We start from the raw sequence: 47,570 nt of genomic DNA, 5'->3' as shown, positions 1-47,570 counted from the left end.
AGTGGGGAAACTCCTTTAAGTAAGTTGGCTGGTTGAAGGAAGAATCCCACGGCTTTTTATGAAAACGAGCGAAGCGATGTTTTCGTAGCCGTGGGAGTGTCAAAAGCTGGTGAGTTTTTAGTGATGGCTGAAGTTGCGAGCGATCGCGTCGGCGAATTTCAACTTTTGTTAGAAAGTGCTGGTGGTGAAGAGATTCACACAATTGAGGCAACATTGGCTCGCGCTTGTGCTGGTGCTTGCAATAGTATAGAGGATTTATCTCCGGAAGTTCGCTCTCATCTTTCTCTTGACGCTCAACGCACATTTATGGAGCGTTATAACGCTGTACTCAGTGAGTCAAATGACCAAACTAAAGCTGAACAGGCTGCTTGGTCAGCAGTTCATCAGCAATATGATGAAGATGAAAATGGCATTTGGTCTAAGTCGAAAGTGGGCGTTTAGAAGTTAGGAATTATGTAGAGACGTTTTGCCGGAACGTCTGTACGGGAGGCGGAAAGTTAGGAGGCGCGGAATTCCTAACTCTTTAATGCTAGGGTGATTTATAGCTGGCAACTCGCAGAGTTAACTGACCTTTGCGAGGGTCAGTGCTAAATACAAAAGCTCCTTCTTCTTTTTCACTACGAGATAAAAAATCAATCTGTTGTTCTCCAGTTTCTGCAACTTGATTGTTAATTTTTAATTCAGCGATAATTTGTACTGATTCGGCTGTTTCTCCGCCAGTATTAATGATTTCAAAGGGGACGTAGAATTGTCCATCTACCTCGCGAATTTTCTCTTTGTTAGTTACAGAAAGAATGGGGGGTTCATGCTTATCGTTCACCCAGGTGTAACATACCAGACCGACAATTACTGTGAGGATTAATGTTGCGATGCTAAATGTAACCCATTCAGCAAGCGATCGCTTTGGTCGTTGTTCTGTTTGATTCATATCGCTAACCTTCCAGCTGCACCGCCAATTGTTGCAGGTAAACCAAGCAGCAAAGCATGATCTAACCACATTGTCCAAGGATCGCTAAATGTCAACTTTTGAAAGAACCACAACATAAAAGCACCTGCTACCAGCGACACTAAATAAGACATAATAGTTTCACCTAACGGACGTTGAAAAATTCCTTGTTGCTGTCTGCGCTTTTGTTGATCTGAAAAACCCGCTTCAAATACAATTCCATAAGAAATCAGCAAAGATGCAGCAATAATTGATAAAAGCCAGAATGGTGAAACTGCCGCTGCTAACATGGGAATTTCATCTGTTGGGGCAATATTAAAAGCAATTACAGTTGCACCAATCAGGGTTGCACTAATATCGGCAAGAGTCGCTTGTAACTCATCTGGGTTTTTCTGCTTGTCGGCTTTGTTTGCCTCACCATTTTGTTGTGTATTGGCGTTACGGCTATCACCTAAAAAATGGTTCGCTAATGCTACCCCTAATGAAAATGGTACACTTTCAAAGATGATTTTACCTACAGCTTCTTTGAGGGCGGTTTCTGGTGTAATTTCTCGCAATAATAACAGCACAAAAGCAGAACAAACTATGCCGATCGCCATCGCTTCTATAGTATCAAATGCTGCGTCATAAGCTTGTGCTGTATGTCTGCGTTTGCGAAAGCCTTCAGTTTGATTGAGCCAGAAAACTACAATAAATGTCAGTGCGATCGCTACTATCATCATTCGTGGTTTTGCCAGTGAACCAATCCACCAAACTTCCATTGTGTAAAGCAAAGGGATGCCAAACAAAAATCCTCCACACGCACCCCTAATTATGTTATTAAATTCACTTTTCCATATATTTTTCCGCTTAATTGCCACGTCTAGAATTTCCTTAAATATTTTTTTTGCTGAAATCATAATTTTATGACATTTCTTACTTGCATTTATCGATAAAAGGCGGTTTTTTTAGAAAAAATCTATCTCAAGTCTAGTTCTCAAATAAATCATACATTGATAAGGTAGATTATTAAGTTACAAAGTGAGGTGAAAAATATGAGTGCTGAAAATAGAATCAAGGCAACTGCTAAAAATATTGAAGGTAAGGTTCAAGAAGCTCTTGGTGAGTTGACTGGCAATCCAGAAGACAAGGCTGAAGGCAAAGTAAAGCAAGCTGAGGCTCAAGTTATTCACACCGCTGAAAACATAAAAGATGAATTTAAAAAATCTTTACAATAATCAGGCTTGTCCAGATTAGATATTAGGCTGCATATACCTAAAGAGTAGTTGGATTTTTTTCAAATAAAGATTAGGGTGTATCTACAATTTTCTCGCATTTGAGAATTGAAATATTCAACTAAAATAAATCACGGGCATTGCATAACCGTGGAATGAATCGTAGAGACGTTCCAGTGGAACGTCTCTACAATATGTTCAATTTTTGACGTATAATGCAAAATCACGCATTCATAGGCTGGAAAGTTAGCGCTATTAATATTTACCCGGATATATAACTAAATACTCCACTGGCGTTAAACAAGTGGAGTATTTTTATATACTTGAAATAGTAATGAGTTAGTTCCTAATAAATTGGCTCTAACTACAATTATTATTGCCTATTCAACTAGACACTGGTACGTCCAGCAATTAATCCCCACAGGAAAATAGCAATCATAGCACCAATCACAGCAACAATTAGACCAGGAATACTAAGACCAGCGGCTACAAATTGTAGTTTTCCTGTCTCTAAGATGGTAACTATGGTTCCCCCAACAAAAGCGCCAATTATACCTAAAATCATTGTTGTGAGAATACCACCGCCTTGACGACCTGGGTAAATAGCTTTAGCGATCGCTCCGGCTATAAGACCGAGAATAATCCAAGCAATAATGTTCATTTTCTAGTCCATCAATAATCTTGCTATTACTTTATCAATTAGTTATGAACTTATTCTTCTATCGTAAGAGATAACTAATAAATGTTAAGAAAAATAAAGTATTTTGATGTTTTGTAGATACTCAGATGGTACATTATCTACTAACCAAACATTATTATCAGAACAGTAAAACTCGTAACCTACCTGATACATTGCCCTAGTATTCACAGCAAAAACTATTGCCAAATGGGAAAATGTAGCATCATCTACTGTTTAAACTGCAACTGAACCGAAGTGTGAAATGAGATTTTCAACTTTCGCTGCGATCGCATAAATTGCCCATTCGAGTTGTGCCATCCTCACAAGTCAACAAAAGCCTGCTGTAGTTGCTACTAATAAGGGCAAACACTTACAAATATGCTTTTTGCGGCTTTTGGGTTAAAATGAAGCAGCAGAAGCACAAGAGCGCAAGAGTTATGCGATCGCGGTCATTTACAATCCAACTCGTTTGATTATTCAAAATGTGCCCCTAATTGCCGCGTATGTAAGGGTAATGATAATTGGGATGACAATTGGGATAGCAACAATGAGTCCGATTTTGCCAAACCTAATTTCTTGCCCATCCATTTTCAAGATAGCTATTACCCCTGCGATTCCCATTAAAATCCATATAGTTCCAAAGACAATAAAGATAACGAATGATGAGTCATTCATAGTTTTTTCCTTTAAGTAAGTCGCCGTAAATAATTAAAGGTTTGTAACAAGCAATTAGTGCTATATGAGCGCTCACTACAAGTTTATTTTAAATGCTTTATGTTTCTTTATATAATTTTATTCTCGCCTACCTACTTAATAGAGCGTTGCCGCTCTGCGGCTTGCCGTTCGCGGAGCGTCTCCGACAGGAGAAGGCATCGCCATCTAATTTTTCAGCTAGTTTCAGACGATTTGTTTAGGGAAGATAACTTCATTCTGCGACTCTCACGCGATAGTGGTACTAAAGCTGGGGCTTGATTTTCAGCATTGATGAGTTTAAAGCTTTCCACCACCTTAGATAATTCTGCAATTGTCGATGCCTCAAATACGCTACGCAAAGGTAACTCCAACCCAAAGCTGTCGCGCACTCTAGAGACAAGCTGAGTTGCTAATAACGAATGACCACCTAATTCAAAGAAATTGTCATGAATTCCTACGTGCTTGAGTCCCAAAACTTCAGCAAAAATTTTCACCAACACTTCTTCAACCAAAGTCCGAGGTGCGACATAAGATGCAGCTAATTCTGACTTAATCAAAGGTACTCTTAAAGCACGGCGATTTACTTTGCCATTAGCTGTTAGAGGTAAAGATTCCAGCACCACAAAACTAGATGGCATCATGTACTCAGGCAGCTTTTGTGCTAAATAAGTTTGCAACTGCGGTACTAACTTACGTGCTGAAGAAGATTGTAGGGGATTATTAGCGTAACTTCGCCACGGACGCAAGTCAGTGCTATGCGAAAAAATAATTCTCTGATTTATTGCTTCTTGCTGTACAAAAACTACATCGTAGCGTCCTTCACTACTCGAATCTGACCAGCTAATATTAACGCTGTAGGGTACATCCATATAAAAATCTTCTGGATCTACTCCTAAATTTTCGAGTTCTTGCAAAGATGAGCGCATTACACCCGCTGTTTTAAAATCTTCTACACCTGATAGCCATTCTGCTGTTTTAACTGCTGTTATCACTCGTGCATTAGGTACATTGGTAATAGCTAAAATATCTGGTTGGTTTTCAATCAATAGCTGACGTACTGCTGAGAGTGTTAAGTTATTTTTGTCCCAATCCAGCACTGAATAATCCTTAGTATTATTAACAGTTTCACTGCCAATATGCAAAATTGCATTGTAACGAAATTGAGTTAATTCATTGCGTTCGTCGAAGACGTTGGCTCTGCCATCGCGTCCTCGGATCAGTTGAATTTCTACATGGCTAATTTGGGGAAAACGCTGCTTTAATGCATTAAAAAAAGCTGGATCGATGACTAACTCTGTTTCTTGGAAAATTTGCATTTGTACCCGTTGCAGCAACTGTTCGCGGGTGAGGAAAGGTTCTGCTTGATACAATTGCACAGATGCGTGGAAAGCTGGCAAAAGTTGCAGATTCCGCACATCTCCTATAAAGATAAAGCCTCCAAGTGCAATTGCCTGCACAGCACCTTCTAATACGCGAATAAGATAATCAATACTAGGAAAATATTGCACAACAGAATTGAGAATCACCGCATCAAAAGCAGCTTCTATTCCCTCAAAATCTGTAGCCATCTTTTGGTGCAACGTTACTTGCGGCATTTCTTGCTTTGCCAACTGCTGTTGAATGTAGTTAAGTGAAATCGGGGAAAAGTCCGTAGCATAATACTTAGTACAGTGCGGGGCAATTCTGAAGAGTAATAAACCAGTTCCACAACCAATTTCTAGAACTCGCTTAGGTTGTAAAGCCAGAATTTGCGTCACTTGGTTATTCACCCATTCGCGTATTTGTTCTGCTGGAATAGGCAGATTTGTGTAACTACTATTCCAGCCGATAAAATTGAATGTTGGATCGCGATCGCTAGCAGGTTGATTATAAGTGTCGTTGTAAAGCATTTGCCATTGCGAAATTTGTTCATCCTGCAATTGCATTAATTGTATATTTTCCTGCTCGTTGCTATATTCAGTATTTAGCACAACATAAGCTACTAAACGTTTCTCACCCGCATCCTCAGAAGTCATCACAACATTTTGCTGCACTGCTGGATGCTGACTCAGCACCGCTTCAATTTCTCCCAACTCAATGCGGTAGCCACGAATTTTTACCTGTTCATCCTCGCGATTTAAAAATTCAATCTTACCATCTAATCGACAGCGAACTAAATCACCCGTTTTATAAAGCCGTGCTTTTGACTCGTGCCTAAAAGGATGAGAAATGAATTTTTCAACAGTTAAATCAGAAAGGTTTAAATAGCCTCGCGCTAACCCATCACCACTTATGTACAACTCACCTGGTATACCAATAGGTACGAGTTGTAAATGTTTATCAAGTATATAAACTTGTGTGTTGTCAATAGGACGACCAATTGTAGGTGCGATCCCCCCAACCTCCCTTGGAAAGGGGGGATCTTCTTGATTTATAACAATAACCTGACCGGAAGTTGTCACAACTGTATTTTCAGTCGGTCCATAGTTATTAACTACTTGGAAAACATGGTCAGCTAAAGGATATTGATGTAGTTTGTCACCACCTGTAAGCAATATTCGTAAAGCTGCGTTATTCGGAAAATCTAATCTGAGAACTTTTTCTGCCAAAGGTGTTGGGAGAAAGCAAATTGTTATCGCTTTTGATATTAGCCAATCTCGTAAATGCTCAGGATTTAACTTAATTTCATCATCTACAAAATATATGCTTGCTCCAGCACTAAGATACGGCAAAATTTCCCAAACACAAGCGTCAAAGGCAACCCCAGCTATCTGCGTTGCTCGGTCAAGGTGTGAAACTGCAAATGCTTTTTGATGCCAAAAAATCAGATTTAATAATCCCCTATGTTCAATTTGTACTCCTTTAGGCTTTCCAGTTGAGCCAGAGGTATAAATGACATAAGCGAGGTTTCCTAGTGTAACTTGACTGGGAAGATTATCTTCAATTTCTTCAGCAATAATTTCCCAATCTTTATCTAAACAGATTACGTGTGAATTGTGATTTTCCAGCTTTTCAATCCATCGCTCGTGAGTTAATAAAATTGGTACTTGAGCATCTTCAAACATCAAATTCAAACGCTCATGGGGATAAGTTGGATCTAAAGGTACATAAGCACCACCCGCTTTGAGAATGCCCAACATCCCGATTATCATATCAAAAGAGCGTTCTACACAAAGTCCTACTAAAACTTCGGCTTGAACACCCAATTTTTTCAGATAATGTGCAAGTTGGTTGCTGCGTAGATTTAATTCTTTGTAGGTTAGAGACGCGACATGTCGCGTCTCTACATCTTCAAATACCAATGCTATAGAATCAGGAGTTTGCTCTGCTCTATTTTCAAATAATTGATGAATGCATCTATCTTGAGGATAATCTAGTTGAGTATTGTTCCATTCAATTAACAACTGATGTTGCTCAAGTTGACTTAAAAGTGGTAAATTTGCAATTCGCTCTTCGGGATTTGCAACTATACCTTCCAGCAATATTTGGAAATGTCCCAGCATCCGGGTAATAGTAGCTTCATCAAACAAATCAGTTCTGTAAATTACAAAACCGCTGATTCCTTTCGAGCTATCTACCCATAATTGATTGTTTGGTTCTCGCTCCCACAAATGAAATTCTAAATCAAAGCGCGTTGTCTGAGTATCAAATTCCAGAGGAGTAAGTATTAAATTAGGTAGCTCTAACGCAGACATAGGCGCATTTTGAAGCGCAAATACTACTTCAAATAACGGATTTTGATTTAAGTTACGCTCTGGATGCAGTTCTTCTACCAGCTTTTCAAAAGGCAAATCTTGATGAGCATAAGCACCCAAAGCTACCTCTTTGACTCGACTTAATAATTCTCGAAAAGTTGGGTTTCCACTTAAGTCGGTACGCAGCACTAAACTATTGACAAAAAAGCCAATTAATGGCTCAATTTCACTACGGTTGCGGTTGGCGATCGCTGAACCCACAGCAATATCTTCTTGCTGGGTGTAACGGTAAAGTAAAATTTTGAATGCTGCCAGCAAAGTCATGAACAAAGTCACTTCTTCTTGCTGCGATAGAGTTTCCAGCGCTTCGCTCAGGCTTTTTGGTAGTTGCAGAAGTTGCCTTGCACCCTGATAAGTTTGAACTGCTGGTCTTGTGTCAGTAGGCAGATTTAGCATGGAAATGCCGTTTAATTGCTTCTGCCAGTAAGCTAACTGAGTTTCTAACACTTCTCCTTGCAGCCATTCGCGTTGCCATTGGGCAAAGTGTGCATATTGGATGGCTAGTTTCGGTAAAAAAGAAGGCTGACCGCTACTAAAGGCTGTGTAGAGTGCTGCTATTTCACCAATTAGCACCCCGATAGACCAACCATCGGAGACAATGTGGTGCATATTCAATAATAGAATATGTTCTGTTTCATCCAACCGCAAAAGTGTTACTCGTAGCAACGAATCAGTTGATAAATTGAAAGGACGTTGAGCTTCTTGAGTAGTAAGTTGTCGTGCTTGTATTTCACGTTCGGCTTGTGGCAATTGCCGCAAATCTCTTATTGGTAAGGATATTTTTAATGTGGGATTTATTATCTGAACTGGTTGCCCTTGCACCATGACAAAATTGGTGCGTAAAGCTTCGTGACGCTGCACTATTTCATTAAATGTTTGCTCTAGTGCGATTGAATTGAGCGAACCTTTTAAATGCAGTGCTGCGGGAACGTTATAGAAAGGATTGTTAGGTATTAATTGGTTAAGAAACCATAACCGTTGTTGAGCGAAGGAGAGGGGAACATTTCCTTCGCGCAAAATAGGTATCAGGGGTGTGGAAGTATAGTTGGTAGTACGATTAGCTGCTTTTAAAAATTGAATAATTTCTGCTTTATGTTGTTGAATTTCGGCACGCAGTTCTGGTGTTAGAGTTTTTTCAGGTGCGTTACAACGCAATTTTTCTTGCTCAAGAAAAACCTGAATATCTAAGCTGCGAAGATAAGATAGAAATTCAACTATTTTCAAAATTATACTCCTTGGCAAGAGTTGTTAGTTACTACTTTAGGACTAAAATACGTTCGCCCTTGGCGTTGCCGGAGGCTACCGCAGAGGCGCAGAGTACGCAGAGAAGGAATAAGAGTTGACAGCAATTTTCATGTATTTAGACCACACTCTTGTTTCTTCCTTTGCGTCTCTCTCTTGAAAAGGTCTGATGCCTGCGGCAACCCCTTCGGGGAACGGAGGAAACCTCCGCTCAGACTTTTCACTGCTTCCTTTGCGTGAGATAAAAATTATGTGGATCATTTACCTGAAAATCGCTGTAAGAGAGTTTTTGCGCTCATTTTTGTACTTATTCATTAACTCAGCATTTCTACCACATTTAGAAGATGATAAAAATCATTCTTTGGATTGAGAATATAAAACAATAGTATGGGATTTACCAGGGTTAGGAAAATCTTCCAGACCGAAAAACAACGATTACTCGGTAGAAAAATATGCTCGTGATTTAGAAACGGTTGTTGCGATCGCAGGGGATAAGCCTGTTTTCCTGCTAGGACACAGTATGGGTGGTATAATTACACTAACGTTTAGTCAGCATCAAACGCGGTGGACATATGGCATTGATAAAGCAAAACCAGCGTTTTACTGAAGCTGTCAGCGCATTTTGTGCTGGTTACTCGAACTCAAGCGTTTTTCCTTAAAATTCAACTTCTTCTCGCTCCTGACTTATAGTACCAGCTTTATCTAATGAAGCTGCCCAAGATGTTGTTTCAATGTACTTAGCAAGTTGTTCAACAGTCGGTGCTTCAAACAAATTGCGTACAGGTAAATCTATTTTAAACGTGTCCCGGATTCGAGAAACTAACTGAGTTGCTAATAAAGAATGACCACCCAATTCAAAGAAATTATCGTGGATACCTACTTGTTCTTTTCCTAAAATTTTAGCCCAAATTTTCACAAGTAAATCTTCAACCTGCGTCCGTGGTGCCACATAATCTGGTTTATCAAAAGTAATATCAGGTGCTTTTAAGGCACGACGATCCACTTTGCCATTAGGTGTTAGCGGTAGAGATTCGAGTAATACATAGGCTTTTGGTATCATGTATTCTGGTAGCTTTTCTTTCAAAAATTGGCGAAGTAATAACGCAAGTTTTTGCGCTGATTGCGTCGGTATCTGTTCTTGGTTGGCAACAATATAAGCTACCAACTGTTTATCACCAGCTATTTCCTCAGCAGCAATAACTACTGTTTCTCTCACCGCTGGATGTTGACTCAGCACCGCTTCTATTTCTCCCAACTCAATGCGGAAGCCGCGAATTTTAACTTGATTGTCAATGCGACCTAAAAATTCAATATTGCCATCTGGTAAATAGCAAGCTAAATCACCTGTTTTGTAAAGTCGCACTCTGAGAAACCCGGTTTCTTCAAGAAACCGGGTTTCTGTTAACTCAGGACGATTTAAATATTCTCGCGCAAGTCCATCACCACCAATATACAATTCGCCAACAACGCCAATAGGCACAGGTTGTAAATTAGCATCTAATAAATAAATTTGTGTATTTGTAATCGGGCGACCAATGGGAATAGATGTAGCTGATTTTGGTATGTTTTCCACCCTGTAATAAGCAGAAAATGTAGTATTTTCTGTAGAACCATAAACATGAATTAAGTATTTTGGCGAACCATTTTTGAGAATCTTTTTAACCCATCTAATATCAACAGTTTCCCCACCAAATAGTAAATATCGCAACGTCGCGAAAGCTTGCGGAACATCTCTGGCAATTTGCTGAAACAAAGCAGTAGTCAAAAACAGAACGCTGATACCTTTTTGTCGTAGTTGTAATGCAAATTCATGAGGTGAAAGGATGACATCTTTGCTAATTCCCACAAGTTGAGCGCCATTAAGTAGCGCTCCCCAAATCTCGAATGTCGCTGCATCAAAGGAAGTATTCGAGGCTTGAGCAATTTTATCAGTAGGTTGCAATTTTATATAGTTTGTATTGCACACCAATCGATTTACAGCTTTGTGAGTTACAGCTACTCCTTTAGGCTTTCCTGTTGAGCCAGAAGTATAGATTACATAAGCTAAATTATCGCTGCTTACGCTGCTTTTCGGATTTTCTGCGCTTTCTTGGGCAATAATTTCCCAGTCTTTATCTATGCAAATAATTGGATTTGAGAAGTTATCAAAATGCTTGAGAAATTTTTCTTGTGTGAGCAATACTGAAATTTGTGCATCTGACAACATAAAATTTAAACGCTCTTGAGGATAGCTAGGATCTAAAGGAACATATGTTCCCCCCGCTTTCAGAATCCCCAACAACCCGATTATCATTTCTGGTGACTGTGAAATGCAAATGCCTACTAAAACTTGAGAATTTACCTTGATTTTTTGCAAATGCTGTGCTAATTGATTGCTGCGGATATTCAACTTTCCATATGTTAGAGACGCGATTAATGAGCCAGCGCGTTGCGGAGGTTCCCTCCGTTGTAGCGTCTGGCGTCGCGTCTCTATGTTTTCAAAGATTATTGCTATCGAATCAGGATGCTGCTTCACCTGATTTTCAAACAACTGATGGATACACTTATCTTGAGGATAATCGACTTGAGTATTATTCCATTCGACTAATACCTGATGTAGCTTTTGTGCGTTTAACAGCGGTAAATGAGCGATGCGTTGATTTGGATTAGCAACAATGCCTGATAACAGCGTTTTAAAATCTTCCAGCATCCGAGTAATAGTGGCTGACTCAAACAAATCTGTGCTGTAAACTATTACACCTCTAATACCCTCAGAATGCTCCCACTTTGCACCCCATAGACTTCTAAAATCCTCGGAACATTTCCACAGATGCAACTCTAAATCAAAGCGTGTTTTCTTCAAGTCAATATTTATAAAGCTAGGCACTAAACCAGGCATTTCTAGCGCTGACATTGGCGCATTCTGAAAACCAAACACTACTTGAAATAGCGGGTGCTGGCTCAAGTTTCGCTCTGGATGCAGTTCTTCTACTAGCTTTTCAAAGGGCAAATCTTGATGACTGTATGCTCCTAGTGTTACTTCCCGTACTCTAGATAGCAGTTCGCGGAAAGTCGGGTTTCCACTTAAGTCAGTACGTAGCACCAAACTATTGACAAAAAAGCCAATAAGTCCTTCGATTTCGCTGCGGTTACGGTTAGCAATTGGCGAACCTACCGCAATATCTTCTTGATGTGTGTAGCGATGAAGTAAAATTTGAAATGCTGCCAGCAGCGTCATAAATAAGGTGACACCTTCTTGCTGCGAAAGCTTTTCTAGTGCATCAGTTAGCTTGAGCGGTAACTCTAGAAATTGCGTTGTACCTTGATAGCTTTGTATAGGCGATCGCGCTTTGTCGGTAGGCAGATGTAGCATGGAAATATTATTTAATTGCTGACGCCAATAAGTTAACTGAGTTTCCAACACTTCTCCTTGCAACCATTCGCGCTGCCAGTGAGCAAAATCAGCGTATTGAAGAGGCAGTTCTAACAGTGAAGCCTGATTTTGTGCAAAAGCTGCGTACAGCGTTCCCAATTCGCGAATCAGCACCCCAATAGACCAATCGTCGCAGATAATGTGGTGCATATTCAGTAATAGAATATGTTCTGTTTCCCCAAGCTGTAGCAGCGTCACTCGCAGCAACGGACCTTGAGACAAATCGAAAGGATGTTCTATCTCTGCGTTAATAATGCACTTTGCTTCAATCTCGCGTTCATCGCTTGGCAATTGTTGAAGGTCTAATACGTTCAAAGCGATCGCTACGCTTTCTGTGGCGATCGCTTGCAGGGGTTGCCCATCTAATACTATAAATGTGGTGCGTAAAGTTTCATGACGACGCACGATTTCGTTAAACGTCTGCTTCAGTGCTGCTAAATTAAGTTTCCCTGTCAAGCGAATGACTGTTGGCACATTATAAATAGCATTACCGGGGATCAATTGGTCGATGAACCACAACCGCTGTTGGGCAAAAGATGTAGGAAAGACGAAGACCTCTTCAGAAGACATAACGTACAAACTTTTTGAGCCATGCTTTCAGCATATGACAGGACTTACGCAAAAACTCTCTCGCTCCTCTTATTCCTCTGTGTTCTCTGCGTTCTCTGCGGTTCGTTTTTTGGTAATTTTGCGTAAGTCCTAATATGAGTTAGGCAATTTAACTTTCAATTACTTAATTGAGTCTAATATAGATGTAAACAATTGATGATATTTCCAATTTAAACAAACATCTAACTTAAGATAGATGCGTCAATCAGTAGTTAACTGCATCTTCACCTTACAGACGCGATAAAACAAAAATGAGTATCACCATTGCCGGTTACAACCTCATCGAAGTCATTTGTGAGGGTACTACTACCTGTGTTTACCGTGCTACGAGGGAACCAGAGCAAACCTCGGTGATAATTAAAACCATTAAAACTGAGTATCCGACTATAGAACAGCTTACCCGATTAAGACATGAATATCAAATACTTCAATCTTTAGAGATAGAAGGAATTGTTAAACCCTTAGCTTGGATGAGCGATCGCAATGGTTTGGCGCTAATCTTATCAGATTTCGGGGGAGAACCCCTGAAAAATTTTATTACCGCGCAAAATTTGGATTTAAGCAATTTTTTGCAAATTGGTATTCAATTGTCTTCAACGCTTGCTCAAATACATCAAAACAATATTATTCATAAAGATATTAAACCCCAAAATATCCTGATAAACGCGAAAACTAATCAAGTTGAAATTATAGACTTTAGTATTTCATCGCACCTGTCAAGAGAAAATCAAACTGTCAGTAATCTCAATTTGCTGGAAGGCACTCTTGCTTATATGTCACCAGAACAAACTGGGAGGATGAATCGCTCAATTGACTACCGAACTGACTTTTACTCCTTAGGTGTCACCTTTTATGAAATGCTAACAGGACAGCTACCCTTTCAAGCTACTGACTTTTTGGAATTAGTTCACTGCCATATTGCTAAAACACCAGTTCCACCTAAAGAAGTCAATTCAGAAATTCCTCAAGCAGTTTCTGATATTGTCATGAAATTATTAGCCAAGACTGCTGAACAGAGATATCAAAGTGCCTTGGGACTAAAAGCAGACTTGGAAGAATGTTTAAGAAAACTGCAAGCAACTGGAACAATTGAAAATTTCATTGTTGGTCAACTGGATTTATACAGTCAATTTATCATTCCCCAAAAACTTTATGGTCGTGAAAAAGAAGTTGCAAGCCTAATGGATGCCTTTGACCGAGTTAGCCTTGGGGCAACCGAGATAATTTTGGTGAGTGGTTACTCAGGTATTGGGAAATCCTCCTTGGTAAATGAAATTCATAAACCCATCGTCCGTCAGCGGGGTTATTTTCTTTCTGGTAAGTTTGACCAATTTAAGCGGAATATTCCTTATGCTTCTATAATTCAAGCTTTTCAGGAATTGATTCGGCAGTTGTTAACAGAAAGCGCTGAAAAAATAGCAGTTTGGAAAGCAAAACTTTTAAAAGCTGTAGGTTCCAATGGTCAGGTGATTATTGATGTCATTCCGGAAGTTGAACGAATTATTGGTTCTCAGCCTGCGGTTCCGCAATTGAAAGCAACTGAATCCCAAAACCGATTTAATCGGGTGTTTCAACAATTCATTCATGTATTTTGTCAACCCGAACATCCGCTGGTACTTTTTTTGGATGACTTACAGTGGACAGATTCAGCTTCTCTAAAGTTAATTCAACTGCTTGCTTGTGACCTAAAGAGCCAATATTTGTTGCTGATTGGAGTGTATCGAGATAACGAAGTTAGTGCGACTCATCCGTTGATGTTGACTTTGGAAGAAATTGAAAAGACGAGCGCGGTTATCAACAATATTGTCCTGCAACCTTTACATATCACTCATGTCAACCAATTGGTAAGCGATATCCTACGCACTGACCAACAAAAGTCACAGCCACTAGCTAAGTTACTGTTTAACAAAACTCAAGGAAATCCTTTCTTTTTAACTCAACTGCTCAAATCTCTTCATCAGGAAAATCTGTTATCATTTAACTTCAGTCAAGGTTGTTGGCAGTGGGATATCGAGTTGCTGAAAGACATTGATATCACTGACAATGTTGTTGAATTAATGGTCAATCAGATTCAGAAGCTGTCACCGACGACGCAAAATGTCTTAAAGTTAGCTGCTTGTATTGGGGATAAATTTACCTTAGATATTTTGAGTATTGTGAATCAAAAATATTTGTCACAAACAGCAGTAGATTTGTGGGAATCTTTGCAAGCAGGTCTAGTTCTACCCTTAGATGAATCTTACAAAATACCTTTAGTCGGGGAATGGGAAATAAACAATCATAAATTCCCAATTTCATACAAGTTTCTACATGACCGCGTGCAGCAAGCGGCTTATTCTCTGATTGCAGATTCTCAGAAAAAAGAAACTCACTTAAAAATCGGTCAATTGCTTTTACAAAAGACTACTCTTGAAGAACGAAAAGAAAATATTTTTGCTTTGGTTAATCAACTTAATTACGGCATCGACTTACTCACCTTAGAGTCAGAAAAATATGAACTGGCTGAACTTAATCTTATAGCAGGTCAGAAGGCGAAAGCAGCGGCAGCGTATGAGTCTGCTATCCGCTATTTAAAGGTGGGTTTGGACTTATTGACAGCAAATAGCTGGGAGGAACAGTACGAAATCACGCTGGCACTTTATGAATTAGCAGTGGAAACAGCGTACCTGAACGGCGATTTTCAGCAGATGGAGAAATGGGCAACAATTGTTTTGCAACAGGCAAAAACCTTTATTGACAAAATGAAAGTCTATGAGGTGAAAATTCAAGCTTGCATGGCGCAAGTCAAGCAACTCGAAGCAGTTAAGATTGGGTTAGAAGCGTTGGAACTTTTGGGGGTAAGGTTCCCATTGCCAACGGATTTGGATATCGAACAAACACTCTCGCAAACAGCAATAAATTTGACCGGGAAGAGTATAGAAGACTTAATTAACCTACCGTTAATGACAGAGGTAGATAAGCTAGCAGCCATACGTATGCTAACGAGTATGGGTTCTCCTACCTATCAAGCTGCACCTGCACTGTTTCCGTTGATTGTTTGCGAACATGTTAATTTATCTATCAAATATGGAAATGCTCCTTTCTCTGCATACGGTTATGTTTGTTATGGTGTGATTTTAAACGGGGTAATTCAAGACATTGATTCGGCTTATAAATTTGGTAAGTTGGCTTTAAGCTTGCTGGAACGATACAACGTTTTAGAAATTAAGACAAGTGTATTCTTCGTAGCAGCGGCATGTACGATTCATGGTAAAGTTCATGCTAGGGAAACTTTGCCACTTTTACAAGATGGATATGAAAGTGGACTAGAAAACGGACATTTTGAATATGGTGGCTATGCTGCCATGCAAAAATGCCAATATTCATATTTCATCGGTCAGGAACTGACAAGCCTTGAACGAGAAATGGCAACAATTAGTAATTCCCTGGCTCAACTCAAGCAAGAAAACGCCTTGAGTTGGAATCAAATTTTTCAGCAGTCAGTTCTTAATTTGCTGGAATTTTGTGAAAATCCGTGCTGTTTGCTGGGTGAAGTATACAACGAAGAGAAATCATTACCGCTTTTGAGAAAAGCCAATGATAGAACTGGACTCCACTATTTTTATTTAAACAAACTTATTCTCTGTTATTTGTTTGGAGAGTACCAACAAGCATGGGAAAATGCTGCTTATGGTTCTGAGTATTTAGATGGGGTAAAAGCGTTTGTTGTTGTACAAGTGTTTTCTTTCTACGATTCTTTGGCACAACTAGCGATATATTCCTCAGCGCCACATTCACAACAAGAACACCTCTTAAACAGAGTAATTAATAATCAGGAAAAGATGCAGAAATGGGCAGAACATGCTCCAATGAATTTTCAGCACAAATACGAGCTTGTGGAGGCAGAAAAAGCGCGAGTATTAAGTCAATATTGGCAAGCGATGGAATTTTATGACCGAGCGATCGCTCAAGCTAAAAACCAGGGATACATCCAAGAAGAAGCGCTCTGCAATGAACTGGCAGCAAAGTTTTATTTTGAGTCTGGCAGAGAAAAGGTAGCTCAAACTTATTTGACTGATGCTTACTATGGATATATTCGCTGGGGAGCGACGGCAAAAGTCAAAGATTTAGAAGCAAGATATCCTCATATCTTATCTCACATATCGCAGGGAAAAACCAAAGTAGAGATAAGTCAGACAATTAGAGCTACGACTATAAATAGTCCCGCTTTTCTGGATTTAGCCGCAGTTATGAAAGCATCTCTTGCCCTTTCTGGGGAAATGCTTCTAGACAAATTGCTGGCGAAATTGATGCAAATTGTTTTGGCAAATGCCGGCGCGGAAACGGGATTTTTAATTTTAGAAAAAGCAGGGCAGTTATTTATAGAAGCCTCTGGAAGTGTTGGGCATGAAATAACAGTCCAACAATCAACACCTATAGAATCTAGTCAGCAGCTACCAATATCTCTAATTAATTATGTGCGAAGTACTCAGGAGAATATCGTACTGAACGATGCTAGCCGTCAGGGAGTATTTACCACAGATAGCTATATCCTCAACACTAAACCAAAATCTATTTTGTGTACGCCAATTGTTAATCAAGGTAAACTTATTGGCATTCTTTATCTAGAAAATAACTTGACCGCTGGTGCATTTACACCAGAGCGATTGGAAGTATTACAACTTTTATCTTCTCAAGCAGCAATATCGATTGAGAATGCGCGTTTGTATAATGATTTAGAGGAGTACAATCAAACGCTCAGTGCGAAAGTCGAAGAGCGAACGTTGGAGTTACAAGAGAAAAATTTACAATTACAACAGGAAATTAAAGAACGGCAGCGAGCAGAAGAAGCAGCAAAACAAGCCAACCGTGCCAAGAGCGAATTCCTCGCTAATATGAGCCATGAATTCCGCACCCCACTCAATGGTATTTTGGGTTATACGCAAATTTTTCAGAAAGATAAAAATTTAACTTCTCAGCAAAAGAATGGTATTAATATTATCCATCAGTGTGGGGAACACTTACTGACACTGATCGACGATATTTTAGACCTCTCCAAAATCGAAGCTCGGAGAATGGAACTTGAGGCAAAAGAGTTTGTTTTTCCGGAATTTATTGAGAGTATTGCTGATATTTGCCGCATTCGTACCCAACAAAAGGGAATTTCTTTAATTTACAAAACGTTTTCTCCACTACCAAAAGTCATTCGAGCAGATGAAAAACGCTTGCGTCAAGTCTTGATTAATTTACTTAGCAATGCAGTTAAGTTTACAGAAAAAGGATGTATAACTTTTAAAGTGGGCTATCTAAAGGAGAAACTTCGGTTTCAAGTGGAAGATACGGGTATTGGCATTGCACAAGAGCAATTAAAAGAAATATTTTTGCCATTCCAGCAGGTGGGTGAGCATAGTCGGAAGATTGAAGGAACAGGATTGGGATTGGCAATTAGCCATCAATTAGTTCAGCTCATGGGTGGGGAATTGATGGTGAAGAGTACTTTAGGGAAAGGGAGCGTTTTTTGGCTAGAGTTGGATTTACCTGAGGTTTTGCAAGATACTAATGTCAAGAGCGTCGATCGCCGCCACATCATTGGTTTTCTTGGCTGCAAACGGAAAGTTTTGGTAGTAGACGACAAATGGGCAAATCGTTCGGTTTTGCTGAATCTACTAGAGCCTTTAGGGTTTGAAGTCGCAGAAGCGACAGATGGCTTAGACGCTCTTAATAAAGCGCATGAATTTAAGCCCGATGTCATTTTTATGGACTTAGTAATGACCGTGATGGACGGCTTTGAAGCTACCCGTCGCCTCAGAATGTTACCAGACCTGAAGGAAGTGGTGGTGATTGCTGCCTCGGCTAGCGTTTTTGATTTCGAGCAAAAGCAAAGTCGAGAAGTTGGTTGCGATGATTTTATCCCCAAACCAATCCGGGAAGCAGAGCTTTTAGAAAAATTAAAAATTCACTTGGGGCTGGAATGGGTTTATGAGAAGCAAAAAAGCAGGCAAGAACTCAGCAGTCCCCTACGCACTCAGGACTCATTTGTGGCTCCACCAGCAGAGGAACTAGCTGTCTTGCTTGATTTGGCGATGAGGGGAGACTTAAGAGGCATTACAAAACGAGCGATAAAATTAGAGGAGTTGGATGAACGATGGATACCGTTTGCCACTCATTTGCGCCAACTTGCCAAAGGTTTTAAAGGGAAACAAATCTTAGAGTTTCTCAAGCAATATTAATAATTCAGAGATTTTTATGAGTAATTTCACTGAAAAAGGTGTCATTTTAATCGTTGATGACACTCCGACAAATTTAGAGATATTATTCGATTTTTTAGCCGATGCTCGATTTACAGTGTTGGTTGCAGAAGATGGCGAAAGTGCGATCGCCAGAGCGGAATATGCTCCACCCGACTTGATTTTGTTGGACATACTCATGCCGGGAATAGACGGTTTTGAAACGTGCCGCCGTCTGAAAGACAATGAGTTAACAAAAGATATTCCCGTCATTTTCATGACCGCACTTTCCGAAACAGTGGATAAGGTCAAAGGCTTGAATCTTGGTGCAGTGGATTATATCACCAAACCGCTTCAGCATGAAGAGGTTTTAGCCCGTATCGAACTTCATCTCAGGCTGCGGAACCTAACTAAAACACTCCAAGAGCAAAATCTGCAAATCCGCGAACAAGCTGCTTTGCTTGATATCACCACAGATGCAATTTTGGTTACAGACTTCGACAACCAAATCTGTTTTTGGAACAAAGGAGCCGAACATTTGTATGGATGGAAGGCAATAGAAGCAATTGGTAAGAAAGCCAATCAGCTTCTATATCCGCTGGAAAAATCTCAACTCCAAAACCTCCAAGAAAGTTTACCTTTTGCTGGCTCCTGGCAGGGTGAGTTGCATCAAGTGACCAAAGAAGGCAAGGAAATAATTGTTGCTAGCCGCTGGACTTTGATGCGCGATGAAAATGACCAACCTAAATCGATTCTTACGGTCAACACCGACATTACAGAGAAAAAACAACTCGAAGCGCAGTTTCTCCGAGCGCAGCGACTGGAGAGCATTGGCACACTAGCTGGCGGCATTGCACATGACCTGAACAATATTCTGACTCCAATTCTGGCGGTAGCGCAACTGTTGCCGCTAAAACTCTCTCATATTGATGAGCAAAGTCAGCAGATGTTTAAGATTATAGAAATTAACGCTAAACGCGGGGCGGCTTTGGTCAAGCAAGTGCTACAGTTTGCACAGGGAGTTGAAGACAAGCGCACGATTGTGCAAGTGAACGATCTGTTCTCAGAAATCAAGCAGATTGTCCAACAGACATTTCCCAAATCGATTGAATTTTCTACAAATATCAAGTCAGACCTTTGGGCTGTGGTTGCAGATGTCACACATTTGCATCAGGTGCTGATGAACCTAGTTGTCAACGCTCGCGATGCCATGCCCGACGGCGGGAATTTGAATATCTCTGCGGAAAATGTGTTCATTGATGAACAGTATGTCCGCATGAATCTTGAGGCAAGTGTGGGTCCTTACATTGCGATCGCTGTTGCAGATACAGGCATCGGTATGTCTCCAGAAATATTGGATAGAATATTCGAGCCGTTTTTCACTACTAAAGAGTTTGGCAAAGGTACAGGTTTAGGTCTTTCAACCGTGAGGGGGATTATAACAAGTCATAATGGTTTTGTCAAGGTATCCAGCAACGTTGGCAGAGGAACTGAATTTAAAGTGTTTTTGCCAGCAGTGCAGGCAACAGCAACGTCACTTGCAGAAAACCTCGAACTACCAAAAGGAAACGGAGAATTAATTCTGGTTGTCGATGACGAAGCCCCAATTTTAGAGACGACCAAAATCTCGTTAGAAACGTACAATTATAAAGTGTTGACAGCCAGCGATGGAATTGAGGCGATCGCCCAGTATGCCCAGCACAAAGATAAAATTAGCGTGGTCTTGGTGGATATGATGATGCCGTCGATGGACGGAGCTCTCACCATTCGCGCATTGCAAAAAATGAATTCGCATGTCTTGATTATTGCTGTCAGCGGTTTGGTAGCCAGTAACAAACTCATCGGGGTTGCTCAAGTCAAAGCATTTCTTTCTAAACCCTACACTACAAAGGAATTATTGCAAACTTTACAGCGATTAAAGCTGAAAGAACACGAAAATGTGCCTCGTACCCAGCCTGCGAAATTAATACCCAACTAATATAATGTTGAGTTAAAGACTTATTATTAAAACCGCACTCTTGCAGGGAGAAAGAGCATTTGAAGACATTTGCATAAATGCCCTTTTTTATAACTAATCAGCCGAACTCGATATAAAACTATATGTAAATTTTTGTTGCTAAACTTTTATTTAATAGCCTCCAATACGGTTTGCATTTCTAAAATTAGCGAAGCCAAAATCATTGTAGAGACGCGATATATCGCGTCTCTACATACCCAAATGCCCAATAAAAATATTTAACCTAACCGTATTGTAATAGCCTCAATTGTTGTGATATCATGTGCGCTTAATTACTTATAATTCCAGCTTTACCTCACCCCAACCCTCTCCTTGATAAGGAGAGGGGAAAGGAGGCGGGTGAGGTTTTTAGTTTTTTATAAGTGTTCATCCGGACATGATATGATGTAACAAATTTATTAACCGACAGATAAATTTTGTGCTTTTTCAATACAGACTCTTAACTGTTCGGCGAGAATTTGAATATGGGGTTTTCTCAGCATGGTGAGGTGATTACCAGGAATAGTATGAATTTCTGTTTTTTCAACAGCTAGCTGATTCCAACCCATACTCAAATCTTGCTCGGCAATGTTTGACTGAACGCTTGTTCTTAAAAGAGTAATTCGCTTCGGGTAGACCTGCGGCACGTAGTTGAGAACTGCTTGATTATTAGCAGAAAAAACACGAAGCATGGGGCGAATTGTTAATTCGTTTAAAATTCTTAACCTGGATTCATCAGGCATCGAGTTGACTATAGCAGCTTCTTTCAAGATAATCTGTGAAAATAAACTTGTTTCGAGCCATTGAATAAATTTAGGAAAATTAGGAAGACGAAAAATTAAACTTTTAATTTGGTTTTTGCTCGGAGCAGTAATTAAACGCAAATAATCGAAGAAAAATGACCATATATATCGCGCTACTGTAGTAAAAAGAAACTTTAACCCATTACCAAAGTCAGGTATATTGCTCTTAATTGGTGCTAAAGTATCAAGCACAGCAAGTAAAGCGACTTCATCCCCAGATTTTTGCAGTTGTTGAGCCATTTCAAAAGCAACCAAACCGCCAAAAGACCAACCTCCTAAATAATAAGGTCCTTTTGGTTGTACTTTACGCAATGCTTCAATATAGTGGGCAGCCATATCCTCAATGTGAGTTAGTGGCGTTTCTCCGTCAAGTCCAATCGGTTGTAGCCCGTAAAATGGTTGATTTGTCCCTAAATGATGAGCTAATTCGTAATAAGGAAAGACAACACCAAAGATTGGATGAACGCAAAAGAAAGGCGGATTTGAACCAGCAGGCTGAATCGCAACTAAGGGAGACCAAGGTAGAGAATTTGTTTCTGGGCAGAGAGAATTTGCTAAACTTTCAATTGTCGGATTTAAAAATATGGTAGATAGCGGCAATTCACGCTCAAATTGCTTGTGTATTTGCTCCAACAAGCGTACAGTTAACAGCGAATTTCCTCCCAAGTCGAAGAAGTTATCGTAAATACCCACGCGCTCAATTTGAAGGACTTCAGCCCAGATTTTTGCTAATGTTAACTCGGTTGAATTACGAGGAGCGATATAGGTTTTATCTATTGAGCGATTAGTTGCTGTGTCGAGTGCTGTGAGTGCAAAACGATCTAGTTTACCATTAGGCGTTAGCGGCAAAGAATCCAGCACTGCAAAAACTGCTGGTATCATGTATTCTGGCAATTTTTCTTTTAAGAATTCACGTAGTTTACTGGTTGTTGCTGGCTGCTTCGTAGGAACAATATAAGCCACCAAATAGCGATCGCCTGACACTTTCTCTTTAGCAATTACTACCGCTTTTTCCACGCTTTGATGCATCATCAGCACCGTCTCAATCTCTGATAACTCAATGCGAAAGCCACGAATTTTAACTTGATTATCGATGCGACCCAAAAATTCAATATTACCATCTACTCGATAACAAGCTAAATCACCGCTCTTGTAAAGTCGCGTTTTTGGGAGAAACTCGGTTTCTTCAACAAATCGGTTTTCTGTTAATTCAGGACGATTGAGGTAGCCTTGACCCACACCCTCACCACCGATGTATAATTCACCAGGAATTCCAATTGGTACAGGTTGTAAATACTTATCTAATATATAAATTTGAGTGTTAGCAATAGGACGACCTATAGAGGGTTTTTCATCAAGAGTATTAATTTCGGCAACGGTTGACCAAACAGTTGCTTCAGTCGGACCGTAAGCGTTAAAAAATCGACGATTAGAACTCCACCAGCGTTTTATAATATCTTGGGAACAGAATTCACCTGCACAAATTATACTTTGCAATGCCGGGAGTGATTCTGAAGGTAGAACTGCTAACACCGCAGGTGGAAGGGTGACGTGAGTAATAGCTTTTTCGCGCAATAGTTGCAGCAAAGCTTTTCCGGGTAGAAGCGATTCTTTCTTTGCTAAATAAAGAGTCGCTCCTGTTCGCAGTGCCATAACAATCTCAAAAATGGAGGCATCAAAACTCAATGATGCAAATTGCAAAATGCGGTTATTCGGTTGCAAGTTGAAAACTTCAATTTGAGCTGATGCCAAGTTGGAAAGTCCTCGGTGCTTGATTAAAACTCCTTTAGGCTGTCCTGTTGAGCCAGAGGTGTAAATCACATAAGCTAGGTTATCAGATGTTACGCAACTAATGGGGTTTTCCTGGCTATATTGTGTAATAGTTGCCCAATCTTCATCTATGCAAACTACAGACAAGAGATCCCCCCAACCCCCCTTGGGAAGGGGGGCTAAAGAAGAATGAGTTAGCAAAACTGAAACTTTCGCATCCTCTAGCATGAAGTTAATACGCTCTTGAGGTAAGCTCGGATCTAAAGGCAGATATGCTCCACCCGCTTTGAGGATAGCCAACAACCCGATTATCATCTCTAATGAAGGCTCTACGCAAATGCCCGCTAAAACATCAGGAACTACTTTTAATTGTTGCAGATAATGTGCAAGTTGGTTAGCTCGGATGTTTAGTTCGCGGTAGGTTAATTGCTGGTGTTCAAAAACTAGGGCGATCGCATTCGGAGTTTTCGCCACAATTGCTTCAAATAACTGATGAAAACACTGCTCAATTTCATATTTTTGATTTTTGATTTTTGATTGATTTCGATTAAACTCTATTAATAATTGATGTCGTTCTGCTTTTGTTAAAATTGACAAGTCGCAAAGACGCTGTTTTGGATTAGCAACAATGCTTTCTAGCAGCGTTTGAAAATGTCCCAACATCCGGGTAATAGTGCTGTCATCAAATAAATCGGTGCTATACACCACTTGTCCTTTAAGGCTTTCCAAATCTTGCCACAGGTGAAACTCCAAATCTAGCTTTGCGGTTTTGCTGTCAAACTCGAATTGCGAAAGCGTTAACCCAGGTAACTCTAGCGCTTCAATGGGAGTATTTTGCAGGCTAAATACAACCTGAAACAACGGATGACAACTTAAATCTCGTTCTTGGTGTAGTTCCTCCACCAGCTTTTCAAAGGGCAAATCCTGATGGGCATAAGCGCTTAAAGTTACTTGTCGTACTCGATTCAACAGTTCTTGAAACGTTGGATTTCCTGATAAATCGGTACGCAGTACTAAAGTATTGACAAAAAAGCCAATTAACCCTTCTAACTCGCTGCGACTGCGATTGGCAATCGGCGATCCGATCGCAATGTCCTCTTGCTGCGTGTAGCGATAAAGCAACGTTTGAAACGCTGCCAGCAGAGTCATGAACAAGGTAACGCCTTCTTGGTGGCTAAGTGTCTCTAGCGCCTGAGTTAAATAGGGCGGTAGTTGTATAAATTGTTTCGCACCTTTGTAAGTTGGAACTGCTGGTCTTAATCGGTCAGTGAAGAGATTTAGTACCGAAATTCCCTCTAAGTGATGACGCCAGTAAGCTAACTGGGTTTGTAGCACTTCTTTTTGCAGCCATTCCCGCTGCCATTCGGCGAAATCTGCATACTGAATGGGTAGTTCCGGCAGGAGCAATTGCTTATCCTCTAAAAAGGCTTTATATAGTGTCCCTAGTTCTTTAATCAGCACTCCAATAGACCAGCCATCAGCAACAATGTGATGTATGTTCAGTAGTAACACGTGTTCGGCTTCATTGACTTGTAGCAGCGTCAATCGCAGCAATGGTCCGGTGGTGAGATTGAAAGAACGTTGAGCCTCTTTGTTTGCGAGTCGCCGCGCTTGTGTTTCGCGTTCTTGGCTATCAAATTTATTGCGTAGGTCTATTACTCTTATAGGTATAATTAAGGAGGGAGCTATTACCTGCACGGGTTGCCCCTCTACCATGACAAACGTGGTGCGTAAAATTTCGTGACGGCGTACTACCTCGTTAAATGTCTGCGTTAAAGCGGTGAAGTTGAGGCTCCCTGTGAGGCGAAGTGCTGTTGACACATTGTAAAATGGATTGCCTGGTGCTAAAGAGTCGAGAAACCACAGCCGTTGTTGAGCGAAAGAAGTGGCAAAAACGAAAACCTCTGTTTCTTCAGTAGCAGTGAGATTCATAAGTGAAGGGCACAGTTGTGCTGCAAAAATTTGTGGCAGAGAAAACAACCGATAAAATCAAAATGAATACCTGTACTTAACAGTAAATTTTTACATTCTCACCTTTAATAATTATGCTTGTGATTCAAGAATCCAAACAGATGATTAGCAAAGCATAATTATACCAGGAAATCAATTTTATTGTATTAAAAAATGACGTTCGATTAGCAATGGAAGCATGATGAAATCGCGGTAAAATTATTGAAAATTACTCGCATCAAGTTAGAATCTACCAATCGCCAGCTATGACCATCACTCTCACAACTAGAGAACACGCGGAACTTTGGGCTGAAGCCGCTCTGAACAGCCTGCACAACACATCGTCACAGAGGAATGAATTCCTTTGCGAAGTACCCAGGCAACTCGGCAAAGGCTATGTGCAAAACATTGAACTGCATCCTCATCTCTGGCTTTCGATTGAAGACTGCGAATACTACGATGACGTGCTGATTAAAACTCCCAGTTGGAACCACCCGTTGCAATTCATGGTCTTACTTTCAGGAATTATCACAGATGACTACGGGTGTCATGGAGGAGGACGCACACTCATCTCTGGAAGTGGCATTCAACGGGCAATGACGTTTGAGTTGCAGAAATCGCAACGTCTGGTGGGAGTTAATATCCACATGGAACCCGAACTGTTAGGAACGTTTTTCTCTAGAGAACCGGGACAAATTCCTTCAGAATTCCAATTGCTAGCAAAGGGCAATGATTGGCAAACGTTGCTTTACCCACAAATCACGACTGCAATTAGGTTTTTGACGCAGCAAATAATCAACTGTCCCTATCAAGGGATAACGAAGCGGATGTACTTACAGGGAAAGGTACTAGAGTTAATGGCGTTGCAATTAGCGCCAATTTTAGCAGATCGGGGTATTCAACAAACAGCACCGCGATTAAAATCAGAAACGATCGCTCGGATTCACCACGCTAGAGAGATTATGCTATCACGTCTGGAGAATCCACCATCATTAATGGAATTGGCAACTCTTGTAGGGATGAGCGATCGCACTCTCCTTTGACTTTGGCAAAAATACAACCTTGACGCTTGAAGCTGATTATCAGCGCAGTTCCGTACCAGACTATGATGGCTTACCTGCGGTAGGTACAGTTTTACCAAATCCCTTTGGGCGTGTACCGAAGTCTCGATTTTTGGACGATCCAAAGTTAGGGAACCAGATATACAGGGATACCCTTGTTGGTTATCGTTTACAACACAAATTTAGTGATAATTGGTCAGTGCGTAATGCCTTCAATACAGAAATCTTGGATGTTGATGAAGATATTATTTCGCCAGCTCTTGCAGCAGATAACAGAACTGTAACACGCACTGCATTCCGGGGAACAACTGATTCACAGTACTACACGTTACAAACCGATTTGCTCGGCAAGGTCAGAACTGGTAGCCTCAAGCATGACCTGCTATTTGGTTTTGACTTGTTTTGGGCATCCTCTGAGACTATAAGACGCACTGCCACCCTACCAACACTCAACTTATTCAATCCAGTTTATGAAAGACCGACTGTTGAGTTTACTAGAAAGAGTACTGACATTCTCGATCAACAAAATATTATTGGCGTTTATGCCCAAGACTTAATCTCATTGACAGATAACCTGAAAATTATATTGGGCGGACGCTTTGATTGGGTAGATCAATCGTTTGATAACAGGTTAACTAATAGAACATTTGACAGCAACGACACTGCCTTCAGTCCTCGCGTTGGTATTGTCTATCAACCTATCGAGCCTGTTTCCCTATATACCAGTTACAGTCGCTCATTTTTGCCAGCGGGTTTATTTAGTGTTAATGCAGACGGGACAACGTTTAAGCCAACCAAAGGCGAACAATTTGAAGTGGGTGTCAAAACAGAGTTTCTGGACGGCAGACTTTCAGCGACAATATCTGCTTACCAAATCACCAAGCAAAACCTTGTTGTACCCGATCCTACTCCTGGCTCAATCTTGAGCATCCAGGTAGGCGAACAACAAAGTAAGGGTATTGAATTAGATATAGTCGGTCAACCGATACCAGGGTTAAACCTGATTGCTACTTATAGCTACACCGACGCAGAAATCACTAAAGATACTAGACCAGCTTTCCAGGGAAATCAACCGAACAACGTGCCACGAAATAGTGCAAGTTTATGGGCTGCATATGAAATTCAAAGTGGAGGTTTGAAGGGTTTGGGATTTGGTGGAGGGTTGTTTTTTGTTGGTGATAGAAAGGGAGATTTGGCAAATACATTTACATTGCCTAGTTATGTACGAACCGATGCGGCGATTTTTTACCGCCGTGACAATTGGCGGGTAGGGTTGAACTTCAAGAACCTTTTTGATGTGGATTATTTTGAAAGTTCCCGCGACAGAAATGCAGTATTTTACGGCGAACCGTTTACAGTTCTAGGCACACTTTCGGTCAATTTTTGATTTTGTCACTTATATAAGAGCATCCACCATGAAATCCAAACAAATCCGCGATCTCACATTTTACTTACACCGCTACATTGGCTTAATCGTGGGACTGGTGCTAATCATCATCGGCTTAACAGGTAGCCTGCTGGTCTTTGAAAAGGAAATCAACCAATTCCTCCTCAGTCAACAGTTTGGACAAGTCATCCCCCAAGAACAACGCATAAAAGTAGAAACCGTATTAGAAACTGTCAAAACCGCCTACGCTTCCCAACCTGACTTGAAACTGTTGGGTATTAACACCCTTGGAGATGCTCACACCCCCTACCGCGTCTTTCTGCAATCAACAGAGAAAAAACGTACTGAAGTTTTCGTTAATCCTTACACGGGTGCGATTATGGGTGCGCGTCTGTGGGATAATACCCTAATTGGCTTGACGTTAAAACTTCATTACCAACTTCTAGCAGGTAAAATTGGAGAAATCATTGTTGGTATAATTGGCTTCTTATTTTTTATTCTCAGCATCACGGGAATTCTTCTCTGGTCTGGTTGGCGCAAGCTAATTTCTGGTTTCAAAATTAAGTGTAATACCCATATAAAAAGTGTAAATTTTTACATACATAAAGTAGCAGGAATTGTAACAGGCGTGTTTCTGACGGCGATCGCTTTCACCGGCTTTTGCTGGAACTTCTACGACCAAACCAAACCCCTAATTTACGCCGCTACCCTCACACCGATTCCACCCGATCCCGTTTCTCAAGTTATCGTCGGCAAACTTCCTAGAGGACTGACAGAGATTCTTCAAAAAGCCGATGCTGCGTTACCAGGTGCGGTAACAACTTACATCCGCTTACCGCAAACCCCAGAAGGAGTGTTCCGAATTGGTAAAAAATTGCCGCAAGAAACAAACGAATACGGTTACTCTCAGGTTTATCTCGACCAGTATACAGGTGAAGTGGTGCAATTGAAAAATGGTTTGGAAGCATCACGAGCCGACCAAGTTCTCAACTCGTTTGCACCCGTACATTACGGTACTTTCTGGGGATTGCCCACCCGCATTCTCTACGTTTTCGTTGGACTTGCACCCTTAGTTCTATTTATTACTGGCTTTGTGATGTGGTGGTATCGCTACAAAGGGAAACGCAGACAGCAGACTATGGAAATGGTTGAACCTGTAAGTAAGAGTTAGAAATGTTCAAAGCTTACGCCACTCACCCTGATTTTAACTATGCGAGCGTGCTTTTGCACGCCCTGAGCCAATGTTTGGATTTTCCCATTAATAATGCATTCGTGAGCCAATGCAATGTCTCCAATGTACACAAACGAATAAGTGAGCAAACTGTTAGTTAATTGAAAATTATTATCAACCATTTTCGGCGATACTCTTTGGGAGTCACTTCTCTACCTTAGGCTTCGCCCTAAGCGTAGCTATGCCGCAGGCAATATAGCGATCGCTATATTACTCACGCTTATAAGCTATTCCTGAAGCGCTTGCCCAAAAGTCTTGATGGCATCAACATGATTCACCATATTAATGCAGCGTAACAACAAATCCAGATCGATCCCTTTGACCTCCTCACTACTGGAAACCTTTTCATAGTGGAGTGTGTTGCCCTCTTTCCGCAGGTGATACACTTCTAGCACACCATCTTCCCAGAACCACACTTCCGGAATCAAGAGCCGCTTGTATGCCTCTAGTTTGTTAATCCCGCCACTGGTAAACACCACCTCGATCGCCAAATCAGGACGCACTCGACTAGGAGCCAGTTTATATGATTTATCTGCTTCTCGCTTCACAGCACCTGATTCACTTTCCAAGGTCATTGAGCCTGTTGGAGTAAAGTCAAATCCTGCCATGAGCAGGTAAAGTTCCAACAATGCGCCTAGTCTTTCTTTAACGGTTTGGTGGGGTTCTCCAGGCATTTTTCGGATCTCCAAAACACCATCTAGGAAAGACAGCCGATATCCTGGACGGTCTAATAACTGCTCAATGGCTTTGAATTCTCTCCAGGTCATTCCCTCAAACAAAAGGGGTGATTCCTTTGTGGGTGTAGCGTAGACGCTTTGCGGCTTGTCGTCAGACATCGCTGCTGAGGTCATAAAAGTATCCAGTCACATGCCAGATGAGAAATAATCAGCTTTGTCGGGCAATTCGCTTATTCTAACTTTTTTTGGGAGTAAGCCCTCGATTCGTTTTTCCGTGAAAGCTTCGGTGCGAAAAGCAAAGCGCGGGCGCTTTGCTTTTCGCTACAAAGTTGAAGAAGTTGAATATCTTGCTATCCACAAAATATTTAAGACTATTACAGTCGATACGCGACCAGTAGATGAAAATAATAGCCAGTAATTCTGGTAAAATTATTAACAATTTTTTGTATTAATTATTAAGATGACAATCATCCTTTCCTTAGACAATTGGGACGAACTGTGGTGTCAACAGAATCAAAATCCTCAAAACCACAGCATCTTGCTTGACGAATTTGAAACACTCCAAGAACTGCCTAAATGTCTGGGACTAGGGTATTGTCGGGGTATGAAGTTAGCTCCCGGTGTAGAACTGGAAATTTGTGACTATGAATTTCACCATGATGTAGCGATGAAGTCACCTGTCCACAATCATCTAGTGCAATTTATAATTTTTGCATCCGGATTCATTTATTGTGATGAGGTACATCCGAATCTTGGCGGGAAAAGCTTTTACTTATCTGGTAGTGGGATTTCACCTGCTCATACAGCAAAGTATAAAAAATTAGAGCGTATGACTTGCATTAACGTCGAGATTGAACCTGAAGTGTTAGCAGGGTTTTTGCCAAGACAGACAAAGCGCATGACTCCTAACTTAAAGCTGTTGATTAAAGAAAACGAATGGAAGACATCATTTTATCCAGATGTGACTTTAGCAATGCAAGTTACAATGCAGCAAATATTAAATTCTCCCTACCAGGGCGCGATCAGACGCTTGTATCTGCAAGCAAAAGTGTTTGAACTGCTAGCAATGCAATTGGACTTAATTTGGGCAGATGGGGGACAAATTTCGTCTTCAGTGCCACTTAAGCCAGACACGATCGCTCGCATACATCATGCTAGAGACATTTTACACCAGCGATTAAACAATCCGCTTTCAATGATGGAACTGGCACAACTCGTAGGCTTGAATGAGCGCAAACTGCAACGGGGCTTTCGAGAACTCTTTGGCACAACAGTATTTGCTTATTTACATCATCATCGCATGGAGCAGGCACAGATATTGCTGCGGTACAGAGATATGCAAGTGTCAGAAATTGCCCATGCTGTGGGGTATTGTCATTTAGGACATTTTACCGAAGCATTTAAGCGCAAATTTGGCATCACACCGAAGCAATGTCAATTAGGAAAAAAATCGCCGTAAGGATAAAAATTGTCGCTCTACCATGTGGCAATGCATTTGTGAATCCTGTAATCTTACTTTTCTAAGCTTGTTGATAAAAATTATCTTTTTAGATTGGGCATGGATAGTATGAGACAGGGTTACATCCACAATGTTAGATTGACCACCTTGATGTTACGAGTCGCACAATTTTCTCTCGGAATGGCGGTGACGCTGTTGTTCACATCAACCGCTTGGGCAGAAGCGGGTACCCAGAAAGCAGAGAATCAGCAGCAGCAGCCGCCAGTAAAAGCGACTGGGGACTGGGTAATCAATAGAAATAAATTAAAACCCATCTCCACCCCGAAAATTCTGCAACTCAGTGAGATGGAACGTCCTCATACTAGCGCTCAAATGTTACTGGGACAGTCGCCAGCAGTACCAAACACGCCTTCTCAAGAAATTGTGCAAGTTACAGGAGTGAAAGCAAATCCCACCGATAAAGGTGTGGAGGTGATTTTACAGACGACTGGTGGGAAGCAGTTGCAAGTTGTCAATCGCAGTACTGGTAATAGTTTTATCGTTGATATTCCGAATGCACAACTGCGTTTACCTTCGGGCGAGGCTTTTACATTTCGTTCCGAAAAACCACTTGCGGGAATTACTCAAATAACGGTAACAAATTTCGACGGCAATACTATCAGGGTGACGGTGACGGGTGAAGCGAGTTTACCAGTTGTGGAGTTGTTTGACGCTGATGAAGGTTTAATTTTTGGAGTTGCGAGTGTGGCATCAGCTACACAGCAACCACAACCAGATAAACCGCAAACTCAGACACAACCAAGTCAACCATCAGCTCAAGATGATGAACCGATTGAGTTGGTAGTGACGGGAGAGCAAGATGGGTATCGTGTGCCTAATGCCTCCACAGCGACAAGGACAGATACACCGATACGCGACATTCCGCAATCGATTCAGGTAGTGCCGCAAGAGGTGCTCCAAGATCGCAATGTGAGAACTGTGACTGAGGCATTAGAAACAGTGAGTGGTGTTGTTCCCATACAACTTCTGGGTCTGCCTGCGGGAGCCGGTTACATCAGAGGATTTGAGCAGCCGCAACAGTTCCGAAATGGCTATCGAGATAATGCCGATCGCTACGGTCTAACCGGAATCGGAACCATCGAGCAGGTGGAAGTGCTCAAAGGTCCTGCCTCAGTTTTATTTGGAGCGGTAGAACCGGGCGGAATCGTTAACATTGTCACCAAACAACCCTTGAGTGAACCCTTTTATCAACTCGCATTTGAGGCAGGAAACCGCTCATTTTATCAGCCCAGCCTCGATTTCTCAGGACCATTGAATGTTGATAAAACCCTGCTCTATCGCTTCAACGTCAGCTATCAAAGTTCAGACAGTTTTCAAGATTTTGTTACCAAAGATTTCCTCACCATCGCTCCTACAATCACCTGGAAATTGGGCGATCGGACAGCCCTCAACCTGTACTATGAATACCTTGATTTCTCTGGAGCGTATGATAGCTACCATTTTCTTGCCAGCGATGGCACGAAGCCGCCTCGGAACCGCTTTCTGGGCTATCCTGATTTTGCCTTTAATGACAAGACGACTCAAAGATATGGCTACACCCTGCAACACGAGTTTAGCGACAATTGGCAAATTCGCAACAATTTTTCTGCGGTTAATAGCGATACTAATGAGGTGTATTTTAGCCCAACAAATTTAAGCAATAATCGCAACCTAAGCCTAACTGCATTCGATGCTAAATTTACCCAAGACAACTACTTTGCACAGATCGATCTGCTTGGCAAGTTTAAGACTGGATCGATTTCACACCAACTCTTAGTAGGTTTTGATTTCAGTCACCGTAACGATACTTATGAATTTGCTAGAGCTACTGTCCCCGATCTAGATGTCTTCAACCCAAACTACGATATTCCAAAACCAAATTTTTCAGAACGTGTTCCCTTTCTATTTCCTACTATTCAACGTTACGGAGTCTACCTTCAAGATCAAATCGCTTTTCTAGACAACCTGAAGCTATTGATTGGTGGACGCTTGGATTGGATTTCACAAGAGGTGGAAAATACTTCAGAACAAAACGATTTTGCTTTCAGTCCTCGCGTTGGGTTAGTGTATCAACCCAGTCAATCGGTGTCTCTCTATGGCAGCTACAGTCAATCGTTTAACCCAGCCTATGGAGTTAGCCAGAGTGGTGACACTTTCGAGCCAACCAAAGGCACTCAATATGAGGCAGGGATTAAAGCTGATTTTTTAGAGGGTAGACTTTCAACAACACTGGCAGCTTATCAAATCACGAAGACCAATGTAACCACACCCGTTCCAGGTAGTAGCCCTCCCGTTTCAACTCAGACGGGGGAGCAGAGAAGTCGCGGAATTGAGTTAGATATCACGGGTGAAATTTTGCCCGGATGGAAAGTGACCGCTGCCTATGCCTATACCAATGCCGAAGTTACCGAAGATAACGTCATTCCCATAGGCAATAGATTACAGAATGTGCCAGAAAATCAAGCCAGCCTCTGGACAACTTATTTCATTCAAAAGGGCGCTTTGGAAGGCTTAGGATTTGGTTTGGGGCTATTTTATGTCGGCGATCGCCAGGGAGATTTAGATAACTCGTTTGCAGTCGGAGATTACCTGCGGACTGATGCGGCAATTTACTACCGTCGGGATCGGTTTAATGCCGCAATTAATATCCGGAATCTATTTGATACAGATTATTTCGGTGTTTCCGACGGTGGAAGAATCTACATTAGAAGAGGTGAGCCGTTGACAATCATTGGCTCCATCAGCTGGACGTTTTAACTCGCTCGCTTTGTTGGTCATTGGCTGAATAACTTGCCCGAACACAGCACTCGTTTTGTGGACAACTTACCAAATATTAGTTAGGGGTTGGGAGTGATAGTTTCCTGTTGTTGGGCGATTCTCTCCGAGACGGTACCGATCGCTCTAACTACATCGTTACAAAAGGAAACACAGACAGCAGATAATGGAAATGGTTAAACTTGTAAGTAAAAGTTAGATAATCAAAAAAGCGATCGCACCACTTTGTTTGTGGTTAGCTAGTGAAGCGATCGCACATCTTTTTAAAATCAGGAAAATCCTCTCTAAATTCACAGAGGATTTCTAAATAAGTGATAATATTTAACAAACAACTCAATAGTTATATTGTTTTACCGAAAGTGAGAGATTGATGAAAGTTCCGCGATCGCATGAAAAAGTGAAGTCCTGACTACGGTTATTTACGCTCCTCCAAGACTAACGTAGAATCAGCCGATCGCCCAAATTCTTCAGGTGCATATTGCAGGTGTACTTTCGCACCTGGATAAAGAAATGTACCGGGTGTCACTCCACGCACTAAGTAATGAAGGCTATAAACGCCTGGATCTAAATGGTCGGCGTAGGCGATAATGCGATCGCTATAAATTGTCTTAAAGTTAAGTTGCCAATTATCGGCTTTTGCTTTTAACGCAGATGTGGCAGTTTGAAAGCTTTCATCGACAGCTTCAAATCCCGCAGGTAGCGGATCGTTAATCACCACATGCTCTACAGGATGATCTACAATAACTTCTAAACCTATATCAAACACCTGTCCGGTTTCTATTGTCAACGGCTTATCTTTAGCATAAAGTCCGATTTTTTGCAAGACTTTTCCATCACCGACACGGCTAATTTCTCGCGATATGCGTAAACCGTTAAATCTTCCAGGTTGATTTCCTTGCAAGCGATAGCGATAAGCTAGTAGATAGTGTAATCTGCCTGAAGCTGATTTTTGCAGAATTAAATCGTGATGTCCGCGAGGTAAGTTAGCGATCGCCACATTTAGCTGTAAACTAGAATTGCGGTATCCTTGAAATTTACTTTCTCCGATTTTCTTATCGGCTAATTTCACAGTCGCAATAAAATTCGCTGGTGTTGGTTGCAGTTTCGCATATTCCACCAAAGCTGTCAGCGCTTGGGCATTGTCATAACTAGTTTGCCATGTTCCATTGCGTCGGAGTGTTAAAAGACTTTGAAATAACTTATCGATAACTTCTGGTTTAGCTTTGGCAGTGATAAACAAACGTAAAGCTTGCGCTTGTGCGGTTGTCGGTGAATTCATCCATCCCCAGCTGCTGGGTAAATTTATCACTGCGGTGCGACCAGTTTCATATATATATTGTTGTAACTGCTGTAAAAGTTGTTTAGATTCATCTTGCCATTCGGGAAACTGAGATAGATATCGCGTTAATTTAATTTGCGTTACTAAATCAAAAGCGTTGCGTTGTTGGTAAATATCTGTCAGAAAGCTATTGCGTTTATCGCCAAATTGTGCAATAGACATTAAAGCATTAAGTTGGATTTGGCTTTTACAAAGTTGCTGTTTGCAAAACTCAAATTGTCCGGGGTTGGCGAGGATTTTCTGCAAATATCCCTTGAGGCGTGGTATCATCCCTGCATCGACATTTGCTTTCGCCAAAGATTCAGCCACATAAAGAGAAATCCAAGGATCTGACTTTTCTTGTCCTGGGTAAGCTGCAAAACCACCATCGGCAAGTTGGAGTTTTTGCAATTGGGCGATCGCTTGGGTTGATTGTTTGGTAAAATTAAACTCTGGGAAAGTCTGACCGTATTTCTCTGAGAGTGTTTGCAGATTAGCGGCAACTATCAATTGACTCGCAGCTGGTTCAGCAAAAGGTAAATCATCATCTTCCATAACCTGCTTGGCGGGTGCTTTAATTTCCGGAATCAAATTACTCGCTAATTGAATGTCTAAACCTCCCGCTTCGGGAAAGACATTTTTATCGACATTCAAAGGAATTTTTACTTGATTCGCAGTAACACCAGTTTCGACAACTTCTTCTGTGACTTCCAGCGGTTTAACTTCCAAAGGTACTTCAAAAGCATCGGTGTTGCGATTTAGTTGAGTGGTAAAGCGGACTTTACTTTCACCAACACTCAAAGCGACGATGGGAAAGCGATAAGCAGAAGTAGCTGATTGAGTCTGGGTTTGTAAAGAAGCGGCTGTGGGATTTTTGCCTTCAAAGTTGATTGTACCGCTAACTGTACCATTAATTGCCAGAGTACCAGATGAGTTAGTGTTGTTAGTTATGGATAAACCGGAGAGAATGCGATCGCCTGGACGCGCAAATTGTGGCAATATTGGATTAGTAAGTAGTGGCTTTGTGGTGATAAACGTTGTTTCGGCATTACCAAAACGTAAATTTCCATCAGTAGCTACAGCCATTACTCGCCATGTAGTTAAATTATCTGGTAATTTAAATGTTATCTGTGCTTTACCATCAGCGTCTGTACGTACATTATTATAGTAAGCTAAAGCTTGAAAATCTTTGCGGATGCGGGTATTTGCTGCACCGGCTGAGAAACCACCACCATAACCCCAACCTTTCGGTTTAGCGATCGCGTTTTGTTCTACCACCACATTTTGACGATTATCGCTAAAGCGGGTAGATATTGATTGTTCAGCATAAACCGTATTTACCAAATCTGGAGGACGATAACCAGAAAGTTGTAACACCGCTTCATTCACCACCATGACGGTGAATTGTCCTTTGGTGGGATTTCCTTGATTGTCTTTGAGTTCCAATTGTACCGTTTCTGACGCACCAGGTTCTAATGAAGTTTGCAAAGGTGTAACTTGCACCTTTAAATATTTATCTGACAAATTCACTTTAAAAGGTGCAAAGCCAATTTTTCCTAAATTATTTAAACTTCCGGGTTGCAATTTATTTAGAGGAACACCCTGACGCAGCAACACAGCTTCAACTGCTGCATTTGGTAGCATTTCTGGTGTAACTTTAAATTGAATTTGTGGCGCACCGCCCTTAACTTTGGTAATCTGTTGATAAATAAGTTTGTCTTTGACAACAGCAAAGTACAATTCTCCTTCTGGATAGGGAGATTGAATCAGTGCGGTAGCAGTTTCACCGACTTTAAACTCTTTTTTATCAAGTTTCACCTCCAACTTGTCTTTTTCACCTTCACCCCAAGTTACTGGATTTTCACCAGTTGCCCAAATTTGCAAATCTGTAGCGCTTAAATCATCTTTCGCATCGCTAAAATTAGCTTGAATTCTGTAAGAACCTGATTCAGTCGGTGTTAAACTTACAGATTGAGGACTGTTACCAGATGTAAATTCTACTTTTCCAACCGTCTTATATTCAACTTGATTTTTCGCAGTTTTACTACCTTCCACCACTTGAGTTAAACTGCTGTATTTCATCTGCTGCAATTCCAGCTTAATGCGTTGACCTTCCAGCACTTTTCCCGTAAAGTCCGAAACGATAGCTTGAATCGGAAAAGCAAGACCTGCTTCAGCGACAAAGTTACTTTTTAAACCGATGAGACGATTACTCGGCAAAGCTGTAAAAGTCTGAGAATTCGCTACAGATAAATTAGAAACATCTGACACTTCAACATCCACCCGATAAATCATCGGATAAGGCAATTTCTCCACATTTACAACTTGACTGCTTTTACCATTAGCATCTAGCTGGGTATCAGTTTGCAAAACATCGCTTGGTAAAGACGGAGATTCTTCCGGGAAAAGCCATTGTCTGCCAAAACTGAATTCTTCCCAACCTTTAGGAATAAAATTAGTTTGGTTTCTCGTGACAAAATATTTTGCCTTTCCTGCTGACACAGGTGAACCGAACAGATAATTACTTGTGGTTTTCGCTGCAATATTATCACCAATAGAAGCAAATTGCTTATCTAAAGCTAATTCAACTTTAAAATTTGGTGGTTTAAATTCAGCTACGCGAAATTCTCCAGAAATTTCGTGTCCGTTTTTCCCCTTCGCTTGAATTGTATAATAACCTAATTTTTGATTGCTTTTGATAGGGACTTCCAGAGAAAACGTACCAAACTCATTCGTTGTTTGCGTACCTAAATCTGTCTTTTGCCCATCTGGATTTATAATAGTTAATTGGTAAACAGCATTTTTATCTTGCTGAATGATACCATTTTGCAAATAATCAGCGAAGCCAGTAAAATAAGCTTTTTCACTTGCTTGATATAACTGCCTATCAGAGAAAATTATTCCGCGTGATTCAGGTTTATCATTTTGCCAACCTGCATCAATACCATAACCATAAGCACCGCTATATTCATCAGTGCGTGCAAATGCCCAATCTTGATTTTCACGCGCTACTACTAATAGTTCTGGTGATTTTTTCAAGCTTTTGCTTTCAGCATAACATGACTGCAAATCTGAACGATTCAGCCTTAAGTTTCCATTTTCATCAGTTTTACTCGATGCACAAGCTACGGGTTGCGGACGAGATTTGGCATTCAATTTTGATTCATAAATTTCCACAGCAGCACCTTTTACAGGTGAACCATCAGCAAGATGATGAACCCGAATCAAACTCGATTCCGGAAACCACTGCGAAAATACACCCAAATTCGTTAACTGAACTAACCCATAACTCGTAGATTCTCTCCAAAGTTGTTTATTATTCTCTTGATATTTATTAGTGCGTCCCTGTACTCCATAAGCTAGCATTCCTGTAGACCTACCCAGCTTTTCTCGCAAAGGAATACTCACATCAACTGATTGATTCTTCTTCGTCGCTAACTTAAAGCTTTGCCATTCCGACGATTTAGGTAATAAATCATTCCCACTGTTAAAATAAACTAAATCTGTTGGTTTAAGTACTTTATAAGCAGCTTTATATTTTGACTCTGGCAAGTTGACTGTATTTATATTGAGTTGTAAATTCTTACCCGCTGGGAAAATATTTAATCCATCAGGAACCCAAATATCCCCCGCTAAATCTCCTGTATGATAATTGACGGTAACTGGTTTACCTAAAGTCTGCCCAAACTTATCTTTGAGATTTGCACCAATCGTAATTGTATAATGAGTGGCAGGTTTTAAAGCATAAGGATTGATGCTGACAAGTTTATCTTGGTCGTTGACTTGAATAAGTCGAGAAATGTCTTGCGGTGCCGGATTAATTTTAATATTTTCAATAGCCGAATCTGCTACTAAGACGTTATTAAATTCTAACTGTGGACTACCTTGAATAAATCTGCCATATGTTCCACCTGCATCAGGTTGCCCGTAAAATTTAATTCCTTGAAATGTCAGCGGAGAATAAGTTGTTAGCTTACTGACAAACTCTTTCTCACTTAAGAGATTACCATCAGCCGGACGCACACCGGGAGAAAATTGCAAGCGATAGCGAGTTGCTTTTTTGAGATTTTGCTGCGGAATCAGGTTATAAACCCAATTGCGTGTTGAAGGGTCAAACTTTTCTAGCGGTTCTTCATTTTCTTCTTTCGCTAAATCAACTTTAAAGCGTACACCCTGCTTTTTCCCTTCCGGAATAAGTTGCAAATGCTTTTCCACTGAAGCTAAATTCAATTCTACATTTGATGTAAATTGCAATTTCTCTTTTAAATCAATCGATTCTTCAGTCTTGTCTATGGGGTTCACACCTGGTAAATTACTTAAATTGATGGGTTCGGTGTTGAAAGTCCAAGCTAAATCTTTCTCAAGACGGTGTTTTTGTAAGTCAGCTAAACCAACTTTGAGAGTAACTTGAAATCGCGTTGCTTTTGGTAGTGCTTTCTCAGCTTGAAATCCTACCATACGCGGTGTCAAAAATCGAAAATGACCAGGTAAATTTGGCGTAATTTCAAACTTTTGTAACAAACTTTCTTGTTCTGGGTTATCAAGACTTTCAAGAGGAATTAAAGCTTCTTTAAAACGGATGCGAATTTGCTGAAGAGGTTTAGCATCTCCGAGTGGACTAATTTGTTCAATCCAATCTGGTAAATTCGGGGGAGTTAGTGCAGAAACTTCTGGAAGTTGTTCTTTACCTGGAGCGATACCAATTAAATTACACCCTGTTATTCCTATTACAAATGCTAGGATAAGCAAGGACTGGATTATTCTTATGAACATGTTAAAAAAAATAAAATAAAGTAATGTAGCAGTTTAAAAGTGCTAGTAATTGTGATATTCCCTTCCCGCTATAAAATCACCTATCTTCTTTTCCTTCCTCCTTCGTGTCCTTCGTGTCTTCGCGGTTCGTTAAATAGGTATTGTTTGAGCGGGAAGGGAGTAGGACTTACGCAGAAGAATGAAAAAAACGAACCGCGAAGACGCGAAGGACACGTTCGCGCTTCGCGTCTCCGACAGGAGAAGAGAAGAGGGTTTCAAAGGGTTTTTGGGTAAGTCCTATGTGATAAAAATTGTATGGACTATTTAGACAACCAATTGAGTCTGATTGTTTCCGAAAAACATTACAAATCTTAATATAGATGAGTAGAAAGAAGTTTGTAGTCAGGGCTTCAGCCCTTAAATCTATTATAATGAGGGCTAAAGCCCTCACTACGCTTATCGTAATTCTGCTATTATGTGTGACAATACGCTTATTGCCGTACTTGGCGCCAATTCGTACCGCAGATATTGCTCAAGATAAACAAGCGATCGCCTTTACAGACCGCAATCAGCTATTATTAGGAACGCTACTCACACGCGATCGCGAACATACCGCAGTCGTACCCCTAAATCAAGTTTCCCCCCAATTTATCCACGCTATCTTAGCGGCGGAAGACGGTACGTTTTATCACCACGGCGCACTAGATTTGAAAGCGATCGCCCGCGCTATCAAAGACGCAATTCACGCCAAAAGAATACTTTCCGGTGCTTCTACCATCACCATGCAACTAGCGCGGATGTTGGATTCACTACCCCGCACCGTATCAGGCAAAACTCAGGAAATTTGGTTATCTTGGCGGTTAACAGCCGGAATGAACAAAGATGATATCCTGAGTGCATACATCAATCGTTTGCCGATGGGAGGAAATATCTATGGTGTAGAAGCTGCATCTCGCATCTATTTCTCCATACCTGCAAGCGATTTGAATCTCGCACAAGCGAGTTTATTAGCTGCTATCCCCAATAATCCCACTTACTTTAATCCTTACGAACATTATCAACGCTTGAAACAGCGGCAAAAATACGTCCTTAATCGAATGATACAGGATGGATATATTACGAAGGCGATCGCCCAACGAGCATACACCGAAAAAGTTATATTTCAGTCTCGTCAACCGGGAATTATTGCCGCACCACATTTTTTATTTTGGCTATCAAGTCAAATCCCGCCAACTTCGCTTAACAAATCTTCATCTCCCATCCGCACCACCATCAATCGTCCTTTACAACAGTTTGTGGAAGCACAAGTACAGCAAGTACTTACCAACCTCGTTGCGAATAATGTTCATGACGCAGCTGCTTTAGTAATCGACAATCACACCGGGGAAGTTTTGGCTTATGTCGGTTCCCCTGATTACTTTAACGAAGCCAAACTCGGACGTAATGATGGAGTTCAGGCGCTGCGTCAACCAGGGTCTACACTCAAGCCGTTTTTATATGAGTTAGCTTTAGAAAAATCTGTAATTCGTCCCAATTCTATTTTAGCAGATGTGCCGGCAAACTACGCGATTCCGGGGGCAAAACTTTACAGTCCTACAGATTATACGCGAAGCTTTAATGGACCGGTGCGGGTGCGCGTCGCTTTGGCGAATTCGCTGAATGTACCAGCAGTCAGGGTGTTAGAAAAGGTTGGCGTGCAGAATTTTTTAAATCGTCTGCATGACTTGGGGTTTGCACACTTAACTCAGCCGGCAGAATATTACGGTTTGGGCTTGACTCTGGGTAGTGGCGAAGTCAGTTTGTGGGAATTAGCTAAAGCTTATGTGACTATAGCACGATTTGGACAAGCCATACCAATTATAACCACATTTTCTGATTCGCCGCCAATACGGGCGGGAGAACCCCGCCCCTACGGGACGACGTGGCAATTAATTGTTGACATGTTGAGCGATCGCTATGCGCGTGCGACAGCTTTTGGTGTAGACTCGGTACTCAATTTACCATTTGCTGCGGCAGTCAAAACGGGCACATCTTCTAATTTTCGCGATACATGGACTGTCGGCTTTTCTAGCGATTACACAGTGGCTACCTGGGTAGGTAATTTCGACGGCGAACCGATGCGCCAAGTATCTGGAGTTACAGGTGCAGCGCCTTTGTGGAATCGAATTATGTTACATTTGCACTCCTCACAAGAACCAGCTAATTTTCCTTCTCCGTCAGGGATGGTAAAACTACCGATGTGTGCAACTTCAGGGTTAAAACCTACACCAAGTTGCACCTCGGTTGTAGAAGAATATTTCTCTCCAGAAGACAAAAGCAGTTATGAACGTCTTCAGTTCAATTTACCCGGTGAGTATGATGAATGGTTAGCAAGACAAAATCAATTCAATTTAGCTTCTAACAATTTCAAGATTTTATCGCCTCACAATCGCGATTTCTTCTTATTATATCCAGGTGAAGAAGGAAAGCAAAAATTAGAATTTAAGCTAGGGGGAATATCATCTGAACCTGTAGAATGGAGGTTGAATGGTGAAAAGTTAGATACATCCGCAAATGCGTTATTTTGGACATTACGTCCCGGTAGCTGGACTTTATCAGCAAAAAGTGGTGAAATCAGCGATAAAGTAACTTTTCAAGTACAGTTAGCAAATATCAAACCCACACGTCGCGGCTTTTCTTATTAGAAACCCGACTTCTTTAATAAGTCGGGTTTCTGGGCAGCATCAGAAATTTATTTTTTCTTTTTTTCAGGAAAGAACTATCTAAAGAGTGAAGAGATAAATAAAGCCATAGGCTTTAATTGTAAATAGAGGGATGCGCCACTGTGATTTTTCCGGTAAGAGTAACTAAAATCTCAGTGGCAGCATAAAGGTAAATAAAATGACAACCACACAAATTAGCTCAAAGAAAACAGAAAACAAATCAGCCAAGAAGAAACAATCTTCTCGTCACACAGATATCGGTACTCCTAAAGTACCAGCTCGTCAACGCAAAACGAACCAGCAACATGAAGTCTTAAGTGACTGGAACCATGCAAGTTAGTATAGCAAGGGACTGGGGACTGGGGACTGGGGACTGGGTGAAAAGTCTTTTTGTGTCTTGCGTTTTATCATCTGTTGATGTCCGGCAGCACCAAGGCTTTTGCTATATCAAGAAAAAATGGTGTTTGCTGGTTATAAGCTGGATAATTAATGCACCCAAGCTTTTTGTGTTGTCACTATCTAATATTCACCTCTTGCATGTAATTTCCTGGCTGAAAATTGTCCAGCTTAGTAGCGGTTTTGCTGTGGATGAATGAATTAGTCCACATAGCTTTGGCTATTGGTGATGTAGCTACCTTTTCATCTTGTGGAAGTTGCGATCGCCTGCTATCATCATTAGAACTTTTACCAGCTTGCAGACGCTGTTTTTGCGTATATTCAATTAGTTTAGCTTGAGCTTGAGCATAAATCGGAGTACCTTGGGGAACTTGTTGGAGTAACTCCACAGCACCATCAAAGTCACCCGCTGCTGCTTTGTCGTAAGCCTTTTGGACAAAGTAAGCTGCTCTAATTTGCTGCTTTTGATTGTACTCAGTCAACTTTTGTTGAACTATAGTTTTAGAAGAGCTTTCTTGGGGAATTTGCTGCAAGTAGTTTAAAGCAGTAGAGAAATCTTTTTCACCTGCTCTTTGGTAAGCCTTAGCTAATAAGTCTTTTGACTGGACTTCGAGGTTAGCGCGTGCAGGTTTAGCTAGTTTATCAGTTTTCGATTGCCAATATAAAATATCCGGAACCTGAGCAGCAGTACGAAGTACATCTGTCCAACGATTTTCGTTAAAGGCTTTTTCCACAGCTTGATATCGTTGTGCTGCGAGTTGCCATTGCTGACGCCATTCGCCAATTGTAGCTTGAGCTTCTGAATAGACGCTGCTGTTTGGCTTAATTGTTCGCGCTAAAGCGATCGCACTTTCTAAATTTCCCGCTTGATATTGTTCGGTTGCTTTATATAAAGCTTCTGTTTCTGAATATGCCGGCGAATTATTAGCTAAAGAATATACTCCAAATCCCATCACCAAAGAATTAGCCGCTAATCCTACTCTCATTCCTGTCACTAGAGAGGGTGATTTTATAAACTTAAACCGTCCTTGGGAGTTATCACCTGCGGACACAGTATATTCTGCATCTAATACTTGCGACTCTTTCAAAGGCATTTGCTTGAGTACTTGCAACACCTCAACCGCTGACTGAAAGCGGCTTTCGTGGTTGTAACGAATCATTTGGCTGAGAACAGCAGCTAGATAATCATTAACTGGCGTATCATTCAAACGCCAATAAATATCATTTGTATAAGGATCTATTTTTAATTGTAACGGTGCTAACCCTGTTAAACCCTGGATAGCAATCATGCCCAAAGAATAAATATCACTGTTGGGCTGTGCTTGACTAATAAATTGCTCTGGGGGTATATATCCCAAAGAGGTGACGGGAAGTCGATAAATCGGCAATGCTGCATCTGCACCAAAATCAACCGGCACAATTGAACCAAAGTCGATCAAAACTAACTTGCGATCGCAAGCGCGTCTGATCAAGTTTTCCGGTTTAATGTCACAATGGATAACTCCTTGCGAGTGAACAAATTCGAGAATTTCCAGAACATCATTGAGAAATTGGATAACTTCGCTTTCAGTCCAAAGACTTCCCCATTGTTGACCCATCGGCAATTCAGCCGTCAACGCATGTCCTTCAATAAACTCTTGTACTAGATAGAATCTTTCATCTTCTTCAAAACAAGCAAGAAGTTCGGGAATCTGGTTATGGTGTCCCAACTGCTTGAGGGTTTCGGTTTCCGTAAGAAAGCGCAACCTGAGAGTGTCCAAGTAACTTGGTTGAGAACCAGTCACCTTTAGCTGTTTAACTACGCATTTTGGGTTCTCAGGGTGATCTATATCTACGGCGATGTATGTTTGTCCAAATACGCCCGCACCGAGGGTTTGAACGATTTGGTACCGTCCTTGTAGTACTTTACCGATCATGTATTGAGTCATGAGTTGGTTGCTGAGTAAATCGCTATTTAGGTTTTCTGACATCGCCCGGTTTTTCCGGAAACCCTTACGAATTCTTCAATATAGCGCTAATTTATTCGATAAACTTTTATGAATTTATCAGTGCTAATACGTAATAGATTACAATATTTTGATAAAATTAATAACAAAAAAAGAAACGCACGTCAGGTATGAAATATTGCCCCTATTGTCGAATATCGACATTATTCTTCACATATTTACTATGCCAGTTTGGGTATCTGGTTGAGTAAGTATTTTGACTATTGGGATGAAAACAAATCAGACAATTTCAGTCTTGATGGAAACTACATTTGAAGAAACGCAGGGGCGATGGGATCACTTTTTGTGTTAAAAAAGGTGGGGGGCCACGGCAATGCCGTTCCCCTACTGCGATCTTCTGGCATGTTCGCTCTTATTGAGTTATCAGTTTGCCGCTGAACCTCGATAAATTCGTTCTGCCTGCTCCTTTGATAGTCGTGTTATTGGAAACTTTTGCGCGTTAAAGATAACTTCTTGAGGTTGTTGAACTGCCATTTGTTCTTGGGAGATGGTTTTGATTAAATTGCCGTTTAATAACTCTTCAGCAGCTCGGATCTCATCGATTTCATCAGTTTGAAGCTGGTTTTGAGGCAAGACATAAGCATGACTTTCTGCATCGAAGGCTAAAACTTCTCCTTTCTCAATGTTGTAAATCCATGCGTAAATATTTAGTTGCCCAGCGTACAGCTTAGAGCGAATAACTGGATAAGTCCGCAAATTTTCAATTTGAGTCAGTACATTTTCAGCAATTACAATTTCTAGTAGTTCTTCCCCCTGGTATTGGCTGTAATGGTCTTTTACCAATCGCCGGGTTGCCTCTGCATACTTTAACCAATCATGCACAAGCGGCATTTCCTCTCGCAAGCTGTTTAACTTCATCAGCCCTTTCATTGCACCGCAATGCGAGTGACCGCAGACAATAATTTGTCCAATATCTAAAGCTTGCACGGCGTATTCAATTGTGGCACCTTCACCGCCGTTGGTTGCTCCAAATGGCGGAATAATGTTGCCAGCATTGCGGATAACAAACAATTCACCTAAGTCGGCTTGCGTAATTAAGTTTGGGTCTATACGCGAATCTGAACAAGTAATAAACAATACTCTGGGTTTTTGACCAAGAGATAGTTGTTCAAAGAGTTCTTGATGCGTGCTAACATAATTAGTTTTGAACTCGCGCAGACCTTTAATTAATTTTTTCATTACCTTTAAACTTGATAGGACTTACGCAACTGACACATATCTTTGTGTCAAAAGTCAAGGTTTTTGGACTTTGGACTTTTGACTTTGGACGATTTTTAAAGAAAAAAATATGACACTTGCGTAAGTTCTATTTTACTTATACTTGCAGCACTTGGTGCGGGTGCTGCGATCGCGCGTTAATCTTTAGTCTTCAGGTCTTGGTTTTCTTCGAGTGCCTCAACTTTATCTTGCAACGGCTTGACTACTCGTGCGATCGCCTGTTGAATAAAAGCCTTAACAAATTCATCGCGCCGGTTAATTTGAAACTGTCGCTGTACTACCTCGGTCATCCCCCCATCACCCCAATCTTGATCGTGACGGAAATACTCAATAAAGCTTTTACCAGCAATCCGAGTTAAATAAGCTGCTGTTACACCTTGAATTGCCCGACCAACAATAAACGTGGCAACATTAAGTTGCAATGCAGTTGAAAGTAGTTGAATCGCTCCTTTAACAATACCCAAACTGGCGAGAGTTTTCGCCAAAGACAATGCTAACTCTCGTCCGCGCTCCAGATTCAACTCACAGCCGTAAATTTTCCCAATTTCCACGACCATTTGCGCGTTTACGGCGGCTGTAGCCAACAAATCGACCATCGGTAAAGGCGTTACCGAAACTACACCAGCACCAATCCACTGAAACCGCTCAACAATTTTATCAGCTTGACGGCGACGTTGAGCATCGATGAGTTTGCGGGCTTCTTCTCCCAATCGCATTGATTGCAGCAAAATATTATCTGCAACTAAATCTTCACCTTCTGCCCGCAATATTGCCGCCATGCGCCGCAATAATGGTAAAATATCTGGTTCAGGTTGATAGATTTCGCCATTTTCTAATTGTGCGGCTTCGGGATTTGCGGCGATCGCCACAACATCATTCGCGGCAATAAATCCGCGTACTCGTTGGCGCAACCGTGCGAGAATGGCTTCTTTATCTTCTTCGGTGTACATATCGATTTTGTTGAGAATCAGAAGCGATCGCTTACCAATTTCCGCCAAACTCCGCAGCGGTTCATATTCAGAGCGCCGTAAATCATTATCCACCACAAACAACAGCAAATCAGCTTCAGTCGCCAGTTCTCGCGCTAATTGTTCGCGTTCGGTTCCCGCTACCCCCGCTTCTAAAATCCCCGGCGTATCCGTTATTAAAATTTTACGTTCTAATCCCTTCAGCCGCAAACAATAAGTTTCTCCTACCTGAGTAGTTCCCATCGGCGCATCGACACGTCCGACCATGCGTCCCATCACCCCATTTACCAAAGAAGTTTTACCCGCACTTCCTGTGCCAAATACTAC

Annotated in this window: 24 protein-coding genes and 1 pseudogene (1 of these 25 only partly in view); 12 read left to right on the top strand and 13 right to left on the bottom strand. The window is 41.1% G+C overall.

The genetic code is table 11. The features are described from left to right. Window positions 1–102: 102 nt before the first annotated feature. A pseudogene (locus tag AABK37_RS04750) lies at window positions 103–441 on the top strand (ChaB family protein); the annotation flags it as partial. Between the two features lie 88 nt (window positions 442–529). Here AABK37_RS04750 and AABK37_RS04745 read toward each other — a convergent pair. Together AABK37_RS04745 and AABK37_RS04740 are read right to left on the bottom strand one after the other, a co-directional pair. Continuing rightward, entirely contained in the window at window positions 530–928 is a 399-nt protein-coding gene (locus AABK37_RS04745; protein WP_432550442.1) for a TIGR02588 family protein, read from the bottom strand. Continuing rightward, window positions 925–1,845, bottom strand: a complete 921-nt coding sequence (locus AABK37_RS04740) for a TIGR02587 family membrane protein (protein ID WP_432550441.1) — start codon at window positions 1,843–1,845, stop codon at window positions 925–927. The genes AABK37_RS04745 and AABK37_RS04740 overlap by 4 nt, the downstream gene beginning before the upstream one ends. 135 nt (window positions 1,846–1,980) lie before the next feature. On the opposite strand from AABK37_RS04740, the gene AABK37_RS04735 reads away from it, so the two are divergent. Further along, window positions 1,981–2,163: a CsbD family protein gene (locus tag AABK37_RS04735; RefSeq protein WP_089127470.1), complete on the top strand. Its 183-nt coding sequence runs from the start codon at window positions 1,981–1,983 to the stop codon at window positions 2,161–2,163. A gap of 385 nt (window positions 2,164–2,548) precedes the next feature. Here AABK37_RS04735 and AABK37_RS04730 read toward each other — a convergent pair whose 3' ends face one another. The 4 genes from AABK37_RS04730 to AABK37_RS04715 all read right to left on the bottom strand — a co-directional run bounded on the left by AABK37_RS04730 (window position 2,549) and on the right by AABK37_RS04715 (window position 8,490). Next, the gene (locus tag AABK37_RS04730; protein ID WP_432550440.1) at window positions 2,549–2,821 is read right to left on the bottom strand and encodes a GlsB/YeaQ/YmgE family stress response membrane protein; all 273 of its coding nucleotides are present in this window, start codon (window positions 2,819–2,821) and stop codon (window positions 2,549–2,551) included. A gap of 84 nt (window positions 2,822–2,905) precedes the next feature. Next, entirely contained in the window at window positions 2,906–3,028 is a 123-nt protein-coding gene (locus tag AABK37_RS04725; protein ID WP_432550439.1) for a hypothetical protein, read from the bottom strand. A gap of 288 nt (window positions 3,029–3,316) precedes the next feature. Next, window positions 3,317–3,514 carry a hypothetical protein gene (locus AABK37_RS04720; protein WP_432550438.1) on the bottom strand — a complete coding sequence of 66 codons (198 nt, stop codon included), beginning with the start codon at window positions 3,512–3,514 and terminating at the stop codon, window positions 3,317–3,319. 212 nt (window positions 3,515–3,726) lie between these two features. After that, window positions 3,727–8,490, bottom strand: a complete 4,764-nt coding sequence (locus tag AABK37_RS04715) for an amino acid adenylation domain-containing protein (RefSeq protein ID WP_432550437.1) — start codon at window positions 8,488–8,490, stop codon at window positions 3,727–3,729. Between the two features lie 400 nt (window positions 8,491–8,890). Here AABK37_RS04715 and AABK37_RS04710 point away from each other — a divergent pair, with 400 nt between their 5' ends. Next, window positions 8,891–9,115, top strand: a complete 225-nt coding sequence (locus AABK37_RS04710) for an alpha/beta hydrolase (RefSeq protein ID WP_432550452.1) — start codon at window positions 8,891–8,893, stop codon at window positions 9,113–9,115. Between the two features lie 48 nt (window positions 9,116–9,163). Here AABK37_RS04710 and AABK37_RS04705 read toward each other — a convergent pair whose 3' ends face one another. After that, window positions 9,164–12,490 carry a non-ribosomal peptide synthetase gene (locus AABK37_RS04705; RefSeq protein ID WP_432550436.1) on the bottom strand — a complete coding sequence of 1,109 codons (3,327 nt, stop codon included), beginning with the start codon at window positions 12,488–12,490 and terminating at the stop codon, window positions 9,164–9,166. Between the two features lie 290 nt (window positions 12,491–12,780). Here AABK37_RS04705 and AABK37_RS04700 point away from each other — a divergent pair, with 290 nt between their 5' ends. Continuing rightward, on the top strand, window positions 12,781–18,738 hold the full coding sequence (locus AABK37_RS04700) for an AAA family ATPase (protein WP_432550435.1): 5,958 nt from the start codon (window positions 12,781–12,783) through the stop codon (window positions 18,736–18,738). A gap of 16 nt (window positions 18,739–18,754) precedes the next feature. Then, window positions 18,755–20,713, top strand: a complete 1,959-nt coding sequence (locus AABK37_RS04695) for an ATP-binding response regulator (protein WP_432550434.1) — start codon at window positions 18,755–18,757, stop codon at window positions 20,711–20,713. A 437-nt stretch (window positions 20,714–21,150) separates the two neighbouring features. Here AABK37_RS04695 and AABK37_RS04690 read toward each other — a convergent pair whose 3' ends face one another. Next, window positions 21,151–25,236 carry a non-ribosomal peptide synthetase gene (locus tag AABK37_RS04690; RefSeq protein ID WP_432550433.1) on the bottom strand — a complete coding sequence of 1,362 codons (4,086 nt, stop codon included), beginning with the start codon at window positions 25,234–25,236 and terminating at the stop codon, window positions 21,151–21,153. Between the two features lie 284 nt (window positions 25,237–25,520). Here AABK37_RS04690 and AABK37_RS04685 point away from each other — a divergent pair, with 284 nt between their 5' ends. From AABK37_RS04685 to AABK37_RS04675, 3 genes are read left to right on the top strand one after another with little or no spacing between them, the layout of a single operon-like run. After that, entirely contained in the window at window positions 25,521–26,297 is a 777-nt protein-coding gene (locus AABK37_RS04685; protein WP_432550432.1) for an AraC family transcriptional regulator, read from the top strand. Continuing rightward, window positions 26,281–27,702, top strand: a complete 1,422-nt coding sequence (locus AABK37_RS04680) for a TonB-dependent receptor (RefSeq protein WP_432550451.1) — start codon at window positions 26,281–26,283, stop codon at window positions 27,700–27,702. The genes AABK37_RS04685 and AABK37_RS04680 overlap by 17 nt, the downstream gene beginning before the upstream one ends. A gap of 28 nt (window positions 27,703–27,730) precedes the next feature. Beyond that, entirely contained in the window at window positions 27,731–28,873 is a 1,143-nt protein-coding gene (locus AABK37_RS04675) for a PepSY-associated TM helix domain-containing protein (protein ID WP_432550431.1), read from the top strand. 287 nt (window positions 28,874–29,160) lie between these two features. Here the strand turns inward: AABK37_RS04675 and AABK37_RS04670 are convergent, their stop codons facing one another. Then, on the bottom strand, window positions 29,161–29,784 hold the full coding sequence (locus AABK37_RS04670; RefSeq protein WP_432550430.1) for a Uma2 family endonuclease: 624 nt from the start codon (window positions 29,782–29,784) through the stop codon (window positions 29,161–29,163). A 286-nt stretch (window positions 29,785–30,070) separates the two neighbouring features. On the opposite strand from AABK37_RS04670, the gene AABK37_RS04665 reads away from it, so the two are divergent. Beyond that, window positions 30,071–31,069: a helix-turn-helix transcriptional regulator gene (locus AABK37_RS04665; RefSeq protein WP_432550429.1), complete on the top strand. Its 999-nt coding sequence runs from the start codon at window positions 30,071–30,073 to the stop codon at window positions 31,067–31,069. A 99-nt stretch (window positions 31,070–31,168) separates the two neighbouring features. Then, window positions 31,169–33,865 (top strand): TonB-dependent siderophore receptor, encoded by a 2,697-nt coding sequence (locus AABK37_RS04660; protein ID WP_432550428.1) that lies wholly within the window; start codon window positions 31,169–31,171, stop codon window positions 33,863–33,865. Between the two features lie 433 nt (window positions 33,866–34,298). Here the strand turns inward: AABK37_RS04660 and AABK37_RS04655 are convergent, their stop codons facing one another. Next, the gene (locus AABK37_RS04655) at window positions 34,299–39,974 is read right to left on the bottom strand and encodes an alpha-2-macroglobulin family protein (protein ID WP_432550427.1); all 5,676 of its coding nucleotides are present in this window, start codon (window positions 39,972–39,974) and stop codon (window positions 34,299–34,301) included. Between the two features lie 410 nt (window positions 39,975–40,384). Here AABK37_RS04655 and pbpC point away from each other — a divergent pair, with 410 nt between their 5' ends. Together pbpC and AABK37_RS04645 are read left to right on the top strand one after the other, a co-directional pair. Continuing rightward, on the top strand, window positions 40,385–42,637 hold the full coding sequence (pbpC, locus tag AABK37_RS04650; RefSeq protein WP_432550426.1) for a penicillin-binding protein 1C: 2,253 nt from the start codon (window positions 40,385–40,387) through the stop codon (window positions 42,635–42,637). A gap of 196 nt (window positions 42,638–42,833) precedes the next feature. Continuing rightward, window positions 42,834–42,995, top strand: a complete 162-nt coding sequence (locus AABK37_RS04645) for a hypothetical protein (protein WP_432550425.1) — start codon at window positions 42,834–42,836, stop codon at window positions 42,993–42,995. Window positions 42,996–43,170: 175 nt separating this feature from the next. Here the strand turns inward: AABK37_RS04645 and AABK37_RS04640 are convergent, their stop codons facing one another. From AABK37_RS04640 to AABK37_RS04630, 3 genes are all read right to left on the bottom strand, one after another. Next, on the bottom strand, window positions 43,171–44,979 hold the full coding sequence (locus AABK37_RS04640; RefSeq protein ID WP_432550450.1) for a protein kinase domain-containing protein: 1,809 nt from the start codon (window positions 44,977–44,979) through the stop codon (window positions 43,171–43,173). Between the two features lie 441 nt (window positions 44,980–45,420). After that, entirely contained in the window at window positions 45,421–46,236 is an 816-nt protein-coding gene (locus AABK37_RS04635; RefSeq protein WP_432550424.1) for a carbonic anhydrase, read from the bottom strand. A 176-nt stretch (window positions 46,237–46,412) separates the two neighbouring features. Beyond that, window positions 46,413–47,570, bottom strand: the 3' portion of a protein-coding gene (locus AABK37_RS04630) for a YcjF family protein (protein ID WP_432550423.1). The gene runs 399 nt beyond the window's last position; only the last 1,158 of its 1,557 coding nucleotides appear in the window; the start codon falls outside the window, past its right edge; it ends in the stop codon at window positions 46,413–46,415.

This window comes from Tolypothrix sp. VBCCA 56010 (assembly GCF_050875635.1).
Classification (GTDB): domain Bacteria; phylum Cyanobacteriota; class Cyanobacteriia; order Cyanobacteriales; family Nostocaceae; genus Hassallia.
This window is presented reverse-complemented; position numbering and strand designations above follow the sequence as displayed.

What these genes read in the sequence shown, in the direction of transcription:
- AABK37_RS04740 (WP_432550441.1), bottom strand. Translation starts at nt 1,845, where the DNA reads ATGATTTCAGCAAAAAAAATATTTAAGGAAATTCTAGACGTGGCAATT.
- AABK37_RS04745 (WP_432550442.1), bottom strand. Translation starts at nt 928, where the DNA reads ATGAATCAAACAGAACAACGACCAAAGCGATCGCTTGCTGAATGGGTT.
- AABK37_RS04730 (WP_432550440.1), bottom strand. Translation starts at nt 2,821, where the DNA reads ATGAACATTATTGCTTGGATTATTCTCGGTCTTATAGCCGGAGCGATC.
- AABK37_RS04640 (WP_432550450.1), bottom strand. Translation starts at nt 44,979, where the DNA reads ATGACTCAATACATGATCGGTAAAGTACTACAAGGACGGTACCAAATC.
- AABK37_RS04645 (WP_432550425.1), top strand. Translation starts at nt 42,834, where the DNA reads ATGACAACCACACAAATTAGCTCAAAGAAAACAGAAAACAAATCAGCC.
- AABK37_RS04675 (WP_432550431.1), top strand. Translation starts at nt 27,731, where the DNA reads ATGAAATCCAAACAAATCCGCGATCTCACATTTTACTTACACCGCTAC.
- AABK37_RS04735 (WP_089127470.1), top strand. Translation starts at nt 1,981, where the DNA reads ATGAGTGCTGAAAATAGAATCAAGGCAACTGCTAAAAATATTGAAGGT.
- AABK37_RS04705 (WP_432550436.1), bottom strand. Translation starts at nt 12,490, where the DNA reads ATGTCTTCTGAAGAGGTCTTCGTCTTTCCTACATCTTTTGCCCAACAG.
- pbpC (WP_432550426.1), top strand. Translation starts at nt 40,385, where the DNA reads ATGAGGGCTAAAGCCCTCACTACGCTTATCGTAATTCTGCTATTATGT.
- AABK37_RS04635 (WP_432550424.1), bottom strand. Translation starts at nt 46,236, where the DNA reads ATGAAAAAATTAATTAAAGGTCTGCGCGAGTTCAAAACTAATTATGTT.
- AABK37_RS04720 (WP_432550438.1), bottom strand. Translation starts at nt 3,514, where the DNA reads ATGAATGACTCATCATTCGTTATCTTTATTGTCTTTGGAACTATATGG.
- AABK37_RS04665 (WP_432550429.1), top strand. Translation starts at nt 30,071, where the DNA reads ATGACAATCATCCTTTCCTTAGACAATTGGGACGAACTGTGGTGTCAA.
- AABK37_RS04700 (WP_432550435.1), top strand. Translation starts at nt 12,781, where the DNA reads ATGAGTATCACCATTGCCGGTTACAACCTCATCGAAGTCATTTGTGAG.
- AABK37_RS04655 (WP_432550427.1), bottom strand. Translation starts at nt 39,974, where the DNA reads ATGTTCATAAGAATAATCCAGTCCTTGCTTATCCTAGCATTTGTAATA.
- AABK37_RS04685 (WP_432550432.1), top strand. Translation starts at nt 25,521, where the DNA reads ATGACCATCACTCTCACAACTAGAGAACACGCGGAACTTTGGGCTGAA.
- AABK37_RS04670 (WP_432550430.1), bottom strand. Translation starts at nt 29,784, where the DNA reads ATGACCTCAGCAGCGATGTCTGACGACAAGCCGCAAAGCGTCTACGCT.
- AABK37_RS04695 (WP_432550434.1), top strand. Translation starts at nt 18,755, where the DNA reads ATGAGTAATTTCACTGAAAAAGGTGTCATTTTAATCGTTGATGACACT.
- AABK37_RS04690 (WP_432550433.1), bottom strand. Translation starts at nt 25,236, where the DNA reads ATGAATCTCACTGCTACTGAAGAAACAGAGGTTTTCGTTTTTGCCACT.
- AABK37_RS04660 (WP_432550428.1), top strand. Translation starts at nt 31,169, where the DNA reads ATGGATAGTATGAGACAGGGTTACATCCACAATGTTAGATTGACCACC.